We start from the raw sequence: 56402 nt of genomic DNA, 5'->3' as shown, positions 1-56402 counted from the left end.
GGGGGCCCGTTTCTTGGGGTGGTGGGGGGCGGGGGGTCCCCCCCGCGCTGTGGGGGGGGGGGGTGTGGGTTGTCGTGGGGCGGCACCGCCCGGGGGGGGGGGGGGGGGGGGGGGGGGTGTCCAACAAAAATTTGGGGGTGGGGGGGGGTGTCAACTGCCCCCCCCCCCCCCCAACGCCCCAGCGAGTTCTGCTACTCCTGCTCGAATCTCTTCTTGAAGCGATCTTCCATTCGCGACGAGAACCCGCCACTCTTTCGTCCGCCACGGGGCTTACCACGGTCGGACCTCTTGGTCTCGTCGGGCGTGGTCGAGCCGCCTCGCGACGACTGTCGGGAATTGTTCTTTCCCCCACCCCACAGGAGGAGGACTCCCGCACCGAACATAACGATGAAGCCGATCAAGCTGATCACCGGGAATCCACCCGGCTTGATCGGCAGGGCGACGCCGGCGATGAGCAGGACCAGCCCCAGGACGAACAGGGCTATGGCCTGAAAACGACGACGACTCGATGCCGCACGCATGCGACCGCCTCGCACAGTGGAGGCGAACTTGGGATCTTCGGCATAGAGAGCGCTCTCGATCTGGTCGAGCATGCGCTGCTCGTGCTCGGAGAGTGGCACGGTACCTCCCCCGGCACTGGAGTGTTGGCCACCGCCTCACGGTGCGAGGCGGTGGGTAACCGACTTTGGCGGCTACCTAGATTTAATAATACGAGCAGTTCGACCCCGGTACCACCTACTCGGTGCACGAGTTCGACACCAACCTTACGGACTCCCGCACCGAACCCTGCTCCGGGCTTTCACTACGTCGCCGACACTGCGGGCAGCCGACCCGGATTCCGGGCGAGACGAGCAGCTACGACGCCCGAAGATCGACGTCTGCACCGCGACCGATGTGGTCTTCCACCGCTTGCAAAAACCGCCCCACCTCGACAAAGAACTCGTCCGCCTCGAGATCGGTGAGCGTGCGCGACATCCCGGCCTCGATCGCGGCACGAGTGGCGGAGTGCCCAGCGAAATAGTCGGCCCATGCGCCGAAGTCGCTCGCGGCGTCTGCCATGAGAACCCAAGCGTTACGCGTTCGTGTCCGTCGACCTCCCGGCGACCCATCGGCAGCGGCGAGCACGGCACCGGCACCGCGCAGTGCGGCGAGATACGCGCTGTGAAAGCGATCCGCAGGCGAGTCGGCGCCGACCGATTGCGACAGAAGAGCGTCGGCCCGGTCGAGTAGGGAGGCGGCGCGCCGAGATGCCGGCGCACGCACCTCCCCCGGTCGCCGCGAGGGCCCAGAGGTCGGTCCTGAAACCGAGTTGTTCATCACTTCGAACACCTCCACAACCCCGGTGTGTCCACCCCGCCGGGCGTAGTCCTGTCGTGAGCCGGGGTCCCGGCGATGCTCGCTTCCCTCGAGCATCGCCGGATCCCCGCTATCGAACATCCGTTCGACCTATTCAATATAGCTGGACCCACCGACACGTCGTCAAGAGAAAGGTGAGACCGGTCGACACGAACGCTGACCAGATACCGCTCGTGGTCGAACTCTCGGCTGCCGAGTTCCGCGACCGCCTCCAGGAGGCCCTCGCAATCTATGTCGCCGCCATGGGCTATCCCCGCGGCACGGAATACCACCGCGCGCCGATGTGGACCGAACATGTGCAGCGATCGGGGTGGAGCGGTGTCGGCGCCGTGGTCCCAGCCGATCCGTCCGCCGAATCCGATGCGACTCACCGCCTCGTGGCCGTGGCCTACGGCTACCGCGGAGCCCCCGAACAGTGGTGGCACCAGCAGGTCCGCACCGGTTTGCGGCACACCGGCTGGACCCGGGACCGGATCGAGACAGTTCTCGACGACTATTTCGAACTGACCGAACTCCACGTCCATCCCGACGCCCAGGGACACGGTCTCGGCGAAACACTCCTTCTCCGATTGCTCGACCGCCGACCCGAACGCGGCGTGTTGTTGTCCACCCCCGAGGTCGCAGACGAGAACAATCGAGCGTGGCGGCTCTACCGTCGGCTCGGATTCCGGGATGTACTGCGCCACTTCCGGTTCGCAGGCGACAACCGTCCCTTCGCGGTCCTCGGCCGTAGCCTTCCACTGGAAAGCCTTTCCACCGAGAAGCCTTCCTCAGGAGAAGAACCGTTAACCTGACCCGATGATCGATGCGGTGGTGGTCGGGTCGGGACACAACGCCCTGGTGTCGGCGTGCTACCTGGCTCGGACGGGATGGTCGGTCGAGGTGATCGAACGCGACACCGTACCGGGCGGAGCGGTCTCGACAGTGGAACGGTTTCCAGGTCACCGCGTCGACCGCGGATCCTCCGCGCACATCATGGTCCGTCACACCGGCATCGTCGAGGAACTGGGTTTGCACGCGCACGGTCTGCGCTACCTCGATTGCGATCCGTGGGCGTTCGCCCCGGCACCTGCGGGTACCGGCCGGCCCGGCATCGTGTTCCGGCGCAGCCTCGATGCGACCTGCCTGTCCATCCAGGAGTCCTGCGGACCGGCCGAGGCCGGCGCGTATCGGCGGTTCGTCGACGTGTGGGGGCCGCGCAGCGCCCGCGTGATGCGGGCCTTCACCAGGCCGCCGACCGCCCCCGCGCTGTTGTCGTCGTTCTGGGGTCTCGATACGGGGGGCGGCGGCAGCGACCTGTCGCGGCAGTTCCTCGCGTCGGGGGACGCCCTGCTGGACGAATTCTTCGACGACGAACGACTCAAGGCCGCACTCGCATGGTTCGGCGCCCAGTCCGGGCCGCCGATGTCCGAGCCGGGCACCGCCCCGATGGTGGGATTCGCGGCACTGATGCACACCACTCCGCCCGGCCGTGCCGTCGGTGGGAGCGGCGCCTTGACGGCGGCCCTGGCGTCGCGGTTGCGGGCCGACTCCGGCGTGCTTTCCCTGGGTGAGAAGGTCGTCGCGCTGCGCCGGGACGGGACTTCCTGGATCACGCGGACGTCGGTGGGGCGGGAAATTCGTTCGCGGACCGTGATTGCCGGGTGCCACGTGCTCACTACGCTCGATCTCCTCGAAGCAGGCGGCTACGACAGGCAGATCCTCGATAGCTGGCGCCGGCGGATCCGCGTCGGACCGGGCATCGGGATGGTGGTACGGCTGGCGACCGACGCCCTGCCGTCCTATTCGAGCGCCCCTGACACCTCGGTGACCAGCGGATTGCAGCTCCTCGTGTCCGATCGCGCGCACCTGCGCCTCGCCCACGGTGCCGCGCTGGCAGGGGAACTCCCGCCGCGGCCCGCGGTGCTGGGGATGAGTTTCAGTGGCCTCGATCCCACGATCGCGCCCGCGGGTCGGCATCAGATCACCCTGTGGTCCCAGTGGCAGCCCTACCGGCTCAGCGGGGGCCGTCGGTGGAGCGACCTGGCAGGGGCCGAGGCCGAGCGCATCGTCGACGAGATCGAGGAACTCGCCCCCGGTGTCCGGACGTCGATCCTGGACCGTCATGTGCAGTCACCACAGGACCTCGAGGACGAGATGGGGCTGATCGGGGGCAACGTGATGCACGTCGAGATGTCGCTCGACCAGATGATGATGTGGCGGCCCCTTCCCGAACTCTCCGGGCACCGGGTCCCCGGAGCCGAACGCCTGTACCTCACCGGCGCCTCGACGCATCCGGGCGGTGGGGTGTCCGGTGCCAGCGGGCGAAGCGCCGCACACGTCGCGCTCCACGACGCACGCCGCGCCTCCAGAACCGCGCGACTGCGCCGCATGTGGCCGGGGACGTGACCGCGCGCATCCCCGCCCTGACGGCCGCAGCAGCGATCGCGGCGCAGATTGTCTACCCTCTGGTGCGCGGTGACCTCCGTGACGCGGTGACGGTCTGCGTCGTGCTCCTGCTCGCGGCGGCGAGCATCACGCATGCCACCCTTACGCGCGGTCCGCGCTGGGCCGCGGCTCTGGTTCTGGTCACAGCGGGTTTCGGCCTGCTCTCGGAGGTCGTCGGGACGTCAACCGGCGTGCCCTACGGCTGCTACGACTACAGCGTCGACCGACTCGGTCCTGCACTGGCCGGTGTCCCCCTCGTGGTGCCGTTCGCCTGGACAGCGGGCTTCTATCCGGTGTGGTGCGTCGCCTCCCTACTGGCGGGGGGCAGATATCGGCACCTGATTCGGATGGTCCTCACCACGGTCGGCGTCGTGGGATGGGATCTGTATCTCGACCCCCAGATGGTCGCGGATGGACAGTGGACATGGTGCGTCACCGATGCGGGTCTTCCCGGTGTCGAGCACATCCCGCTGACCAACTACGTGGGATGGTGTGCGGTGGCTGCCACCATGGCTGCGGCGATGGAATGGTTCGATCACCGCATTTCCGATACCGCCGCCAAACCGCACGGAACGCCGCCACACAGGGACGGTGTCCCGATCGCCTTGTTCCTGTGGACCTGGCTGGGTTCGGCGCTGGCCCACTCGGTGTTTCTCGACGGACCGGGACTCCGATTCTCCGCGATCTACGGGTGGATCACGATGGGAGTTCTCGGGATTCCCCTCCTGATCGTCCTCGTGCGGTCGCGGGTCCGGCGACCCGACTTCCCCGACACGCCCCCTCGCGCCTGACACCGGTTCACTCCCCTGGCACGATACGACTGTGCAGCCGCCCTCACTCCCTGCCCCGAACATCACCCGCGCGCGGAGCCGGGCCCTCTCCCTGACGGTCCTGGTACTCCTGATCGTCCCGTTGCTCGCGGGCTGCCTGCGCGTCCAGGTGTCGATGGGAGTGTCCGCCGACGACCGGGTCTCCGGTCAGATCGTGGCTGCGGCCGTACCCGCAGACGATCAGGACAAGGGTCCGCAGCTCACCCCGCCCGATGCGCTGTCGGGCAAGATTCGCGTACAGGAGTACAAGAAGGACGGGTACGTCGGCACCCAGGCGTTCTTCAGCGATCTCACGTTCGGTGACGTACAGCAACTCGGCTCGATGTCCGAACAGGCCACCGGCAGCTTCCAGATTTCGCTGCGCCGGACCGGCGACCTCGTGACCCTGGAAGGCAAGGCCGATCTCAGCTCGGTTCCCGCCCAGGGCACCGATGTGCAGTTCACTATCGCCTTCCCGGCCCGGGTGGCCACGACCAACGGCACGCGGGAGGGCGACTCCATCGTGTCGTGGAAGCTGCCTGCGGGTGACACGTCGACGATCCGCGCCGAGGTGCGCTACTCCGACCCGAGCACCCGGAGCTTCGCGGGCTGGGCGGGGATCATGGCCGGGGTGACGCTCGGCGTGGCCGTGATCGTGGGGGCTTTGGCATGGCTGGCCCGCAACAGGGAGCCTGCCGTAGGCAGTGGACGCCGGAAGGACTCGTCGACGGTGTGACGCCCACGCCGATCGTGCAGCTGGTCCGCACTGGTTCGCTGCTGTCGGTGGCCGGTATGGCCGTCGCCGCCGTCAATCTGCGGAGCGCCCCGCGTCTGCGGGTGCCGCGCCGCACCTTCACCGAACCGGTCACGGTCTGCATCCCTGCCCGCAACGAGGTCCAGCGACTACCCGCCCTCATCGAAGATCTCGTTGGTCAGCGCGGCATCCACGATCTCCGAGTGCTCGTGTTCGACGACGCCTCGACCGATGACACGGCCGCGGCAGCCGAAGCTGCGTGTGCCGGCGACCCGCGGTTCACCGTCGTCAGGAGCACCGAGGAGCCGCTTCCCGGGTGGGTGGGGAAGCCCGCCGCCTGCCACCGCGCCTACGATCGCGCCCAAGCCCTGCATCCCCGCCGCGACGGACTGCTGGTGTTCCTCGATGCCGACGTGCGGTTGCAGCCGGGCGCGCTGGCCGCGGCGTGTTCCGCGCTTCGCGAGAGCGGGGCCGGGTTGATCTGCCCGTGGCCGTTCCAGGAGTCCGGGTCGATCGCCGAAATCGCCGTCCAGCCGCTTCTGGCCTGGTCGTGGGCGGCCTCACTACCCGTGCGACTCGGCAATCGTTCGCTGCGCCCATCCATGGCCGTCGCCTGTGGACAGTTCATGGTCTTCGACTCCGCGGCGTACCGCCGGGCGGGTGGGCACGGCGGGGTGGTGAACAGTCTCACCGAGGATCTCGACATTGCCCGACTGCTGCGGCGCCGCGGAGTTTCCACCCACGTTGTCCTCGCAGGCGGCGCCGCGACCTGCCGGATGTACGAGAACGCCGCTGCGCTGCGCAGTGGATACGACCGCTGGCTGTGGACGGCCTTCGGCTCGAGGCCGGGGGCGGTGGCAGCCGTCAGCGCGGGCGGTATGGCCTACCTGGTACCGCCGGTGGCGCTCGCGCTGGGCCGTGGGCTGGTGCGCCGGTGGGGTGCAGTGGGGTATTTCGCTGCCGTGACGTCGAGACTGTGCGCACGAACACTCGAGCGTGGTGCGTCGCCGACCGCCACGGACGTGGCCGGGGCGGTGACGCACCCGCTCTCGGTCGCGGCGACAGCAGCACTGATCATGTCGTCACACCTTGCCCACCACCGTGGACGAACCAGCTGGAAGGGGAGGGCCCTCAGCTCACGCGGGCCGGAGTGACCGGCCGAGGGTCGGTTCGCGATCCGACCTTGTCCCCCAGCCTCGCCAGCACCTCACTGGTCGCCCGGGCGAAGTTCAACGTGATGAAGTGCAGGCCGGGCGCACCCTCCGCGATGAGCCGCTCGGCCATCTCGGTGGCCACATCGATGCCGATCTCACGGACAGCGGCCCGATTCTCCTCGGGGCCGTCACCAGCCGCCCGGCTCAACCGGCGTTCCAGGGCGACCGGAAGCCGGGACCCCGACAGCTCCATCACACGCTGCACCGACCGCAGGGACGTGATGGGCATGATCTCGGGAATGATCGGCTTCGCACCCTGCTCGGCGTCGAAAGCCGCGACCCGGTCCCGAAGGCGCAGGTAGTCGTCGATGTCGAAGAACATCTGCGTGATGGAGTACTCCGCGCCGGCCCGGAGTTTCGCGACCAGGTACCGGGTGTCGTGGTCGAGGTCCGGCGCCCGGTAGTGACCTTCCGGGAACGACGCGACGCCGACATGGAAGTCACCGAGCTCACGCACGAGCCGGACCAGTTCCTCGGCGTACTCGACACCCTCCGGATGCTTCTTCCACTCGCCCAGCGGATCGCCCGGTGGGTCACCACGAAGGACGAGAATGTTGCTGATTCCGCGGTCTGCGTAGGCGCCGACCATCGACCGGAGTTCGTCGACACTGTGCGACACCGCGGTGAGATGCGCCACGGGCAGGAGCGTCGTCTCCTCGGCAAGCTGACCGGTGACACGGACGGTGCGGTCACGGGTGGAGCCACCGGCGCCATAGGTCATGGACACGAAGGCCGGTCCCAGACGTTCGAACTCCCGGACCGCGCGCCACAGGCGGGCCTCGGCGGCCTCGTCCCGCGGGGGCGAGAATTCGACGGAGAAGGGCACCCGACCGTCACGGCACGACCGGATGCGGTCGACGATGGAGGGAGTGCGGGTTACCCAGCCTTCGCTGGCCCGCCCCCTGACGGAATCGAATGTCACCCGACAAGCATAGGTACAGCCGCGCCGGGTGTGCCCACCGCGTCGCCGATCCTCGTCGATCGCGGGAACGAGGCAATCGTGGGAAACAGGGCATCGGGTCCTACCGGGCGACGCCCACTATGGTGGTGACGAGGCCTGCTGCCGTTACCGGTGCGCACGCGGAACGTCGATCTGGGAGGCAACACTGTCCGTCGAAACGCGCCCCTCCGCTCTGACGGCCGAGGTCGAGAATGCGCTTCGAGAGTTCTTCGCCGGCCGGACGGAGTTGGTCGACACCGTGGGCGGCGGCTACCGCGACGCCGTGACCACGCTGGAGAACTTCGTCCTCCGCGGCGGAAAGCGAGTACGCCCGGCCTTTGCCTGGACCGGGTGGATCGGCGCGGGCGGCGACCCGCAGGGTCCCGACGCCGGGCCGGTGCTGCGCGCCTGCTCAGCCCTGGAGCTGGTCCAAGCCTGCGCCCTGGTTCACGACGACATCATCGATGCCTCCACCACGCGACGCGGGTTCCCCACCGTCCACGTCCAGTTCGAGGAACGCCACCGAGCCGGTTCCTGGAGCGGCGAGTCTCCGCACTTCGGGGAGGCTGTCGCCATCCTGCTCGGCGACCTGGCATTGGCCTGGGCGGACGACATGATCCGCGAATCCGGTATCGGCCCGGACGCCACCGCACGCATCTCCCCCGTCTGGTCCGCGATGCGCACCGAGGTTCTCGGTGGCCAGTTTCTGGACATCAGCAACGAGGCCCGGGCCGACGAGTCGATCGACGCAGCGATGCGGGTCAATCGGTACAAGACCGCGGCGTACACCATCGAGCGGCCACTGCATCTCGGTGCCGCACTCGCCGGTGCCGGCGAGGACCTCGTGTCGGCCTACCGAAGATTCGGTACGGACATCGGGATCGCATTCCAGCTGCGGGACGATCTCCTCGGTGTGTTCGGTGACCCGGCCGTGACCGGAAAGCCGTCGGGTGACGATCTCCGGGCGGGGAAACGCACCGTGCTGTTCGCGCTGGCCCTTCAGCGGGCCGACCGCGATGATCCCGGAGCGGCCGCAGCGCTACGCGGGAGCATCGGCACCGACCTGTCCGACGCGGACGTGGATACGCTCCGCGAGACGATCACCTCGCTCGGCGCGGTCGCCGACCTCGAGAAACGAATCGACGACCTCGTCGACTCCGCGCTGACGACCCTGACGGCAAGCACCGCGACGCCGGTGGCGAAACAACACCTCACCGACATGGCTGTCGCGGCGACGCGGCGCAACTCCTGAAGGCACCCCGATGGCACGCACGCTCCGCACCGTTCCGGGCCCCACCGATCACGTCGTCGTCGTCGGCGCCGGTCTCGCGGGCCTGTCGGCGGCTCTGCACCTCAGGGGGTCGGGCCGGCGGGTCACCGTCCTCGAACGGGATCCACTGCCGGGCGGCCGGGTGGGCACCTACCGCGGTCCCGGCTACGACATCGACAACGGCGCAACCGTGCTCACCATGCCCGAACTGGTCCGTGAAGCCCTCGCTGCGGTCGGAGCGGATTTCATCTCGACCCGGCCCGCCCTGATTCTCGAGAAACTGTGCCCGGCCTATCACGCGCGCTTCACCGACGGTTCCTCGCTCGACGTCCACTCGGACCCGGCGGCGATGGTCGCCGAGATCACCCGGGTGTGCGGACCCGCGGAATCCGATCGCTACCTGAAGCTACGACGCTGGCTCGGTCGCATCTTCGACGCCGAGTACTCCCGTTTCATGGACGCGAACTTCGACTCGCCTCTCGACCTCGTGTCAAGCAGGGCGGCCGCGGCGGATCTCGTCCGGCTCACTGCTCTGGGCGGGTTCGGCCGGCTCGGTTCCCGGGTCGATCGCACGATCACCGATCCGCGGCTACGCCGGATCTTCACCTTCCAGGCGCTGTACGCCGGGGTGGCGCCCGCCGATGCGCTCGCGGTGTACGGCGCCATCGCCCACATGGACACCTCATTGGGCGTCTACTTCCCGCAGGGTGGCATGCGCTCCATTGCTCTCGCACTCGCCGACGCATTCACCACGGCGGGCGGCGACCTCCGGCTCGACACGACGGTCACGCGGCTCGAAACGTCCGATGGCCGGGTGCGCGCCCTCCACACCGCGACCGGTGAACGCGTCGGGTGCGACGCCGTGGTCCTCACCCCGGACACCGCGATCGTCGACGAACTCCTTCGGCCGGTCGCCCGGAGGATCCCCCGCCGCGTACGGGTGTCACCGTCCGCGGTGGTGCTCCACGGCACGATCCCCTCCGCGGTGACCGCCCGGTGGCCGGCGCAGCGTCACCACACCATCGACTTCGGCGCAGCGTGGGAAAGAACCTTCGCGGAGATCACCGCGAAAGCCGGCCGCGGTCGCCTCATGACAGACCCCTCCCTACTGATCACCCGGCCCGCGCTGTCCGACCCGAGCCTCCTCGTGGACCGCTCGGGTGTTCCGTCCGAGCCGCTGTCGGTGCTGGCACCCTGCCCCAATCTGCACAGCGCCCCGCTCGAGTGGTCGTCGCTGACCGGCCCCTACACGCGCGAACTCCTGCGGGTGCTCGAGGACCGCGGATACACGGGCATCGCCGCGCAGTTCGAGATCGACCACGTGGATACGCCCCTGACCTGGCTGAACAAGGGCATGAGCGCGGGCAGCCCGTTCGCGGCAGCACACGTCTTCCGCCAGACAGGCCCCTTCCGGCGCCCGAATCTGGTGCCGGGCGTGGACAACGCCGTCCTCGCCGGTTCGGGCACGGTCCCCGGTGTCGGTGTTCCGACCGTTCTGCTGTCGGGGAAGCTCGCCGCTCGCCGTATCACCGGTGTGCAGGAGCCCCAAAGGCAGATATATGAGCGAGGCGTGGCAATAAGTGGTGTCGGGAGCAATTAAACTAGGCGCGACCATGTGGTGCGCGCGATGATCGGTGCACCGATCGCAACCGAACTCACCTCGGGGGAGGAATCTGCACCCATGACGTCCTCTGCCCCGCAGGCAACCGTCGCCCCTGCGACGACACCGCCGCACCGTTCGTGGCCTCAGACCACGGCCGATTTCCTCCGCAGCCAGGCGGGACATGCGGCGATCCTGGGTTTCGCCGGCGCGATCATGATCACGTTCGGTGGTTTCGGTGCGGGAAGCGTCCGCCGTGAGGATCCCCTGCTCGAGGCGATGCATCTGTCGTGGCTGCGGTTCGGGCACGGCCAGATACTGTCCACCGCCATCGTCTGGATCGGCGTCATCTCGATGATCGCCGCCTGGGTCCGGCTGGGGCGCGGCACGCTGGCCGGGGATGTTGCTCTGCGGCAGTTGCGCCTGATCGTTCCGATCTGGACGGCGCCCCTGCTGCTGGCGGTGCCGATGTTCAGCCGCGATGCCTACTCGTATCTCGCCCAGGGCGCCCTCCTGCGCGACGGCTTCGATCCCTACGCCGTGGGCCCGGTGGTCAATCCTGGGATTCTGCTCGACAACGTCAGCAACGTGTGGACCACGACGACGGCGCCCTACGGTCCGGTCTTCCTGCTTCTCGGGCAGGCAATCACCGCCCTGACCGGTGACAACGTCATCGCCGGCACCATGCTGCTGCGTCTGACGATGCTGCCGGGGCTCGCTCTCATGATCTGGGCGGTCCCCCACCTCGCACGTCACCTCGGCGGAAACCCGGCCATCGCCCTGTGGCTGGCAGTGCTCAACCCCCTTGTTCTGGTCCATCTCATCGGTGGAGTCCACAACGAGATGCTGATGGTCGGCCTGATGACGGCGGGCATTGCGCTCGTTCTCGAGCGACGCCATCTCGCGGGCATCGGGCTCGTCGCGATCGCGGTGGCGATCAAGGCGACCGCCGGTGCCGCACTCCCCTTCATGGTGTGGATCTGGATGCTGCACGAGAAGGAGAGAGCGGAGGCCGAAGGGCGTACTCCGGCATCGCCGCTGGCACTGTTCGCGAAAACTGCCGGCTCGGGGGTCGCCGTGTTCGTCGTCATCTTCGCCGCAGCGTCGGCGGTGGCCGGGGTCGGACTGGGCTGGATGACGGCCCTGTCGGGTTCGAACAAGATCATCAACTGGTTGTCACTGCCGACGATCCTTGCCCATGTCGTGACCGTCGGAACGTCGTGGTTCGCGGATCTGCGGCTCGGCGAAATCCTCGCGATCACCCGGCCGATCTGCGCAGCCGCACTCGTCGCGATCGTCCTGACCGTCTGGTGGAAATTCAAAAACACCGAACGGGACGCAATACTCGGAATCCTGATCGTCCTCGTCGCCATCGTCATTCTCTCGCCGGCCGCGCTGCCCTGGTACTACTCCTGGCCCGTCGCCATCGCAGCGGGCTTCGCCCTGTCCACACGCACGCTGATGGTGCTCGTCGGGCTGTCCACCTGGCTGATGCTCGTATTCCAGCCCGACGGCTCGATCGGCCTCTACACCTTCCCCCACGTTGCTCTCGCCACGTTCGCGGCTGTGGTCGCGGCGGTGTCTTTGCGCACGGTCGACCCTCTGCGCTTGCGCGCATCCCGGCCGTCGCCGGAGGTCCCCTCCTCCGGACTCCGACGCGTAGCCGCGTCACCCGGCGTGGAATAGCCGGGCCATGACGGAGCTGGTGGAGAGCTATCGCTACTGCGGTGCTCTGACAGCGGAGCATGGACGCACGTACCACCTCGCCACCCGGTTACTTCCCCGGCACCGCCGCAATGCGGTTCACGCGCTCTACGCATTCGCCCGCACCGTCGACGACATCGTCGATGTCGAGATGGGCGGCGTGCGGTCGACCGAAGACTGTGCAGCAGAGCTCAATCGAATCGAATCGATGCTTCGACGGGGATTCGACGACCCGACTGCAATCGACCCGCGAGCGGTTCCCGAGCTGGCGCCCGTCCTTCCCGCTTTCCTGGACTCGGTCGCGACCTTCCACATCGCGCCCGAATACTTCTTCGCGTTCCTCGAGTCGATGCGGATGGATATTCCGGGCACCCCGTCGCACCGTGCCCGGTACAACACGATGCCCGCACTGCGGGAGTACATGTACGGGTCCGCCGCCGTCATCGGGCTGCAGATGCTGCCCGTGCTCGGCACGATCTGTCCCGCGAACGAGGCGGAGTCCCACGCCGCTGCGCTCGGCGAAGCCTTCCAGCTGACCAACTTCCTCCGGGACGTCGGAGAAGACCTCGACCGGGGACGCGTATACCTTCCCGCTGACGAGCTGGCAGCTTTCGGTGTCGACACCGACCTATTGATGTCCAGCCGACGCACCGGGACAACGGATCAGCGCATCGTTCGTGCGCTCGCTCACCTCATCGCGGTCACCCGGGCGGTGTACCGGGATGCGGAGCCGGGAATCGGCATGCTGGACCGCCGGGTACAGCCCGGGATCAGAACGGCCTTCGTGCTGTACTCACGGATTCTCGACGAAATAGAACGCAGCGGCTATGCCGTCTTGCACCAGCGTGCGACGGTGCCGCGCAGGAACCGGTGGTCCACCGCTGTGCCACAATTCGCCCGGCTCGCGATGCCCACACGCAGCACGCAGTGAAACGGCGCTCAGAAACCCATCGCCTGTGCCCGGCGAATGACCTCTCGAGCCAGGTCCCCGTGCAGCGCCTGCACGGGCGTCCCCGGAAGGGTGTCGTCCTCCCGGAAAAGCCACAGCAGAATCTCCTCGTCGCGGAAGCCGCCGTCGTGTAGTACCGCGATGAGGCCGGGCAGCCACTTCAGCGTCTGCCCGTCTTTGCCGAAGAACAGTTCCGGAACGCCGAGCACACCGTTGCGGCGAACAGCGATCAGCTGCTCATCCCGTAGAAGCTGCTGCACGCGTGTGACGGGTACACCCAACGACTTCGCCACGTCCACCAGCTGTAGTAGCGAGACGGAAGGGTCCAGGACATCGTCACAGTAAGGGATGGCACTCACTCCCCTAACGTTATCTGGTCGGTTCCGCCGTGGCGCTACCGGTCGGTCCGGCTGGCTACGATTGGAGGGCGCGTGGCCGGACTGCGCGGACATACGGGGGACGGACACAGTGCACGATGGAGGTCAACGTTTGATCGGCGAACTGCTCGACCGGCGCTATCGGGTGGATGCCCTGATCGCGCGTGGGGGTATGTCCACCGTGTATCGGGGGCTCGACATGCGCCTCGACCGTCCGGTGGCCATCAAAGTGATGGACCCGCAGTTCGCTGCCGACCCTGCCTTCGTCTCCCGCTTCGAGTTCGAAGCCCGTTCGGTGGCCCGGCTCGGGCATCCCTCACTCGTCGCCGTCTACGACCAGGGACACGACCGCGAACACGCCTTTCTCGTGATGGAACTCGTCGATGGGGGAACGCTACGGGAACTGTTGCGCGAGCGCGGGCCGATGCCTCCACATGCCGTGGCCGCGGTGGCTGGACCGGTTCTCGACGCGCTGGCCGTCGCTCACCGTGCCGGACTCGTGCACCGGGACGTCAAACCGGAGAACATTCTGATTTCCGACGGCGGCGAAGTGAAGATCGCCGACTTCGGTCTGGTGCGTGCCGCAGCAGCGTCGAACACCACGTCCAACAGCGTCATCCTCGGTACCGCCGCGTACCTGTCTCCGGAGCAGGTCACGTCCGGGGTCGCGGATACCCGCAGCGACGTCTATTCCACCGGGATCCTGCTGTTCGAGCTTCTCACCGGGCGCACACCCTTTACCGGGGACACCTCCCTGTCCGTTGCATATCAGCGCATCAACCAGGACGTTCCCCGACCGGGGTCGTACATCGCCGGGGTTCCGCACGAGTTCGACGAACTCGTCGCCGAGGCCACCCACCGGGAACCCTCACACCGTTTCGCCAACGCCGAACAGATGGGAACGGCACTCCGTAGCATCGCGGCGGCGCTCGAGCTGCCCACCTACCGGGTGCCCGCACCCCGCCGCTCGGCCCAGCATCTTGCCGCCGCTGCGAGCGCACCTCCGCTCACCTCGCCGCCCAGCCCGCTCGCCCCACCCACCGCGCACCTTCCCGCTGCTCCTCTCCACGCACCGCTCCCGCAACACAGCGGACACCCCGGTATCCAGCACACCCGCATCGTGACGGCGGGTACCCCGCGTCCCCCGATGGACGGGCACGGATCGGAGAGCGACGACGAACCCGACGGGGGGTACCGGTATCCGGATTTCGCCGCCGAACGTCAGCGGTCGCGGCGGACGACGATCCTGTGGCTGCTGGTGGTACTGATGCTCGCCCTCGCCGTGGGGTTCGGCGGCTGGTGGATGGGTTCCGGCCGGTACACCGCGGTCCCGGCGATCGACGGGCTGAATCGAGGTGCCGCGGTGTCGGCGATCGAGGCGGCAGGGCTCTCTTCGGAGATTCGCGGCGAGTATTCGGATACAGCCGCACTCGACACCGTGCTGGGGACGGATCCCCCGGGCGGCTCGCGAATCTCCCGGGACGGCACTGTCGCGCTCGTCGTGTCACTCGGACGGCCGACCGTCCCGCCCCTGCCCGCCGGCGGCGATCGTTCCGAGATCGAGCGGGAGCTTCGGCACCGGACCTTCATGCCCGTCGACGGGGGTCAGGCATTCAGCGCGAAGGTTCCGATCGGTGCGGTGGCCGCGCTCGATCCGGCGCCCGGTACCTCACTCCCCACGGGCTCGCAGGTAAAACTCATCGTCAGCAAGGGCGCTCCCCCCGTCGACATCCCCGACGTGCGGGGAATGTCGGAGGCTGAGGCACGTGCGTCCCTCGAAGCGGTCGGCATCGTGGTGCAGGACACCGCCACCGACTTCGACCGGAAGGTCGAGGAAGGCGATGTCATCGCCACCGACCCGAAGGCCGGTACCCAGGTCAGCGCAGGCACCAGTGTCACCTTGACGGTGTCCAACGCTGTGCGGGTGCCGTCGATGCTGGGACGCACCGTCGGATCCGCACGCGACGAGCTGACACGACTGGGACTCGAGGTGAAGGTGCGTCAAGTCACCGACACCGACCGGTCGGTGGTGATCAGCCAGAACCCGGGCGGCGGCGACCTGGTGAAACCCGGGAGCACCGTCACCCTGGTGTCGCTGCCCTGACTCTGTCCGGATCAGCCGCGCAGCATCTCCGCGACGAGGAACGCCAGTTCGAGTGACTGCTGCGTGTTGAGCCTCGGGTCGCAGGCGGTCTCGTACCGGCCCGAGAGATCGAGGTCGGAAATGTCCTGGGCGCCGCCGAGGCACTCGGTGACGTTCTCGCCGGTCAACTCGACATGGATGCCGCCCGGGTAGGTGCCGAGGCCGTGGTGGACCTCGAAGAAACCCTGAACCTCGTCGACGATGCGGTCGAAGTGACGGGTCTTGTAGCCGGTGGACGCCTCATGTGTGTTGCCGTGCATCGGGTCGCACTGCCAGATGATCTGGTGACCGGTGGCCTGCACCTTCTCGATGATGGGCGGCAGCAGGTCGCGCACCTTGTTGTTGCCCATCCGGGAGATCAGCGTCAACCGGCCCGGTTTGTTGGTGGGGTCGAGACGCTCGACGTATTCGACGGCCATCTCGGGGGTGGTGCTGGGACCGATCTTCAGTCCGATCGGGTTGGACACCAGTTCCGCGAACGCGATGTGCGCTCCGTCGAGCTGACGGGTGCGGTCACCGATCCACAAGAAGTGGGCCGACAGGTCGTACAGCTTGGGGTGATCGTCGTCGTTGTCCAGACGGAGCATCGCTCGCTCGTAATCGAGGACCAGCGCCTCATGGCTGGCGAAGATCTGCGCCTGGTGCAGGCTCGGATCGGTGACGCCGCACGCGTTCATGAACTGCAGGCCACGGTCGATTTCCGCGGCAAGTGCCTCGTAGCGGGCACCTGCGGGTGAGGACGCCACGAACTCACGGTTCCAGTCGTGGACCTTGTGCAGATCGGCCATGCCCGCGCCGGTGAGCGCGCGGACGAGGTTCATCGCTGCACTCGCGTTCGCGTAGGCGCGCACCAGCCGCGACGGGTCGTGGGCGCGCACCGCCTCGTCCGCGACGAGGGAGTTGATCATGTCGCCGCGGTACGACTGCAGTCCCAGTGCGTCCACGTTCGACGACCTCGGCTTCGCGTACTGACCGGCGATGCGCGCAACCTTCACCACCGGCAGGCTCGCGCCGTAGGTGAGGACCACGGCCATCTGCAGCAGCGTGCGAATGTTGCCCTTGATGTGCGGCTCGGTGTTGTCGGCGAAGGTCTCCGCGCAGTCACCTCCCTGGAGGAGAAATGCCTCCCCACGGGCCACCTGCGCCAGCTTCTCCTGCAGCGCGACGACCTCGCTGGCGACCGTGATCGGCGGAACGCTCTCGAGGACGGTCCGCATCGCCGCGGCCTGCCCCTCCGGCCACTGCGGCTGCTGGGCAGCCGGCTTGGCCAGGGCAGCGTCGAGCTGCTCACGCATCACGGAAGGAAGCGGCGGAAGTTCGGGCAAGCGGTCGATCGGCACGTCGACAGTCCAGTTCACCCATACAGGATATTCGCTCGGCACGACGGATGGCGAGTCAGGTCACCGCAGCGACCGCGCCACCCGCACGGCTTCGAACTTTGCCATGTTGTGCCGGGCGTCGGCCAGTGCGTCGTGGGCGTCTCCCGGTGCAGGTGGAAGGGCTGGACTACCGTTGTCCTCCCAGTACTGACGGAGCTCTCGGGTGTAGCGGGGCAGCGACTGCGGCAACGCCGTCATGTCTCCCCACAGCTGACACAGGGCGACGTGGTCGTAGGCGGCCACCCACGCCCACAGTTCGGGCACCACGCCGGGCCGGGGAATCAGGAACGTGTACAGGTCGTCCCGGATCCGCGCGCGGCTCTTCCACAAGGGGGACGACGGTTGAGGCAATTTCGGCAGAACGTTCCGCCGCACCCACTTTCCGGCGCGCGCGGGATCGAACTCGGTGGACACGGCGTAGAATTCACGTCCGTCCTCTGCGACCACCCCGATCGACACCAGGTCGATCGTGCGACCATCCTCGATGAACTCGCAGTCGTAGAAGTAACGCACGCCCGCAGACTATGCCTCATTCGTCGGCGTCGACCGGATCCACCCCTCACTCCTGAAGGAGACCTTGGTGAGCGCTACCCCCGACGGTCGTCGGTCCGCGGGCACTGCCGCGGACCGCTCGGAAGCGCCGCGGACGCCGCCGCGACAACGCGTGGCAGGTGTGTTGATCCGGGTCCTGATCGTCGCCGGACTCGTCACCGGCTTCGCGTACAACCTCGTCGGTCTGCCGGGTCTACGCGACTTCGGTTTCTATTACCGGCTCGACCTGGACGTCTACCGTCTCGGCGGGTCGGTGTTCCTCCACGGGCCCACTCTCTACGGATCGATGCCGCCCACGCAGATGGGTAACTTCCTTCCGTTCACCTATCCGCCGCTCGCGGCGGTGGTCTTCAGTCCACTGTCGCTGGTGTCGCTGGAGGCGGCAGGCGTGGTGGTGACCGTGCTGTCCCTGGTCGCCCTGTTCGGCGCACTCCTCGTCACTCTCGACTCCCTCGGAATCGCCCCGCGGACCACCCTGGTGTGGACGGCGCTCGGCGGGCTGGCCGTGGCCACGGCACTCGAACCGGTGTCGTCCACTCTCGACTACGGGCAGATCAACATCCTGCTGATGGCGTTGGTGGCGTTCGACTGCCTCGCGAAGCGCACACCCCTGCCCCGCGGTGTGTTGATCGGACTGGCCGCCGCCGTGAAGCTGACCCCCGCCGTGTTCGTGCTGTACTTCCTGCTGCGCAAAGACTTTCGCGCGGCAGTGACGACAGCGGCCGCCTTCGTTGCATTCAGCGCGGTGGGCGCGATCGCAACGTGGAGCGACTCGGTCACCTACTGGACCCGCACTCTTTTCGACTCGGGCCGGATCGGCACTCCCGCGTATCCGGCAAATCAGAGCATCACCGGGGTGCTGGCACGTTTCGACGTGAGCGAGTCGTTGCGCACCCCGATCTGGCTGCTGCTCAGCCTCGGGGTTCTCGCCGTGGCGATCGTCGCGATGCTCCGAACGCTCCGCGCCGGGGAGGCCGCGCTCGCGCTCGGGGTGAACGCGGTGCTGGGACTTCTGGTGTCCCCGGTGTCGTGGTCACACCACTGGGTGTGGTCGGTGCCAATCATCCTCACGCTCGGGGTCCTCGCCTACCGGGGGCGCAGCATCGCGCTCGGGCTCGTCGCAGTCGCGGGTCTGGCCGTCATCAAGGTGGCCGCCCATTGGAAACTGGGAGTCGGCCGCTGGAGCGGCGTCCACTGGAGTGTGTGGGACCACTTCCTGGCGTCGTCCTACGTGTGGTGGGGCCTCGCTGTGGTAGCCGTGGCGTTCGTCACCTTCGGCACGGCCGCGTCCCGGCCGGACGGGGACGAACGCCGGACACCGTCCGGCGACGTGTCCGTCCCCGTGGCCTGAGGCGACGTGTCCGTGGCCTGAGACCGTGGCAAGTCAGCTCGCGCGCGTGTCCGGCATCCGCGTGACATCGGTGGCCGGGGCGAGTCCTGCCTCCGGCACCGCAGTCGGGCCGGTCGGCGTCGACTTCTTGAGGGTCGCCGCGTAGATGTCGACGTACTCCTGACCGGACAGCTTCATCAGCTTGTACATCACCTCGTCGGTGACGGCCCGCTCGACGAACCGATTGCCGCCCATTCCCTCGAACCGGGAGAAATCGATCGGCTCCCCGATCCGGACGGTCACCTTCGCGGGACGCCAGAGTCGCGAACCGATCGGGTTGACCTTCGCCGTTCCGATCATGGCCACCGGGATGACCTTCACCCCGGACTCGAGCGCCAACCGCGCCAGTCCGGTCTTCCCCTTGTAGAGCCGGCCGTCCGGAGAACGGGTGCCCTCCGGATAGATGCCCAACAACTTCCCCTGCGACAACACGCGCAGACCGGCATTCAGTGCGTCCTGCGCGGCGTCGGCCCCCGTGCGGTCGATCGGCACCTGCCCGGCGACGGAGAAGAACCAGCGCTGGAAGGCGCCCTTCAGTCCCGTCCCGGTGAAGTACTCGCTCTTCGCGAGGAAGGTGATCCTGCGCGAGACACGCAACGGAAGGAAGAATGAATCCAGCACTGCCTGATGGTTACTCGCCAAGATGGCACCACCCTCGGCCGGAATGTTCTCCGTTCCCTCCACCGTGGGCCTACCCAACACCCAGAGAACCGGCCCCAAAAACACGTACTTGAAGAGCCAGTACCACATGGCGTCCCTCCCGTTGCAACCCAAGCTTCGTTCGGGTCGACTCTACTTCGGGTAGGTGAGGGCCGCTACATACGCCCTGGTACCCCGCACAGCATCACACTGCAGGTTTACAGGTGTCGAGGAGGAGTCAACCTACCCGGTCGGGCAGGACGGCTCGGGCGAGTTCCGCGGCCCCGATCATGCCCGCTGCCTCGCCCAGTTGAGTCGACCGGATTCGTGCCAACGGCCGGTGGCCCGCGCCGGTGGTCAATGCAGCGTAGTGCTCGCGTGCCGCGTCGAGAAACAACGGGGACGAGCTTGCCACGCCGCCTGCGATCACGATGAGATCAGGGTCGTACACGTCGCCGATCAGTGCCAGCCCCACCCCGAGCCAGCGCGCGAATTCCCGCATCGTCTGTTGGGCCAGGGGGTCCCCGTCCTGGGCGGCGCCTGCGATCCGGCGTCCCGTCAGCGCACCCGGATCGACGGCGACTTCACGGGCGAGGATGGTCGAGGTCGTCGGGTCGGCGGCCAGCAGCTCGATCGCCGTGTCGACGAGGGCCGTGCCGCTGCAGTACCGCTCCCAGCACCCGCGCTTCCCACAAGCGCACGGACGGCCGCCCGGAACGACTTGAATGTGCCCGAGCTCCGGTGCGACACCATGGCTGCCGCGGTAGAGCTGCCCGTCCGCGAGGAGCGCGGCCCCGATGCCGGTCCCGACGGCGAGCATCACGACATTCCGACCTCCGGCCGCAGCGCCGAAACGGTGCTCGGCCCATGCGGCGGCATTGGCGTCGTGCTCGAGGATCACCGGGAGGCCCAGCCGCTCGCCCAGGTCCCGCCCTACCGGTGCACCTACCCAGGGCAGGTGGGGCGCGAACCGCACCGTGGTGCGGTCCGGGGTGATGAATCCGGCGACCGCCAGCCCGACAGCGGCGATATTGTGTCGCCCCGACAGCTCCCGCACGGCCCGGTCGAGGCCGTTCTCGAGAGCCTTTGCGGACGCCGGTGTCGGCGACTGGAGCGAGTCCAGAACCTCGCCACTCGCATCGACTACCGAAGCACGGATGCTGGTCCCGCCGACGTCGATGCCGATGGTCAGTGGCGAGCTGCCGCCCGTGTCGCTGCCCGCGCCGTTGTTCATGGACATGATTGTGCCCACGCCGGGCCGCCCGCGCGCACGAGATCTGCGGACAGGGCGTCGGCGGTCACTGCTTGATGGTGACCGAAATGGGGACGAACGCCGAGCCGGCGGGACCGTGTGGTGCGTCCTCGGCGTTACCCGGCGGAGGGTCCGGGGCCTGCGGGCCGTCCGGGGTGTCGTGCACACGATGCTCGTCGAGTATCTGCCGGAGAACCGCGATGAGCACGGTCCCCTGATTCGCCAGAAGTGTCACGAGGTCGTGCTGTTCTCCGCGAATCAACGCCGCGAGCGCACAGACCGGGCACCACGTGCACCCCGACCACTCGCCGGTGCCCGCGGCCGGATCGTTCGGTCCGTCCTGCGCGTGGGGTGCCGCGGCGCGCTGCAGGATCGGTTCGAGTCGCTCCAGGGCATTTTCGGCCAGCGCCCGCAGTTCCGCGACGAGTTGGGCGTGATCGTCGTTCATACCGGCCACACCTGAGGGTCCGGGGTGAAGCGCACCACGAGGTCGGTGCCGTCCAGTTCCGCGCCTGCAACGACGCATCTGCGCAGGACGGAGGCGAGCCGTATCCGCCGGCGCACCCCTTCGGCACCCACCACCAAATCGTCCTCCACTCGACCCAAGGTGAGAGTCGACGGATTCACGAGCGGCAGATACATCCGCATCGTGTACACAGAATCCACACCGGCCCCCGATTCCAGCCCCACCCGCACTGCAGGAGGGTTCTTCCCCAGCACCGCAACCGCGTCCACGCCGTCGGTATACAACTCCCTGGCGATATCGCCGAGATCGGCCAACCCTACCGGCTCCGTCACCGAACGGGTCACCGTGCGGATCACGGTCGCTCCGACCGACGCGGTGAGCTCGGCGAGCACCCTCTGCTGGAGCGCCCGTCGCCGCGTCAGCCAGGCGACTCCGGGACCATCTCCCTTATCAGTCGAATCGAACTGCGGCAGAAGGTTGTTCACGAGGATGGCATCGACCCGCAGGTCCGAGAGCGCCGCCGCGGCCAAGGTACGGCGAGTTTCCGTGAGCACCACCCGCTCGGGCGCGGTCACCAGGCGCACAGTCGTTTTCGAGCGGTTCGTCAGCAACGCTCGGACCTCGCCGACGGCGGAGACCACCTGCTCGAGCAACGAGACCAGCATGACCAGCCGCGGATCCGTGCCCACCAGGGCGATCATCCGACGATGCTGCGGCCACACCCGCTCGATGTAGTCGAGGGTCATCGCGGGCGCGTCGAGCATCCGCAGCGCATCCGCGGTGGGTGGGCAGTCCACGACGACGGTGTCGTACCGCCCGCTGGTGGCGAAGCCGACGACCTCCCGCAAACCCAGCACGTCCTGCACACCCGGCAGCCCCGTCAACTCCTCGGGTTCCAGTGCCGACAGTTGCGCGCCGTGGTCGTGGTTTCCTGCGGCGGCGATCAGTGCCGACACGCTCCTGAAGCGCCTTTCCAGCACGGCGAGAGTATCCAGTTCGATGACGTCGAGACAGTCGGCCGCCGACACGAGGTCTCGTGCCGACCCGACGCCGAGGACGTCGGCGAGTGAATGCGCTTGATCGAGGGAAACGAGAAGTGTCCGACTACCACTGTCCGCAGCCGCCCGCGCCGTCGCGGCAGCGAGTGTGGTCTTACCCACACCGCCCTTGCCAACGAAGAACTGGACCCGTGCGGGACCGCTACCGCCCTCGCTGATCAGCCTTCCACCCGCTTCTTCAGTTCCTTGAGCGCTGTATCGGTGATGGCCTTTTCGGCCTTGCGCTTGAACAGGCCGATCATCGGGATGGTGAGGTCCACGGTCAGTTCGTAGGTGACGGTGGTACTGCCGCCCGATTCTTCCTCGAGCACATACGAACCGAATTGCGCCTTCTGTATCTCGCCCGACTCGAGCTCCCAGCTCACGGCCTTGCCGTCCGGCGCCCATCGGTAGCGGAGCACATAGGTGTCCTTGACCATTCCCGCATCGAGGACGAAGCGCACCCGATCGGCCCGGCCGTTCGGCCCCGGGTCCAGTACCTCCACGGATTTCGCTGCCGTCACCCACGCCGGATACGCGTCGAAGTCGGCGATCACATCCATCACCCGGGCGGGCGGCGCCTCGATACTGATCGACCTCTTGGTCCTCTCGGGCATGGACTGAACGCTTCCTTTCGCGTGTGCGAACCCGCGCGCCGATGGCCGGGCCACACTGTTACCTGGTTCCGTGACTGTGTCGTGCCCGACTATCACACACGATTCCCGTGCTCGGACACAATGCTGACGGCGCCCCCCGGGAAAGGGCGCCAGGTCAGGATGGTGGTTCCCCGGGTGCGCGACCCGCTTCCAGTTCCTTCTTGACCTCGAAGGACATCACTTTCCCCTCGACACGGCGGCGACGGTTCAGTGCAGCCAGGTCGGGTGAACCGTCGCCCTCGCTCCGGGCCGGTTCGGCATGCAGGAAGTAGTGGACGATCACCCCGTCGAGCACCGGTTCGAGCCACACCTCCATCGTTCCGGTGAGGGACCCGGCCACGACCCACCGGATCCCCTTATCGGCACGGTCCTCGCGGACGGACAGAGTGAGGTCGGGCCACCACCGGCGCCAGCGGGTGGGCGGGGCAATCGCCGCCGCTACCTGCGCGGGTGGCGCCGCAACGAACGTCTGGTCTGCGACCTGAATACTGCTCACAGCGACTAGCTTCACACACTGCCGCGCCGCGATTGCCGCGTGGTTCCTCCGGCGGCCGCGAACAGGCTCTGAGCAGGGGTCGGTCGGGCTGGGCCAGCGAGGTGCAGGCGAAGGTCTAAAGTTGAGCCAGACAATCCTACTCGTCAGTATCTTTCAGCGTCGGAGGTTTTTCGTGCCCGAGTTCAGCGCGCCACAGTCGTTCACGATCGCGGAGGACGCGTCCGCGGTCGACTCGGTGTTCGCCCACGCAGCGGCCCGTCCGGCGCTGGTCGTGTACAAGCGAAAGGTCGCGGGAACCTGGACCGATGTCACGGCCGCCGATTTCGCGGCACAGGTCACCGCGGTCGCGAAGGGCCTTGTCGCCCTGGGCGTCCAGCAGGGTGATCGGGTCGCGTTGATGTCCGCCACCCGGTACGAGTGGCCGCTCCTCGACTTCGCCATCTGGTCCGCCGGCGGCGTTACCGTCCCGATCTACGAAACCTCCTCGGCGGAGCAGGTCCGCTGGATCCTCGGCGATTCCGAAGCCACCCAGTTGATTGTCGAGAACGCCACGTATGCGGCAACCGTGAAGGAGGTCGCCGCCGCGGCGTCGGGGCTGCGTGGGGTCTACCAGATCGAGGCGGCCGGCGGTGAGCGCGGCGTCGTCGACGAACTGACCACGCTCGGCATCGACGTCCCGGACGCGGAGATCGAGGCCCGGGTCGCGGCTCTGAAGTCGAGCGACCCCGCGACTCTCATCTACACCTCCGGTACCACCGGTCGCCCCAAAGGCTGCCAGCTGACGCACTCGAATCTGATCGCCGAGTCGAAGGGCATCCTCGACTCGAGCCTCGGCACCCTGCTGAAGTCCCCCGGTGTGAGCACGCTGATGTTCCTCCCGATGGCGCACGTACTCGCGCGGGCAGTGAGCATCGCATCGTTCGACGCGGGTGCTGCGCTCGGACACACGAGCGACATCCCGAACCTGGTCCCCACTTTCGGCGAGTTCCGCCCCGACTTCATCCTGTCGGTGCCCCGTGTCTTCGAGAAGGTGTACAACAGTGCCCGCGCCAAGGCCCACGGCGAGGGCAAGGGCAAGATTTTCGACGCGGCCGCCGAGACGGCCATCGCCTGGAGCGAAGCTCAGGACAAGGGCGGGCCGGGACTGGTCCTCAAGGCCAAGCACGCACTGTTCGACAAGCTGGTGTTCTCGAAGTTACGCGCGGCGCTGGGCGGAAAGTGCCAGCTGGCGATCTCGGGCGGCGCACCGCTCGGCGCCCGGCTCGGCCACTTCTTCCGCGGCATCGGCATCACGATCTACGAGGGCTACGGTCTCACCGAGACCTCAGCGGCATTCGCAGTCAACACGATCGGCGAACAGAAGGTCGGTTCGGTCGGCAAACCCCTCGCAGGAAACTCGGTTCGCATCGCGGACGACGGCGAGATCCTGCTGTCGGGACCGGTGGTGTTCCACGGATACTGGCGCAACGAGGCCGCCACGTCCGAGGCACTCGACAACGGCTGGTTCCACACCGGCGACCTCGGGTCGGTCGATTCGGACGGTTACATCACGATCACCGGCCGCAAGAAAGAGATCATCGTCACGGCCGGTGGAAAGAACGTGTCCCCCGCGCAGCTCGAGGATCACCTCCGCGCGCACCCGCTCATCAGCCAGGCCATCGTCGTCGGCGACCAGAAGCCGTTCATCGGCGCTCTGATCACGATCGACGCCGACGCCCTCCCCGCGTGGAACGAGCGCAACGGCAAGCCCGCCGAGACCAAGGTCGGCGATCTGCTCGCCGACGCCGATCTCACGGCCGAGATCGACGAGGCGGTCGCCGAAGCCAACAAACTCGTCTCGCACGCGGAAGCGATCAAGAAGTTCCGTGTCCTGCCCGTCGACTTCACCGAGGAGACAGGCGAACTCACGCCCACGATGAAGCTCAAGCGGAACGTCGTGCACGAGAGCTTCTCCGAGGAGATCGCCGCCATTTACGCCAAGTAGTCCCCTCCGGACTCGTGAGTACTTCTCAACCGCCCGCGGTTGAGAAGTACTCACGGGTGGTCACGCAAGCAGTGCCCGCAGCTGCGCGGCGAGTACGTCCCATCGCCACTCCGCCTTGACCCATTCGCGTCCTGCCGCACCCATGGCGGCAGCGCGATCGCGGTCGGCGAGAACCGCGATCACCGAACGGGCCACCTCGTTCACCGACGTGCCGTCGACGACGAGCCCGGTCTCGTTCTGGCGCACCGTTTCCGGTGCACCACCCGACTGTCCCGCGACCACGGGGACTCCACTGGCGGATGCTTCGAGGAACACGATCCCCAGGCCTTCCACGTCCAGTCCCGCGCCCCGCGTGCGGCACGGCATGGCGAACACGTCGGCGATCGTATGGTGTGCCGCCAGTTCCGCCGACGGGACCGTTCCGGTGAACACCACGTGGTCCTCCATACCCACCGCCCGGGCCATGGACCGGAGGCGGTCCTCGTAGGGCCCGCCGCCGACGATTACGAGTACCGCACCATCGATGTGCTCACGGATGGTCGGGAGGGCCCGGATGAGAACGTCCTGCCCCTTGCGCGGCACCAGACGCGACAGGCACAGGACAGTCGGCCGCTCCCCCAGCCCGTACCTGGCCCGCAATTCCGTGCGAGCGCCGCTGTCGGGCGCGAACCGCTCCGTGTCGACCCCCGGCGGCAGGTGCTCGAGCGCGGCGCCCGCACCGAATGCGGACGCGAAGCGGCCGCGGGTGTAGCGGCTGACGTAGGTGACGACGTCCGTCTGCTCACCGATCTGCCGCAACGCCTGCCGCGCGGCGGGCAGCATCGACCAGCCCACTTCGTGCCCGTGCGTGCTGGCGATGACGCGCTGCGCGCCCGCACGGCGAAGCGTCGGAGCGAGCAAGGCGAGTGGCGCGGCGGCCCCGAACCACACATTCGCGCAACCGTACTCCTCGATCAGCCGCGCGGCGCGCCGGGCCACGAACGGTGTCGGCACCATCAGCGTGGTGGGATGACGTACCACCGGAAAGGGCTGTCGCGCATCGAAGGTGACATGCGAGTCGCCCCGCCACCGCGGGGCATACACCACCAAGTCGTCCGCCGGAAAGTGCTTGGCGAAGGTGTGCAGGTACGACTGGATACCACCCGGGCGGGGCGGAAAATCGTTCGTCACCAACAGGGTTCGACGCATGTGACCACCGTAGGCGGTTGACCAGGCGCTGGGCGACGCAGGGTCACCCCAGTCGGGCGCCCACCCAGTCGGCCCACTCGTCCCGGAATTGATCGGCATCGACATCGAGGACCTCGGCCAGTGTGTCGTCGACCTGCACGAGGTCACTCTCCCCGACGGCCAACGCACGATACAGCTGCGTCACGTTCGATTCACCGAATTCCTCTGCCACGAACGCGTTGAGGGACCACGCCGTCTCGTAGGCGATGGACCCGCGCTCACCTGCCGCAGAGAAGTCCTCGTCACGGGGGAACTCCTGCGGTGCGCCTTCCTCGTCCACCAGCGCCGTGAGCGCGGGTGCGATCCGGCGTTTCTCCTCGTCGGAACCGCGGTATGCCGCGTACTCCGCGTACCCTTCGAGCACCCACATCGGCGAGCGATCCACCGTGTCGGCCCGCGCCGCCACATGGGTCAGTTCGTGCCGCAGGATAGCCCGGCGGGTCACCTCGGTGAGGCGCTCCGCCGACGCCGGGCTGAACACGATCCGCTGTCCGCTCACCGCTGCTGCCTCCGGGTCGACGGCATCCGAGATCGCGACGGCGGCAATGTCACGTCCGTCGTGATCCGGGCCGACCAGCGCCGTGAACTCGTCTTGCGACGCCGCCACCCACACGAGCGTCCTACCTGCCCAGTCCGGCCCCCACAATTGCGTGACGTTGACCACCGCAGACGGGAGTTCTTCGGCCAGCCGGTCCACCATTGCGGCGTTGTCGGGGTGCCCCAGCACCACCGACGTCAGTCCGTCGCCTGTGTCGACGCGGCGCGACACCACGGGGCCGAAATCCCACGGCCCCCGCCAGGTCCGATGATCCCCGTCCACTGTGGCGTTGTCGCTCACCAGGGTCCAACGATCACCGCGCCGGGCGACGACCAGTGACACAGGTTTACGGGTGGAAAGCACGTCCACGTCCGCGATCGCATAGCGGAGTCGAACCGCGGGTGACCACACCTCGTCGGCGCCGAGCGCGTCGACCAGACTCTCCGGCACCTCACTCTCCGGCACCTCGGTCCCGGTACCGTCGGCGAGCTCGTATCCCCAGTCGGAAAATTCGACAGCCGCGAGATTCGCGGCTCGCCGCGTCTCCGCTGCGAGAAATCCGGGTGATGCCGACGCATCCATCAGCTGCGACAAGGCTGCCGGATCGTTCGAGCGAACTGCCTTCGCCCAACGATCAAGGAGGGCCTGCACCTCGATGCGACGGCTCTGCTCCGCCGTGTCGGCGTTGCCGACGGCGCCGTCCGTGCGTTCGCCGGTTCGCGAGAATCCAGTCAAAGCCAGTACGACGAGGACGGCGAGAACGAGGCCCACCAGGGCGGCGAGTTCCCAGGGGCGCGCCCGGCGGCGTGATGTTGTCGGCTCCCCGGCGGTCGCCGGCTCTGATTCGGGCACGCCGGTGAGTGTATGAGCATGCCCTTCCGCGGGTGCGGGACGGTCACCGTCAGTAGCGGCGTGCTCCGTAGAACGGGAACTTGGCCATCGACTCGATTTTCACCGGGACACCGAATGTGGACGCGTGCAGGATGTTGCCGTTGCCCGCATACAGGCCGACGTGAGAGGCGTCGTCGTAGAAGAGGACCACGTCGCCGGGCTGGAGCTGATCGCGAGACACCGGGGTGCCCCCGCCTGCCTGCGCCTGACTCGACCGCGGCAACGTCTTCCCGACCTGCTTGTAAGCCCACACCACGAGACCAGAACAGTCGAACTCGTTCGGACCGGTGGCGCCCCAGACATACGGGTCGCCGATGCGGGTCATCCCGGCCTGGAGTGCGCTCGACCCGGAGCCCGGTGTGAGGTGGGCGAGGATTGTGTTCGGATCGAATCCCGGCGGGAACGGGGTACCGGCCAACTGGTCGCGCTCGGCGCCCGTGAGGTCACCGAACGCCTTCATCACCTCACCGATCTGTGCCTGCAGGTCACTCTGCTTGCGCTGCAAATCGTCGCTGCGCGCCTTGGCCTGCTCGGTTGCGGACCGGGCTGTGTCCGCGGACTGCTTCGATGCTTCCGCGGCCTTCGCCGCATCCGACGTCGCTGCCTGGAACTGCGCGACCTGGTTGCGGGTCTCGTTGGAGATGACGTCGAGAGCCGACATCTGGTCCAGAAGTTGCTGCGGCGAATCACTGACCATCACCGCGAAGAGCCGATTGGTGCGGGCTCCCTGGTAATTGGCCGTCGCCAATTTGTTGACCACCGGCTCGAACACCGCGATGCGCGCGTTGGCGGCGTCGAGAGCCCCCTGATCACCGGCGAGCTTCGCCTCGGCGTCACGTTGTGCCGCCAACTTGGCGTCGAGGTCGATCTGCGCGTTGTGGAGTGCCTCGGACGTCTGCTCGGACTGCCGGGAGAGATCACCGAGTTTGGCCAGTGCCTCCGTCGGGTTGGTTACCACCGGGTCCGCGCCCGCCGACACGGTGGGCAGAGAGGTGAGTGTCAAGGACAGGACGCCCACGGTCAGCATGCTGCGCAGCGAGCGCTTCATCTTGTTCGAGCCCACGGAATGCGGTTCTCCGTTCATCGATCTCCACCACCCGAGACGCGATGCGATGCGCGACACGAGGGTCCGCGGTCGCGCAGGGCCACGGAATGCTGAAGAGGTGGCGACCCGCGTTGTCGTCCGGTTCGGGTGACATGAGTTCGCAAGGTCTCGGATAGGTTACGGAATGGCATACGTTCGTGTCCACCTCCGACGCAGCCTCGTGGCACAGACGACATCGGCGCGCATTTCCGGCGGTGACAGGGCGCCGAGATGTCACAAAGGGTGGGTTCGAATGGCGATTCGAACCCACCCTGGGTGGTCGTGCGCGATCCTGCGAAGCTACCCCGTACATCCCCGGACGAGTCCCGGAGATGCGTGTGCCACGCGGCTGGATCAGTAGCGGCGTGCGCCGTCGAAAGGCATCGACGCGATGGGCGCCAACTTGACCGGCTGGCTCTCGGTCGAGGCGTGGATCACGTTGCCGTTGCCGGCGTAGATACCGGAGTGCGACCCACCGTAGAAGGACACGACGTCGCCGGGACGAAGATCGGACTGCGCGACGGGAGTCCCGGCCGCGGCCTGGTCGTAGCTGGTGCGCGGCAGGTTGAGTCCGGCCTGCTTGAACGCCCACTGCACGAGACCGGAGCAGTCGAACGAATTGGGACCGGCGGCGCCGTAGACGTACGGAGCACCGATTTTGCTCTGAGCTGCCTGAACAGCTTTGTCGCCGGTGGAGGACGCGGGCGGCGCGGGCAGCGCGGGCGCTCCGGGGACCTGCGGGATGACGACGCCCGGGATCTCGAAGGTTCCGATTCCGGGGATGGTGATGGGGTCCGCAGCGGCCGGGGCTGCGGTAGCGGTGAGCGCACCTACTGCAAGAGCGCTGGCGACGATTGCCCGCCGCACATTCCGCTTGGAAACTTGTGACGCCACGAAAGGGGTACTCCGTTTCTTCCATTCGTCCGCCGACCGAGTTAGCTGACGGGTTCGGGCTGGGAAGATCAGCCCTACCCACCGGTCCGACGAACGTCCCGGCAGGATTCACCCCAGTAGAAACTTGGGTTCCCGGTACGGCCCTCTCACGAGAAGCCGATTAGGCGGTGACTAGCGATGCTGTCCCGGTGTGGGGCGGCAAGACTCCGCTAGGTCTCAGGAAGGTTACGAAATGGAGTACCCGGATGTCGACCGGGACACGCGAAGATTGCCCATCGGGCGCAGGGATACCCGCTGCGGTCGCCTGTACCGGGTTCCGATAACAGCGAGATAACAGTCGGTTGGTTTCCGATCTCTTTTCGATAGCGGCTGTGGCGATTTCGCCCCGACCCTTTCGCGACGAGCCTTCGCCGCCCCCGCATCCTTGCAGTTCACATACCCTTCATCGATACGAGACCCGCAACGCGTCGCCGAGGCCGAACACCTGTCGTCGTCCGCCCGAGGCACACTCACTGCGCGACAATCGCTGCCCGCTACCGCACTCCGGGACGAGCCGGGAAAAGGCAGTGTGATCCTCGTCTCCCCACCCCCGAAGTGTTCGTCGGAAGTGGCTTGTCGGTACCCGCCCATACGCTCCGGGCCGTGAGAGTTTCCGGCGTACCCGAGTTACCGAAATTCGTGCAACCGAAGTTCGAGCAACTGAGGTTCGACGAGCTCGACACCCCGCTGCGAGATACCACCTTCGTGATCGTCGATCTCGAAACGACCGGTGGACGGCCCGGGGAGGACGCGATTACCGAGATCGGCGCCGTGAAGGTGCGCGGGGGCGAAGTACTCGGCGAGATGGCCACCCTCGTGGATCCGGGTCGCTCCATCCCGCCGCACATCGTGGAGATCACCGGAATCACCACGGCGATGGTCGTGGACGCCCCGCGTATCGAGAGGATACTGCCCGCCTTTCTGGAATTCGCACGAGGCTCGGTGCTGGTTGCGCACAACGCTCCCTTCGACACCGGTTTCCTCAAGGCCGCCGCCGCGGCCACCGACACCCCCTGGCCCAAGTTCACGGTGCTGTGCACGGTCAAGCTGGCGCGCCGCGTCCTCACCCGCGACGAAGCGCCCTCGGTGAAGCTGTCCTCCCTTGCCCGGCTCTTCGACGTCAGCACACAGCCCACTCACCGCGCACTCGACGACGCCCGCGCCACCGTCGACGTCCTGCACGCTCTGATCGATCGGGTCGGCAACCAGGGAGTGCACAGTCTCACCGAACTCGTCGATTACCTTCCCGACGTCTCCTCCCACCAGCGAGCCAAGCGCACCCTGGCCAGTCACTTACCGCATGCCCCGGGGGTGTACCTGTTCCGTGGCCCCTCGGACGAGGTGCTCTACGTCGGAACGGCGACAGACCTGCGGCGCCGGGTACGCAATTACTTCACCGGGTCCGAGACGCGCGGACGGATGAAGGAGATGGTGGCGCTCACCACGCGGATCGATCATGTGGAGTGCTCGCACGCGCTCGAGGCCGGTGTCCGCGAACTGCGCCTACTCGCCGCACACACGCCGCCGTACAACCGGCGATCGAAGTATCCGAAGCGCGGATGGTGGATCACACTCACAGTCGAGGCCTTTCCCCGACTGTCCGTCGTACGCACTCCCGCTCCGGATTCACTCGGCCCGTTCCGGTCCCGCTCCACAGCGGTCGAGGTCGCAGAGACGCTCGCCGAGTACTGCGTCTTGCGCACCTGCACCACCCGGATACCGAAAGGGCGCGAGCATGGACCGCAATGTCCGCCGCGCGAACTCGCCCGGTGCCCGGCGGCCGTGCAGGGTCTGAAAACCGAGGACGACTACAGCCCAGGCCCCCGACTCTTCCGTCATCTGCTGCGAGGCGTCGACGACACGCCGCTGCGGCGGATGCGCACACGGCTGGACGCGCTCGCGGCGGGCGAGCTGTTCGAGAACGCCGCCCGGCTGCGCGACCGCACTGCAGACGTGGCCCTCGCACTGCGCAGGATGCAACGGCTGGCTGCCCTCACCGCGCTCGAGGAAATCGTGGCGGCCCGCCCGGCCGCCACCGGAGGCTGGGAGTTCGCCGTGATCCGGCACGGCCGGCTCGCATCCTCCGGGCGTGCGCGGCGCGGAATACACCCGATGCCGGTGGTCGAGGCTCTGGTGCTCGCTGCCGAGACCGTCGTTCCGGATGATGCACCGCTCCGCGGGGCCTCGCCCGAGGAAGCCGGTCTGCTGGCCCGCTGGCTCGATAGCGAGGGCACCCGCATAGTCAGCGCCTCCGCGGGATACTGCGAACCCGCCCGGGGGGCCGGATCGTGGGCGGAGTGGTGCGAGCGGGCCCGCGCCGGCAGTGAACCGACACCCGAACCGGAGTCCCGAGCGCCTCTGCCCGACGCTGTTCACCACCACATAGGGTGGCACTCATGATCAACGCCATCGTCCTGATCCACGCCGAAGCCCGCCGCATCCCGGAAACAGCGCAAGCCGTCGCCGATATCGACGGCGTCGACAAGGTCTACTCCTGCGCCGGCGACATCGACCTGATCGCAATCGTGCGGGTCCGGGACCACGCGAAGATCGCCGAAGTGGTCACCGAGGGGATCAACAAGGTCGACGGAGTGTCCAGGACGGCAACACACATCGCGTTCCAGTCCTATTCGAGCGCCGATGTCGAGGCCGGATTTTCCATCGGCGAATGACCGGCGCCGGGCGGCGCGCTACTTGGTCGCCGTCATCGCCGAGGTGACTGCGGCCCACTTCACCAGAAGTGCCGCCGCCGCCCCACTGTCGATTGCCTGAGCTGCCGTCGTAATACCCTCGGCCAAGATTTCTTCGAGCGGGCGGTCGCCGAGACCACGGAAGGCCGCGATGGCGCCGGCAGCGTTGAGCAGCACCGCGTCACGCACCGGCCCGGCCTCGCCGTCGAGGAGGCGCCGTGCCACCAGCGCGTTCGCTTCGGCGTCCCCGCCCCGCAGCTCGTCCAGCGACACCCGGGCGATACCGAGATCGCGAGGATCGAGCTGACGCACCGTCACCGATCCCTCGGACACGAGATGCACGGTCGACGTGCTCGACGTCGTCAGCTCGTCGAGGCCGTCATCCCCCCGCACCACGAGTGCGGAGTTACCGCGCTGCGCCAGCACCCCGGCGACAACCGGGATCAGATCGCGGAACGCGCAGCCGATGAGTCCCGCGCGCGGCCGCGCCGGATTGGTGAGAGGCCCCAGCACATTGAACACCGTCGGAATGCCGATTTCCTTACGCGGGGCCGCCGCGAACCGGAGGGCGGGATGGAAGACCGGCGCGAAGCAGAAACCGATACCGGCCTCGCGCAAGGAGCGTGCTACCTCGTCGGGCCCCAAGTTGATCCGGACACCGAGTGCTTCGAGTACGTCGGCGCCGCCACTTTTCGAGGAGGCGGCCCGGTTTCCATGCTTCACCACCCGAATGCCGCTGGCGGCCACCACGATCGACGCCATCGTGGAGATGTTGACGGTGTTGGACCGGTCGCCACCGGTACCCACGATGTCCACGACATCGGCATCGACCGGCACCTTGCGCGCATGGCCCAGCATCGAGTCGGCCAGTCCGCGCAGTTCTTCCGGAACGACACCCTTCATCTTGAGGCCGACACCGAACGCGGCGATCTGGGCGGACGTGGCATTGTCGGACATGATTTCATCCATCGCCCACGTCGCGTCTTCCACCGACAGATCGCGTCCCTCGGTGAGCGCCCCGAGAACCGACGGCCACGTGCGGACCGGCGGGGTCGTGTCGTTCGTCCCCTGGGCGTCCGGGCCCTGCACGGTCGGGCTCTGCATCGTCGTGTCCCCTCGAAACTCGTAGCGATGTGTACTCGTGTGATCCGCTCTCCGCAGCCTAGTTGCCTTGTGTATCCGTCTCGCGCACCGGTTGCATTGCGTCCCACCCCGCGACGTCCCCACCGAGACGCTGCGCCAGCCCGGCCATTCTCGACCGCTCCTGGGAACAGTGCAGCGCGTCCAGCACCTGGACCCGTTGCAACACCAACTCCACGGTCCCCTCGGCGGCCCCGGAGGCGTCGGCAACCGCGACGCCGGTGCGCCGTGGCCGGTATCCGTCCTGCGCCGCAATGGACTCCGCGTCGCCGAGGGTGGTCGCCGGCAGTCGCAGATGGTGACGCAGCACGGCCTCCTCGTCGGCCCGCCACACCGGAGTCTCCGAGGCCGCGCGTTCGAGAGTGGTGGAGCACGCCTCCACGTCGTCGAAGCAGGAGGCGACCACGACGAGATCCTCCCGGTCCGGGTCCAGTGGGGGCGCTGACCTGCCACCGCCGAACAGTCTCCGCAACCACCCCGTACTGTTGTCACGAGTTCGCATTCCTCCACCCTTTCATGCCCGCCACCAGCGCGTCAGCAGGCAGAATCGGACAACCGGGACGCCTCGGCGCGCCGAGGGTGGACCCGGGTAGTCGTCTCTTACGACGAAGCGTCATACTTCTGTCTGTGACGAGCGCAGTAGGGACTTCAGGATCAGCAATCACCCAACGCGTGCACTCGCTGAACCGACCAAACATGGTCAGCGTTGGCACCATCGTGTGGTTGTCAAGTGAGCTCATGTTCTTCGCAGGGCTCTTCGCCATGTATTTCGTGGCCAGAGCACAGGCGAATGGAAACTGGCCGCCGGAGCCGACCGAGCTGAACCTCTTCCTCGCCGTGCCGGTGACGCTCGTGCTGATCGCCTCGTCGTTCACGTGCCAGATGGGCGTGTTCGCGGCCGAGCGCGGTGACGTCTTCGGTCTGCGTCGCTGGTACCTCCTCACCCTCGCCATGGGCACGTTCTTCGTGCTCGGCCAGGGATACGAGTACGTGCACCTCGTCGAGCACGGCACGTCCATCTCGAGCAGCGTGTACGGCTCGGTGTTCTACATGACCACGGGATTCCACGGTCTCCACGTCATCGGCGGTCTCATCGCGTTCGTCTTCCTGATCGCCCGCACCAAGGTCAGCAAGTTCACGCCCGCCCAGGCCACCGCCGCGATCGTCGTCTCGTACTACTGGCACTTCGTCGACATCGTGTGGATCGCCCTGTTTGCCACGATCTATTTCATCCGTTGATCAGCTGAACGCCCAGGCAGCCCCCTGACGTCCAGTCCGTCCCGACATACCAAAGGGATACAGATGAGTTCATCCCCCCCGCCCGCATCCGATACCACGGCGTCTGCCGCGAAGACGCGTCGCCAGCGCAAGCTACGCCGTCGCGTCACGGGCGCCCTGGTCCTGATGATGGGACTGGTCAGCGCCGGTTTCCTCGCGTCCGCGTTGACGCCTACCCCGCAGGTGGCCACCGCGACCGACGATCAGGCAGCACTGATCCGCGAAGGCAAGCAGTTGTACGACACGTCGTGCATCACCTGCCACGGTGCAAACCTGCAGGGTGTGCAGGACCGCGGGCCCAGCCTGATCGGTGTCGGTGAGGCCGCCGTCTACTTCCAGGTGTCGTCGGGACGCATGCCCGCGTCGCGTAACGAGGCGCAGGTCGAGCGCAAGCCGCTCAAGTTCGACGCCGAGCAGACGGACGCCATCGGCGCCTACATCCAGGCCAACGGCGGCGGCCCCACGGTCGTGCGCGACGAGAACGGCGAAATCGCCCAGTCCTCGCTGCGCGGCGGCGACATCGGACGAGGCAGCGAACTCTTCCGCCTCAATTGCGCGTCCTGCCACAACTTCACCGGTCGCGGCGGAGCACTGTCCTCCGGTAAGTACGCGCCCGTCCTCGACCCTGCCAACGAGCAGCAGATCTACACCGCGATGGTCACAGGACCGCAGAACATGCCCAAGTTCTCGGACCGTCAGCTGACCCTCGAGGAGAAGAAGGACATCATCGCCTACATCAAGTCGTCGGGCGAGACGAAGCAGCCCGGTGGATACGGACTCGGCGGCATCGGTCCGGCATCCGAGGGCTTGGCCATGTGGGTCGTCGGAATCATCGCTGTCGTCGGTGCAGCACTGTGGATCGGAGCAAGGTCATGAGCGACGCTGGCCAACCGGGCGGCGCTACGCCAAAGAAGTACACGGACGCGGAACTCGAGAACCTGAGCCGCGACGAGCTGGTCGAACTCGGTACCAACCTCGACGGGGTCGATGTCGCGTTCCGCCGCAACCGCTGGGCGGTCGAAGGAACCAAGGCCGAGAAGCGCGCCGAACGCTCCGTGGCGTTCTGGTTCGCCCTCGCCGGCGTCTCGGCCGTGGCGTTCATCGCGATCTACCTGTTCTGGCCGTGGGAGTACGCCGGCGCCGGTGAAGAGAACTACTCCGCGTACAGCCTGTACACCCCCCTGATCGGCCTCACCATGGGTCTGGCCATCCTCGGCCTCGGTGTCGGCGCCGTCCAGTTCACCAAGAAGTTCATCCCGGAAGAGCTGTCCGTCCAGGACCGCCACGACGGCGGATCGTCCGAGACTGACCGCCGGACCATCGTCGCGGAACTCGGAGACTCCTTCGACACCTCGACGCTCGGCCGCCGCAAGCTCATCAAGCGCAGCCTCCTCTTCGGTGGTGGCGCACTCGGAATCATGTCGGTGATGCCGCTCGGTGGCCTGGTCAAGAACCCATGGGCACAGCGTGACGATTCGCCGCTCTGGGTGTCCGGCTGGACGCCCCGCTACGCCGGCGAGACCATCTACCTGCGCCGAGACACCGGTCGTCCCGAGGACGTCGTCCTCGTCCGTCCGGAAGACCTCGACGCCGGTGCCATGGAAACCGTTTTCCCCTTCCGCGAATCCGACCGCGGAGACCACGACGCCCTTCTCGAGGGCCTGCGCGGCATCCGCAACGCGACGATGCTCATCCGTCTGCGCACGGAAGACACCGAAAGGGTCACCAAGCGCAAGGGCCAGGAGAGCTTCAACTACGGCGACTACTTCGCCTTTTCGAAGATCTGCACCCACCTCGGCTGCCCCACGTCGCTGTACGAACAGCAGACCAACCGAATTCTCTGCCCGTGCCACCAGTCGCAGTTCGACGCGCTGACCTACGGAAAGCCGATTTTCGGTCCCGCTGCTCGTGCACTTCCGCAGTTGCCTATTACAGTGAACGAAGAGGGCTTCCTGGTCGCCACCGGTGACTACATCGAAGCTCTCGGCCCGGCATTTTGGGAGCGTCGACCGTGACCAACAACAAACCGTCCAGACTGAACGCCATGGCCGCCGGCCAGGCGGAGGCAATGGACTCTCGTTACCACCTCGCAGCCGGCATGCGGCGGCAGATCAACAAGGTCTTCCCCACCCACTGGTCGTTCCTGCTCGGTGAGATCGCGCTGTACAGCTTCGTCATTCTGCTGATCTCGGGTGTCTACCTCACCTTGTTCTTCGACCCGTCGATGGCCCACGTGGTCTACAACGGCGCGTACGAGCCTCTGCGCGGCGTCACCATGTCGCGCGCATACGAGACCACGCTGAACATCTCCTTCGAGGTGCGCGGCGGATTGTTCGTCCGGCAGATCCACCACTGGGCGGCATTGATGTTCGCGGCGTCCATCGTGGTGCACCTGATGCGCATCTTCTTCACCGGCGCCTTCCGGCGTCCGCGTGAAGCGAACTGGGTCATCGGTTGCCTTCTCTTGATCCTGGCCATGTTCGAGGGCTTCTTCGGTTACACCATTCCCGACGACCTCCTGTCGGGTACGGGCCTGCGTGCCGCGTTCTCCGGTATCACCTTGAGCATCCCGATCGCCGGTACCTGGCTGCACTGGCTGATCTTCGGCGGCGACTTCCCCGGCGACTTGATCATCCCCCGGCTCTACGTGGCGCACGTCCTGCTGTTCCCCGGCATCATCCTCGCGCTGATCGCCGGTCACCTCGCGCTCGTCTGGTACCAGAAGCACACGCAGTTCCCCGGCCCCGGCCGCACGGAGCAGAACGTCGTCGGCGTCCGGATCCTCCCCGTCTTCGCCGTCAAGTCGGGTGCGTTCTTCGCCATCACCTTCGGTGTTCTCGCGGTCATGGGCGGCGTGCTGCAGATCAACCCGGTGTGGACCATCGGCCCGTACAACCCGGCACAGGTGTCCGCCGGGTCGCAGCCCGACATCTACATGATGTGGACGGACGGCCTGGCCCGTCTGTGGCCCGCGTGGGAGATCTACCTGTTCGACCGGTACACCATCCCGGCCGTGTTCGCGGTGGCGCTGATCATGGGACTGGTCTTCACCGTCCTCATCGCCTACCCGTGGATCGAGAAGCGTCTGACCAAGGACGATGCTCACCACAACCTGCTGCAGCGTCCGCGGGACGTTCCGGTCCGCACGGCGATCGGCGCGATGGCACTGACGTTCTATGCCGTTCTGACGATCTCCTGCATCAACGACATCATCGCGTACCACCTGAGCATTTCGTTGAACGCGATGACCTGGATCGGCCGTATCGGCATGGTGTTGTTGCCGCCCCTCGCGTTCTTCGTGGCGTACCGGTTCTGCCTGGGTCTGCAGCGCAGCGACCGTGAGGTTCTCGAGCACGGCATCGAGACCGGCATCATCAAGCGGATGCCCAATGGTCAGTACATCGAGATCCACCAGCCGCTCGGCCCGGTCGACGGCCATGGCCACCCGATTCCGCTCGAGTACCAGGGTGCGGCCATCCCGAAGAAGATGAACAAGCTCGGCTCCGCAGGCAAGCCCGGCTCCGGCAGCCTTGTCACCGCTGACCCGATCGAAGAGAGCGAAGCTCTCGAGGCCGCTCTGCATCATGGTGAGCGCGAACAGCTCACCATGCTGACCGAGCTGCAGAATCGGGTGCACGGAAACGGAAGCTCAGGCAACGGCAGCTCCGGCAACGGCGAGGCCCACTGAGGCTGACCCAGCACTGATCAGGGCCCCGAACCACTTGTGGTTCGGGGCCCTGCCTCTATGGGACGAGCTGCATCTCCTCCCTCCTCTCGCGGCTGCCCACGGAACACCACTGTCACCGCGCCGAGGCTCAACAGCAGGCCTGTGGCGGTGAGGATTCCGAAGGGTTCACCGAAGGTCACGGCCCCCCACACCGCGGTCACGGGTGCCATCAGGAACATCAGCGTATTGACCCGGGTGACACCATTGCGTCGCAGCACCAGCCAGTACAGGCCGTAGCCGCCGAAGGTGGACAGAACCACCAACCAGGTCACGGCAAGCCAGAATGTGGCGTCAGCCGGTGGAGTCACATCTCCGCCCGCTGCGGCCATCGCGGTGAACAACACCGCGCTGGTGACACAGTGGATCGTCAGCGACACCGTGGGATCGGTGTCCCGAGGTGAGCGGCGCTCCAAGAACGTCGCGGCTACCAGTGAGAGCATCCCTGCGAACGGCACCAGATACGCCCACCACACCACTCCCCCGGACGAGGCGGCATCGCCGACGGTGACCGTCACGACGCCGACCACACCGAGCGCCAGACCCCACCATTGACGCGGCCCGACATACTCCCTCAGCAGCGGTCCGGCAAGTACGGCGACGACGAGTGGCTGAGTACCGTCGATCAGCGCCGTGGTCCCACTGGAGACCCCCAGGCCGATTGCCTGGTAGACGGTGAGGAGGTAGCCCGCTTGCGACAGGGCGCCGATGACGATCTCGCGCCGCACCGTGTGCATTCGGATGCCACTCCAGAGGTGGAGTCCGGAAAGCACTGCCCAGAGGACAAGCACTGCGGCGAGGGGCAGGAACCGCCACATGAGCAGGGTGATGGGATCGGCGGTGCCGGCACCGAGTTTCGCTCCGATGAAGCCGGAACTCCAGCACACGACGAAGGCCGCAGCGAGAAGTACATTCACGAAGATTCTCCCCGGGTATACAGATCTGTCTAGCAACCCATGCTATACCGATCTGTATACTTTTGTCATGAGCACAGTGCCGGAACTGAGACGAGTCACGCTGACCCCGGGGGCCCGACGTGCCCTGGCCGCAGCCGACCGCTTGTTCTACGAACGCGGAATCACCGCTGTGGGGGTCGATCTCATCGCCGCGGAGGCGGGCGTCACGAAGAAGACACTGTACGACCGGTTCGGGTCCAAGGAACAGCTCGTGGTCGAGTACCTCGCCGACCGCGACGAGCGCTGGCGACTGTTCCTTGCCGGCTATCTCGACGCAGCGGGCAGCTCACCGGACGGACGCCTGAAGGCTATCTTCGACGCATCCCGCGACTGGGCCGGTCAGCACAGCACAAGGGGCTGCAGCATGGTGAACGCACACGCCGAGATCAGCGACCCAGCCCATCCGGCGTACCGCGTCATCGTGGAGCAGAAGCGGTGGATGCTCGCACTGTTCACGCAGGTATGCACCGACGCGGGAGTGGTAGACGCCGACGAACTTGCCTGCACCTTCATGCTGCTCCACGAGGGGGCTCTGGTGGCACATGGTCTTCACGTGTTCGAGGACGCGCTCACCCTCGCGTCGGCTCGGTCACAGGCACTGCTGCGCGCGGCCGCCGCGGCCTCGCGTTAGTGATGCGACAACAACGGCGGGGCGCCGAAATCCCCTAGGATTCCGACGCCCCGCCGTGGGGTGTTGGCTCAGTGCTTTTCGGGTCCGACGTGGTACTCGAAGACCAGGCCTGCCGCTGCCGCCAACACGGCAACAACTGCAACAACGATCATCCAGGGCTGGAAGAACGCCAGCGCGAGGCCGGCGAGGGCCGCTGCACCGGCCAGCAGAATGGGCCAGTAGCTTCCGGGGCTGAAGAACCCGAGGTCGCCGGCGCCGTCGGCGATTTCTGCGTCCTCGTAGTCCTCGGGCCGGGTATCGAGACGGCGGGCGACGAACCGGAAGTAGGTACCGATGATCAATGTCAGGCCCGCCGACAGGCAGATGCCGGTCAGACCCGCCCACTCGATGCCGGTCCGGGAGACGGCGGTGAACACGCCGTAGACGATCGCGACGAGAATGAAGAATACCGTCAGGATCTCGAAGAGCTTGGCTTCGATCTTCATATCAGCACTTGTCCTTGGTCAATGAGGTATCAGCAGCGGGATCAGTTACCTTCGACACCGCTCGCCTGCTGGTAGCCGCGATCGGTGGTGAACGGTGAGGTGGAGGTCGCCACAGGCGACTCGCCGATAGCCTCGAGAGCCTCCGCCGTGGTCAGCGCCCGGCCACCCTCGTCGGCAGGCTTACGCAGATCGATGTACTGCGCGAACTTGTCCGGGCTCACGGCGCGAACCTCGAAGTTCATCATCGCGTGGAACGTTCCGCACATCTCGGCGCAGCGTCCCACGAAGGCGCCTTCCTTCTCGATCTCACTGATCTGGAAGACGTTGTCGGACTGGTTCTCCTTGGGGTTCGGGTTCACGTCCCGCTTGAAGAGGAACTCCGGCACCCAGAAGGAGTGGATGACGTCAGAGGAAGCGAGCTCGAACTGGATCCGCTTACCGGTCGGCAAGACGAGGATCGGGATCTCCTGGCTGGATCCGATGGTCTCGATCTTGTCGTAGTGCAGGTAGGACAGGTCCTGCGGGGACTTGCCGTGGATTGCACCGGGCTGCGCATGACCGCCCTCACCCCCGTGCTCGGTTCCGGACGCCGCACCTGCCTCGACGGCCGCTTGGGCCTCCTGGTCGATGCCGTCGTACTTGGCTTGGCCGTCACCGAGATCGATGGAGCGGTAACCGAACTTCCAGTTCCACTGGTAGGCAGTGACGTCGACCACGACGTTGGGGTTGTCCTCCTTGTCGAGGACGTGGTTCTGCACGACAACCGTGAAGTAGAACAGAACTGCGATGATGACGAACGGGACGGCGGTGTACGCCAACTCGAGCGGCACGTTGTACGCAGTCTGGCGAGGGAACTCGGGAGAGTCCTTCTTCTTACGATGGAAGATCACCGCCCAGAATGTGAGGCCCCACACCAGGATGCCCATGACGAGGGCGGCGATGACCGACCAGGTCCAGAGCTCACGCATGCGTTCTGCCTGCGGGGTTACGCCCGAAGGCCACCCGAAACGAAGCACTTCGTTGTCGATTGAACAACCCGACAGCAGCAAGGCAGCAACGCCCAAAGATGCTGCCAACCCTGCCCGCCGAAGGATCCGACCTTGCGCCACGTTCACGCCTTCCTGATCGCCGCAAATTCCACTAGGGCACACCCGATGGGAAGGCCCAATTACTACGCAGCGTAGACCAAAGCGGATGGCTGTCCCTCCTCGGGTCGGGCGGTCGTGTCGCCACCGCTGCCGGGGCGGTGTCCTCGACGGCCGGAACCGGCCGCCGCGGAAATCTGCGGCATACTTTCCGGCAGAGTTCCCTGACCTCTCCACACCCGTGTGGAGCATCCCAGATTCTGAATTGAGGTACCGGACGCTGTGTGCGGACTGCTCGGGCTACTGACCTCTGGAGAAACCAGCGACTACGCCGTCTCACAGGTCGACGAGGCGATGCACTGCCTGCGGCATCGCGGGCCGGACGAGCACGGGACGTGGCACGACGATCACCTCGTGTTCGGCTTCAATCGACTGTCGATCATCGACATCGAACACTCCCACCAGCCGTTGCGGTGGGGTCCTGCCGAGAACCCGCAGCGGTACGCCCTCACCTTCAACGGTGAGATCTACAACTACCTCGAGGTTCGCGCGGAACTGGCCGAGCAGTTCGGGGCGCAGTTCGTGACCGAAGGCGACAGTGAGGCCATCGTCGCGGCGTTCCATTACTGGGGCGAGGACGCTGTGCGGCGCCTGCGCGGCATGTTCGCGTTCGCGATCTGGGACACCGAGACGCGGGAGCTGTTCATTGCCCGCGACCCCTTCGGCATCAAGCCTCTGTTTCTGGCGACGGGGACGGGCGGCACCGCGTTCGGCAGCGAGAAGAAGAGCCTACTCGAGCTGGCCGACCTCATCGGTATCGGTACGGACCTCGATCCGCGGGCCGTGGAGCACTACACCGTGTTGCAGTACGTGCCGGAACCGGAGACGTTGCACAAGGACATCCGCCGACTCGAATCAGGCTGCTTCGCCCGGGTGCGTCCGGCCGAGGCACCGGTGATCACCCGGTATTTCGCCCCTACCTTCCCGGTGCAGCCCTTCACCGCGGGAACTGAGAAGGCCCGGTATGCGGAGATCGCGGCGGCTCTGGAGGATTCTGTCGCCAAGCACATGCGGGCCGATGTCACGGTTGGTTCCTTCCTTTCGGGCGGCATCGATTCGACGGCCATTGCGGCGCTCGCGATGCGCCACAATCCGAACCTGATCACCTTCACCACCGGCTTCGAGCGGGAGGGCTATTCCGAGGTCGACGTCGCGGCCGAGTCGGCAGAGGCCATCGGGGCACGGCACGTCGTCAAGGTGGTCAGCCCCGCAGAATTCGCGGCGGCAATCCCGGAGATCGTGTGGTACCTGGATGATCCCGTCGCCGATCCGGCCCTCGTTCCGCTGTGGTTCGTGGCGAAGGAAGCCCGCAAGCACGTCAAGGTGGTGCTGTCGGGCGAGGGCGCCGACGAATTGTTCGGCGGCTACACCATCTACCGCGAGCCGCTGTCACTGAAGCCGTTCGAGTATCTACCGAAGGGTCTGCGGCGGGCCGCGGGACGCTTGTCGGAACGGATCCCCGACGGGACACGCGGAAAGAGCCTGCTCAATCGCGGCTCCCTCACCCTCGAGGAGCGGTACTACGGCAACGCCCGCAGCTTCAACGATGCCCAGCTGCGTACGGTGCTGCGCGATTTCCGTCCCGAATGGACGCATCGGGACGTCACGGACCCGATCTACGCCCAGTCGCAGGGATGGGACCCCGTGGCCCGCATGCAGCACCTCGACCTGTTCACCTGGCTGCGCGGTGACATCCTGGTCAAGGCAGACAAGATGACCATGGCCAACTCCCTCGAACTGCGGGTGCCGTTCCTCGACCCGGAAGTGTTCGAGGTGGCCTCCCGGGTGCCGTTGGAACAGAAAATCACCAAGAACACCACGAAGTACGCGCTACGGCAGGCTCTCGAAGGCATCGTGCCCGGCCACGTGCTGCACCGGGCCAAGCTCGGGTTTCCCGTGCCGCTTCGGCACTGGTTACGCGGCACGGAACTCTTCGACTGGGCGCACGAGCAGATCGCTGCGTCCGGCACCGACCATCTGCTCGACAAGGCCGCCGTCGCGAAGATGCTCGACGATCACCGGGACGGCGTCTCAGATCACAGCCGTCGCCTGTGGACCGTCCTGACCTTCATGGTCTGGCACGGCATCTTCGTGGAGAACCGGATCACGCCGAAGATTGCGGAGCCTGCGTACCCGGTGTCCCTCTAGGCGCTCCGCGCCCGTGAGTGGTTGAGGAGTCCCTGGACTCGTCAACCACTCACGAGCGGCGGAGCCGCCTCTTACGGGAGAAACGCCGCAATCTCGTCGGCCGCGGTGGAGCCGTACGCATCGGCCAGTCGTTTGACGGCCTCGTCGCGGTCGAAGGTCCACTCCTGGGTTCCCGTTGTCTCCAGGACGAGCACGGCGACGAGCGATCCCAGCTGGGCGGAGCGCTCGAAACTCAGGCCGGCGCTGTGCGCGAGGAGGAATCCTGCCCGGAATCCGTCGCCGACACCGGTGGGGTCGACTTTGCCCTTCTCCGGTACGACGGTGACCCGGGTATGGGTGCCGTCCGACTCGACGATGTCGACGCCCTTCGAACCCAGCGTGGTGACCCGGACGCCGACCTGCGCACGAATCTGCTCCTCGGACAGCCCGGTCTTCTGCTGGAGCAATCCCCATTCGTACTCGTTGGTGAACAGGTACTTGGCGCCTCGGATCAGCGCCGTTGCCTCGTCACCGTTGAGCCGGGCCAGCTGCTGCGAGGGGTCGGCCGCGAACGGAATGTTCTTCTGCCTGCATTCGTCCGTGTGGCGGATCATCGCCTCGGGGTCGTTGGCGCCGATCAGCACCAAGTCGACACTTCCACTAGTTCCGGTGACCTGTTCCAGCTCGATCTCGCGAGCCTCGCTCATTGCGCCGGGGTAGAACGACGCGATCTGCGCCATGTCCTCGTCCGTGGTGCAGACGAACCGCGCGGTGTGCGCCGTCGTGGAGATCCGAACGGCGGTGCAGTCGACGCCGTTGCTCTCGAGCCACTCACGGTAATCGGCGAAGTCGGCCCCCACGGCGCCGACGAGGAGCGGCGAGCCGCCCAGGACACCCATGGCGTACGCGATGTTGCCGCCCACTCCCCCACGCCGGACCACAAGGTCATCGACCAGGAAACTCAACGAGATATGGCTGAGCTGATCGGCGAGCAGTTGCTCGGCGAACCGGCCGGGGAACCGCATCAGGTGGTCGGTGGCGATGGAACCGGTTACCGCAATTGTCACGGGCGGATGCCTTTCGGTGAGTTCGGGCGGGATTTCTCACCGTACCCGCAGTACCACCCATGATCGGGTGGGAGCACGGCGAGGTGGACAGTGGTGTCCGGACACCAAAAAGTCTGACACGGAACCTGAGCTCCGCATCAGACTTTTCGATTCAGTTGTCGGCCGGCCCGGGACTCAGTTGAAGGAGTCGCCGCAGGCGCAGGACCCGGTGGCGTTGGGGTTGTCGATGGTGAACCCCTGCTTCTCGATGGTGTCGACGAAATCGATCGACGCACCTTCGACGTACGGCGCGCTCATCCGGTCGACAGCGAGGGCTACGCCGCCGAAGTCGACGATGAGGTCGCCGTCGAGGTTGCGATCGTCGAAGAAAAGCTGGTAACGCAGTCCTGCGCAGCCGCCGGGTTGCACGGCGATACGCAGTGCGAGGTCGTCACGACCCTCCTGATCGAGCAGCGCCTTTGCCTTGGAGGACGCAGCCTCGGTCATCTTGACGCCGTGGGTGGCGGTCTCGTTCTGCACAGTCATGGGCTCTCCCTGTAGTTCGTAACAAACCCGTGAACGCTTCAACGGTACTCCGCGCCCGACTTATTCCCGGGTTTCATTGCCTCTGCGGGGCGACCGCACAGCAATCACCGTCCATGGTATCCGACGTCGCGATATCCGGTTACTACCGAAGGGGTTCCCATTAACCAACGCCGTGCCCCCACGGCCGTCGTCAGAGAGAATTGATCCCCTGTAGGACGAGTGCTGCCGCGGCAGGAATCAGCATTCCGAGACCGATAGATGCGAATGTGGCACCGATGGCTCGGTGGGTGCGACTGCTGAACATGGTCATCCCGACGAAGCCAATCATGGCCGCGAGGAAGAAGAGGTGAATCGGGGGCAGAACCAGCAGGCCCAGAATGCCGGCGCCAAGGGCGATCGCAAACCAGGACCACCGCAGATCCTCGACCTCGAGCTTCGCTACCGTCCACATCGTCAGCACCTCGCTTGTACCCGAAGTTTACCGAGATCGGGCCGTCCAGCGGAGGCAGGAAACACGACCGGACGTGCGGTTATTTTCGGGTGTTCGGCTTTCTGGCGAGCATGAAGGTGACCGCGCCGCCGACGACCACCACACCGATCACCAGCAGGATCCAGACGGGGAATCCACCGGACTCCTCCGCTGGTTGCGCTTGGGAGGGGTTCGCAGCCGTGGTCGCCGAAAGCGCTGTACCGGCGGTGGGAGTAGCCGCGACCCCCGCCCGGGTGAGGTCGAAGGCGTTTGTGCCGGCGATCGGATGACCGTCGGAGGAGACGACCCGGAGGGCGACGGTGTACTGTCCGGGACCGCGAATCCGGCGCCGCGAATCGAACCGGCCAATTCGTGGATCGGGTTGTGCTGCATTGCATGCCCGCTCACAGCTCCGACGAGGTGGTAGGCGATGCGGTTACGCGGTGGCCGGAAGTCGGCGATCAACAGCCGCCCGCCGGGCCTGAGTACCCGGAACGCCTCTGCAAGCGCGTTCGCGCGCAGTTCGGGTGGAATGTGATGAATGGCCAGGCTGGAGATCACGAGGTCGAAGGACACGTCCGGCTGGGGAAGGTCTTCGGCACCGGCGATGACGAAGGTGCAGTTCGCCAGGGCTCGCCGGGTGGCGTACTCGATCATCGGCGGTGACGGATCAATGCCCACCACGCGCCCACCCGGACGCACCACGCGGGCAGCACGGCGGGAGAAAATGCCGGTTCCGCAACCGATGTCGAGCACCTCATCACCCGGCTCCGCACCGGATAGTGCGCAGGCCGTCGAAGACCCGGCGACGGACACCGCCGAATCCCACTACGGAGAACCACTCGTATAACCGGGCGCGCCGAATCAGTCCTCCGCTCGAGTGGTCGGCGTGTCCGTGAGATCCGCTGAGCAGTCGTCGACCGAGTCCCATGACGACTTTCCCTTCGGTGAGCTACCCCGGCCGACGCGCATCAGGGCGCGCCGGCGACAACGTGTTGGTGGGCGGGGTAGGCATGGACGAGTGCGGTGGACAATTTCGGCACCGCATGGGTCAAGGTGTGCTCGGCCTCGTGCGCTAACCGGTGCGCCTCGGCCAAGCTGATCTCGGGGTCGATGTCGAGCTCGACGTCGGCATGCAGACGGTGCCCGATCCACCGCATCCGCACGCTGCGCACCTCACGCACCCCGGGTTCTACGGACAACGATCCCTCGGCGGCGTCGACGAGTTCCGGATCGACCCCGTCCATCAAACGGCGGAACACGTCCCGCACCGCGGTGCGCAGGACCGCGAGGATCGCCACGGTGATGACCAGTCCGACGATCGGGTCCGCCAATGGGAAGCCCAGGGCCACACCCCCGGCGCCGAACAACACGGCCAGAGAGGTGAAACCGTCGGTGCGTGCGTGCAATCCGTCGGCGACCAGGGCGGCGGAGCCGATCTGGCGACCCACCCGAATGCGGTAGAGGGCGACGAGTTCGTTACCGACGAATCCGACGAGGCCTGCCATGGCAACCCACCCGACGTGCTCGATCGATACCGGGTTGATCAGTCGCCGCACGGCTTCGACTCCGGCGATCACCGCGGACAGCGTGATCATCGCGACCACGAACAGCCCCGCCAAGTCCTCGGCCCGCCCGAACCCGTAGGTGTAGCGGCGAGTGGCCGCCCGACGCCCGAGCGCGAACGCAATCCACAACGGAATCGCGGTCAGTGCGTCGGAGAAGTTGTGCACCGTGTCCGCCAGCAATGCGACCGAACCCGACACGGCGACGATCGCCAACTGAGCAATCGCGGTGACACCCAAGGCGACCAGGCTGATCTTCACCGCCCGAATGCCGATCTCGCTCGATTCGAGGGCGTCGTCGACACTGTCCGCTGCGTCGTGACTGTGCGGGGCGAACACCTCCCGCACCGCCGCCCGGAACCGGCCACCACCCTCATGCTCGTGACCGTGACCGTGGCCGTGGCCGTGGGTGTGAGTCGGTGGTTTCGGTGCGTGACTCATGCCTGGCCACCCTCCGCACGTGCGGGAGCCGGAATATCGGCACCTGCCGAAGACGGAGCCGGACCCGACTTTCGCTCGGGATGCAGAATCCGCAACTCGTCACCGGTGCGGTGATGCCCCGGAACACCCGGCCCGGCATGCTCCGCATTGAACACCGCGTCGGTCACCAACTGGCGTATGTGATCATTCTCCAGCCGGTAGATCACCTGGGTGCCTTCCTTCCGCGTACGCACCAAACGCGCCATCCGCAGCTTCGCCAAATGCTGCGACACCGACGGGGCGGGCTTTCCCACATGCTCGGCCAGGTCGTTGACCGACAGCTCGCGATCCACCAACGCCCACAGCACCTGGACGCGGGTGGAATCGGCCAGCATGCGGAATACCTCGACCACCAGATCAACCTGATCGTCCGGCAAGCGCCGACGGCATGAACCGTTATCTGCATTCATACGCAGATAATAACGCACAGTTCTGCCGAAACCGGGTAAGTCCTCGCACCCACGAAGCCTTCGCCCGCCGAGGCCACCCCGCATTTCGGTGCAAGGGCAGTTTTCCTCGTGGCCGCGTCTTCCCATAGGCTGGAAGAGTGAAATTGCTACGCCGCGGTGATTCGGACAATTCAGACAAGCGGGATGCCGAGACGGCCGCGCCGTCCACGGCACCGGAACCCGAGTCCGCCGAACAGGTCGGCAAGGGCCGTCCGACTCCTAAACGCCGCGACGCGGAAGCGAGGCGGCGAGGACCTGTGGCACCGGCACCTCTGACAGCGAAAGAGGCGCGGGCACGACGCAAAGCCACGCGGGGCAGCAAGGAAGAACGCAAGATCGCTGCCGCGGAACGGCGGGCCACGGCGTCCGAGCGACGCGCCCGCATGCTCGCCGGGGAGGACAAGTACCTCCTGCCGCGCGACAAGGGGCCGGTCCGCGCGTATGTCCGCGACATCGTCGACGCCCGGCGCAACCTCGTCGGACTTTTCATGCCACTGGCGCTGGTATTGATCATGGCGATGTTCGTCAGCCCCGCCCTGCAGGCGATCGTGACGCTGGCGATGCTCGTGATGATGCTGTTCATGGCCGCAGAAGGTGTGTGGCTGGGTCGCAAGATCAACTCCCGGGTGCGCGAGCGCTTCCCGGATACGATCGACGGCGGCTTCAAACTCGGCTGGTATGCGTTCGTTCGGGCGTCGCAGATTCGTAAGCTTCGCGCTCCGAAGCCCAGGGTTCGTCCGGGCGACGCGATCTAGGACTCACCCTCTTCGCGTCAGTGATGCGGCGCGCGGTGCGACTCGGCGAGGAGTCGGCCCAGTTCGGCGTCGTGGCCATCGGACTGATCCGCAGGCGGGTCGGCCGGCCGGAAAAAGTTGTCGCGGAAACTGCGGCGAAGCCACGGGCGTGGCGTGCCCAGGCGCTTCCCGGCGAACATCACGGCCGCGTTCAGCGCTACCAAGAGCGCTACAAGGGCGAGGAACTCAGTCATGGCTGAAAGTCTCCGCTCGACTACTTCCGGCCAACAGTGGCGCAAATGACGATGTACGTCAAAATACTGCCAAATTGTCGGGTTGGTAGCGTTTGGGTCTGTGTCCCCTGCCGAGCCCCCGAACCGACCGGATCTCCCCCACAGGTCCTCGCGAACCCTGGTTCTCGGCGGCGCACGATCCGGGAAGTCGGCATACGCCGAACGGCTGGCGCACACTCTCGCGGGTACCGAATCGGTCCGCTACCTCGCCACCAGTCGCCGCGATCCCAGCGATGTCGATTGGGAGGACCGCGTCGAGCAGCACCGAGTCCGCCGTCCCGCCACCTGGACCACGATCGAGACGGCCCCGGGCCGCGACCTCGCCGAGCAATTGCGGTCGTCCACCGATGCCCCTGTCACGCTGGTGGACGATCTGGGCACCTGGCTGACCGTGGAGTTCGACGCCGCCGGCGCCTGGGATCTGCCGCGAGGCGCCCTCGCAGGTGAGGTGGAGGAACTGGTGACGAGCGTCCGCGACTACCCCGGTGACCTCGTCCTCGTCACACCGGAGGTCGGCCTCGGGGTCATCCCGGAGACCCGCTCCGGACGCCTCTTCCGCGACGAAATCGGCGCCCTCAACGCCCGGCTGGCCGAGGTATGCGATCGGGCAGTCCTCGTGGTGGCGGGGCTGACCATGACCCTGAAAGACCTACCCGCCGCGAATGCATCCGGGACAACAGTTCCCAGTCGAACGAGAGGCCAAGCGTGACGAGCGAGTCCGTGAGCAACGACCCCGGTCGGTTCGATCCAGTTCCCCCGCCGGACGACACGATCCGCCGCACGGCCGAAGCCCGTCAACTGCGGCTCACCAAACCGGCCGGCTCACTGGGACGGCTCGAGGTACTCGCATGCTGGGCATCGGCGTGCCAGGGAATATGTCCGCCCGCACCTTTCGAACGGGCCCGCGTCGTCGTCTTTGCCGGGGACCACGGAGTCGCGCGCACCGGGGTGTCGGCGTATCCCCCCGAGGTGACGGCGCAAATGGTCGCCAATTTTCTCGGCGGCGGGGCCGCGGTCAACACTCTTGCCGACCGGGCGGGTGCCAGTGTGCGCGTCATCGACATGTCGGTCGACGGCGACACCGATCCGACGGTGTCGACGTACAAGGTGCGGCGCTCGTCGGGGGTGATCGACCGCGAGGACGCACTCACTTCCGAAGAGACCCTGCGGGCCATCGAAGCCGGTCGCTCCATCGCGGATTACGAAATAGATTCGGGCGCTGATCTTCTCATCGCCGGAGACATGGGAATCGGCAACACCACCCCTGCCACGGTGCTCATCGCGGCGCTGACGGACACCGAGCCCGTCGCAGCGGTGGGTCGGGGAACCGGTATCGACGACGCCGGGTGGATACGAAAGACGGCGGTGATCCGCGACGCCCTGCGCCGCGCTCGGCCCGTCGTCCGCGACACGGTGGCCTTGTTACGCACCGTGTCGGGCGCGGACATTGCAGCGATGGCGGGTTTTCTCGCGCAGGCGTCCACGCGCCGGACGCCGGTGATCCTCGACGGCGTCGTCGTCACGGCCGCTGCCATGGTTGCCGAGGAACTGGCCCACGGCGCCCGCGCGTGGTGGCTCGCGGGACACCGGTCGACCGAACCGGCACACACGATCGCCCTGAAACACCTGCAGCTGGACCCTCTCCTCGAACTCGACATGCGCTTGGGTGAGGGGTCGGGCGCGGTGGCCGCACTACCGATCCTGCAAGGCGCCGTGGCCACACTCGCATTCATGGCGACGTTCGACGAGGCGGGAGTCAGCACCGGCGACGTCACCGAGGCCGACGTCGCCGACGTGGACTGATCGTGTCTGGCTTGTTGCTGGCGTTTTCCTGGTTGACCGTGCTCCCGCTCCGCGGCCCCGACAGCGTGGACCGTGCGGCAGGCGGGCGCGCGATCCGATATGCACCGGTGACCGGTGCGGCTCTGGGCGTATTGGCAGCCGGCCTGCTGTGGCTCCTGGTGTCGGCAGGACTGAACCCGGCCCTGGGAGGGCTGTTGACGGTCGGGGCTCTCGCGCTCGCCACTCGTGGCATGCACATCGACGGATTGTCCGACACGGTCGACGGTCTCGGGTGTTACGGGCCGCCGGAACGCGCAAAGGCTGTGATGCACAGTGGTGGCGCAGGCCCGTTCGGCGTGTGCGCCCTACTGATCTGCCTCGGGACACAGGCTCTTGCTTTCGGTTCACTCGCCGTTGCAGGACAGTTCGGGGCCGTAGCAGTCGCAGTAGCGACCGGTCGCGTCGCCGTCGTATTTGCTTGCCGCCGTGGAGTTCCGGCTTCCGCCAACGAAGGTTTCGGCGCACTCGTTGCCGAAACACAGTCGTGGTGGACGGCGTTCGCCTGGACGGTCCCGCTGCTAGCAGCAGCGGCGTGGTGCGGCCCCGACTGGTGGCACGGGATCATCGTCGTCGCGGTGACTCTCGCCCTGTCGGCTCTGTTGGTGGCGCACTGTGTCCGCCGGTTCGCGGGCGTGAACGGTGACGTGCTGGGTGCCGCGATCGAGATCACGGTTGCGGCCTCAGCGGTCGGTTTCCTCCTCTGAGCGACCGCCGAGAAGCCTTGATTCAGCGCAGCTTGTGCATCCACCCGTGGGTGTCGGCGAACGTGCCACGCTGAATCCCGGTAAGGGTGTCCCGCAGGGCCATCGTGACCTCTCCCGGCTCCCCGTCGGCGACGACGAACTCGCCCTCTGCCGACTTGACCCGTCCCACCGGGGTGATGACTGCCGCGGTGCCGCAGGCGAACACCTCGGTGATCTCTCCCGACAGGGTCTTGGTTCGCCATTCCTCGGTGCTGATACGACGTTCCTCGACTGCGAAACCGGCGTCGGTTGCCAGGGTCAGTAGCGAATTCCGGGTGATGCCCGGAAGTAGCGAGCCGGACAGCGAGGGTGTGACGAGGCGGGCGTCGGAACCGGACCCGTAGACGAAGAAGAGATTCATCCCGCCCATTTCCTCGACGTACGCACGCTCGAGGGCGTCGAGCCACACCACCTGATCACAGCCTTCGTCGGCCGCCTGCGCCTGGGCGAGAAGCGAAGCCGCGTAGTTGCCGGCGAACTTGGCCGCACCGGTTCCTCCGGGAGCCGCGCGCACATACTCCGTCGAAAGCCACACGCTGACCGGCTTCACCCCGCGCGGGAAGTATGCCCCCGCAGGCGAGGCAATCAGGAGGTAGCGGTACTCGTCGGCCGGCCGCACCCCCAGGCCGGCCTCGGTGGCGAACATGAAAGGACGCAGATACAGCGCATCCTCACCGCCGGCGGCAGGCACCCACTCGTGATCGACGTCGAGGAGTTCGGTGATCGACTTGACGAACAACTCGGCGGGAAGTTCGGGCATCGCGAGCCGACGAGCCGAAGTGACGAGTCGTTCGGCGTTCGCCTCGATGCGGAACGTCGCGATGCCACCGTCCGGCTGCCGGTACGCCTTGAGGCCCTCGAAGATGGCCTGCCCGTAGTGCAGCACCATGGCGGCCGGATCGAGTTGGAGCGGACCGTAGGGTTCCACCCGGGCGTCGTGCCAGCCGTGGACGGCGGAGTAGGTGATCGACACCATGTGGTCCGTGAAGTACCGACCGAATCCGGGCGCCGCCAATATCTCTCGCCGCGCCTCATCCGAGGCGGGGGAAGGATGTGGGACGCGAAGGAACTCGGTGACACCTGTCATGCCGGTGATCCTATCGAACGCCTCCTGCTCGCCAGCGCCCGAGAGGGTCGACCCGCGGCGGCTACTTGGTGCTGGTCTTCACGAAGGGCGGAGACACGACCTCCGCCCGCAACGCGCGTCCGCGTACATCCACGTCGACAGCGTCACCGGCCGCGACACCGGCATCCGAATCGAGCAGAGCGAGGGCGATACCGACTTTGAGTGTGGGCGAGAAGGTGCCCGACGTCGTCTCACCGATCGGCTCACCGTCACGAAGGACGTTCTGCCCGGCGCGTAGCACCCCGCGGTCGAGCGCCTTGATGCCCCACAGCTTGCGGGCGGGTCCGGCGGCCTTCTCGTCGGCCAAGGTTTCCTTGCCCCAGAACTTCGGCTTGTTCCACCCGATCGCCCAGCCGCACCGCGCCTCGAGCGGAGAAATTTCCAAGGACAACTCGTGACCGTGCAGCGGGTATCCCATTTCGGTCCGCAAGGTGTCGCGGGCACCGAGACCCGCGACCTGACCACCGCGGGTCCGAACCTGCTCGACCGCGGCCCGGAACAATTTCTCGCTGTCCTCCCAGCGGGGCAGGACTTCGAATCCGATTTCGCCGGTGTACCCACTACGGCACACCCGCACGGGCACGCCTTCCCAGGTGGCGTCCGCGAAGCCCATGTACTCGATGTCGGTCGGCAGACCCAGCGCGGCGAGCACTTCCGGCGACTTCGGCCCCTGAACTGCGATGACACCGAAATCGCGGTGGCAGTTGTCGACGGTGACACCTTCGGGCGCCTTGGCCGCGAGCGCCGCAACCACGTCAGCGGTGTTGGCGGCGTTGGGAACGAGAAACACCTCTTCGGCGCTCACGTAGTAGGCGATCAAGTCGTCGATCACCCCGCCGGAGGGGGTACAGCAGAGCGTGTACTGCGCCTTACCGGGGCCGATCTTGTCCAGATCGTTGGTGAACGCGGAGTTCACGAAAGCTGCAGCTCCCTTGCCGCGCACGAGAGCCTTGCCCAGATGACTGACGTCGAACACGCCCACCGATTCCCGCACCGCGGTGTGTTCGGCGACCACCCCCGCATACGACACCGGCATCTCCCATCCACCGAAGGGCGCGAACGTGGCCCCGAGTTCGACGTGAACGGCGTGAATCGGCCCTTGTGAGAGTTGCTCCTCGGTCATGGCCTCAAACCTATCGGACCCCGCAGCACCCCGCGTCGGTGACGGCACACGCGCACTACCATCGGGACGAGCGCCGGACCGGCCCGGCACGACCCGAACCCCGAACTGCTTCAGGAGACACCGTGAGCACTCGCACAGCTCGACCCCTCGGACCACAACTCGCCCTTGCAGGCACTGTCGGCAAGCGGGTAGACGTGCTGGTGATCGGGCTGACGTCCACGTCGAACGGCCCCGAGATCGCGCTGGGCGACGGCATCGTCGACGAATCGGTCCTCGCCGGACTCCTTGACCGTTTCGTCGCGGTCGGAGCCAAGGGCAAGGCGGAGGAGACCACGCGTATCCCCGCTCCCGACACGCTTCCGGTCGACAGCGTCCTCGCGGTCGGGCTCGGTGCGGCCGACAAGCTCGACGCGGAGCAGATCCGCCGGTCCGCGGGGGCGGCGGCCCGCTCACTCGGCGGTGTCGATACCGTCGCCACCACCCTGTCGTCGCTGGATCTCGGCGCCGCGGCCGAGGGTTTCGCGCTCGGCGCGTACCGATTCACGGAGTTCAAGTCGGCGAAATCCGCGCCCGGACCGGAGGCACAGCCGGTCTCGCGGGTCGAGCTTCTCGTGTCGTCCCCCCGCGCGAAGGAAGCGAAGGAGACGCTGGCCAGGTCGGCCGCGATCGCCGAGGCCGTCGCCACCGCACGCGAATTCGTCAACACTCCCCCGAGCCACCTGTTTCCGGCCGAATTCGCCGAGCGCGCAAAGACACTCGGCACAGAGGCCGGATTGAAGGTCGAGATCCTCGACGAGAAGGCCTTGGAGAAGAACGGTTTCGGCGGGATCCTCGGCGTGGGCAAGGGGTCGTCGCGCCTGCCTCGACTGGTCCGGCTGAGCTACTCGGCGAAGAAGCGGAACGCCCCCAAGGTCGCGCTCGTCGGCAAGGGCATCACGTTCGACACGGGCGGCATCTCGATCAAGCCTGCCGCGGGCATGGAGAACATGACCTCCGACATGGGCGGCGCGGCAGCGGTCGTCGCCACGGTTGTCCTCGCGGCGAAACTCGGACTGCCCGTCGACGTCATCGCCACCGTGCCGATGGCTGAAAACATGCCCTCGTCCACCGCCCAGCGTCCCGGTGACGTGCTGACCCAGTACGGCGGGACCACGGTGGAGGTCATCAATACCGATGCCGAAGGGCGCCTGATTCTCGCCGACGCCATTGTCCGCGCCTGCGAGGACGACCCGGATTACCTCATCGACACCGCCACTCTCACCGGCGCGCAGGTGGTTGCGCTCGGCACTCGCACACCCGGCGTGATGGGCACCGACGAATTCCGGGACCGGGTCGCGTCGATCTCGCAGGCGATCGGCGAGAACGCCTGGGCGATGCCGCTCCCGGCGGAGCTGCGTGCGGACCTGGATTCGAAGGTCGCCGACCTCGCCAACGTCACCAATCACCGCTGGGGCGGCATGCTGGCCGCGGGGCTGTACCTCAAAGAGTTCGTCGCCGACGGCGTCCAGTGGGCACACATCGACGTGGCCGGACCGGCCTACAACTCGTCGGGCCCGTGGGGGTACACCGGGCGTGGTGGGACCGGAGTCCCGGTGCGCACCATGATTTCGGTGATCGAGGACATCGCAGCCAACGGCTAGGCGCTCCGCGCTCGTGAGTGGTTGTGGGCTGCTCGGGGTCCTGCACACAAAAACGGCCGCGCAGCCCCCCCGCGGGGCGGGTGCCCCCCGCGTCGGCGGTGGC

Annotated in this window: 55 protein-coding genes, 1 pseudogene and 1 riboswitch; of the genes and pseudogenes, 25 read left to right on the top strand and 31 right to left on the bottom strand. The window is 66.8% G+C overall.

The genetic code is table 11. The features are described 5' to 3' along the window. Positions 1 to 191: 191 nt before the first annotated feature. Positions 192 to 620 carry a DUF3040 domain-containing protein gene (locus R4P95_RS19980; RefSeq protein WP_213572420.1) on the bottom strand — a complete coding sequence of 143 codons (429 nt, stop codon included), beginning with the start codon at positions 618 to 620 and terminating at the stop codon, positions 192 to 194. A gap of 235 nt (positions 621 to 855) precedes the next feature. After that, on the bottom strand, positions 856 to 1437 hold the full coding sequence (locus R4P95_RS19975; protein WP_213572421.1) for an SAV_6107 family HEPN domain-containing protein: 582 nt from the start codon (positions 1435 to 1437) through the stop codon (positions 856 to 858). Positions 1438 to 1490: 53 nt separating this feature from the next. Between R4P95_RS19975 and R4P95_RS19970 the strand changes: the two genes are divergently transcribed. From R4P95_RS19970 to R4P95_RS19950, 5 genes are read left to right on the top strand one after another with little or no spacing between them, the layout of a single operon-like run. After that, the gene (locus R4P95_RS19970) at positions 1491 to 2150 is read left to right on the top strand and encodes a GNAT family N-acetyltransferase (protein WP_213572422.1); all 660 of its coding nucleotides are present in this window, start codon (positions 1491 to 1493) and stop codon (positions 2148 to 2150) included. Positions 2151 to 2154: 4 nt separating this feature from the next. After that, a complete protein-coding gene (locus R4P95_RS19965) occupies positions 2155 to 3744 on the top strand; it encodes an NAD(P)/FAD-dependent oxidoreductase (RefSeq protein WP_317746185.1) in 1590 nt (529 codons plus the stop codon). Further along, positions 3741 to 4574 (top strand): carotenoid biosynthesis protein, encoded by an 834-nt coding sequence (locus R4P95_RS19960; protein ID WP_317746186.1) that lies wholly within the window; start codon positions 3741 to 3743, stop codon positions 4572 to 4574. The genes R4P95_RS19965 and R4P95_RS19960 overlap by 4 nt, the downstream gene beginning before the upstream one ends. 31 nt (positions 4575 to 4605) lie before the next feature. Then, positions 4606 to 5328 carry an LppM family (lipo)protein gene (locus R4P95_RS19955; protein ID WP_317746187.1) on the top strand — a complete coding sequence of 241 codons (723 nt, stop codon included), beginning with the start codon at positions 4606 to 4608 and terminating at the stop codon, positions 5326 to 5328. Next, the gene (locus tag R4P95_RS19950) at positions 5325 to 6500 is read left to right on the top strand and encodes a glycosyltransferase (protein WP_213572425.1); all 1176 of its coding nucleotides are present in this window, start codon (positions 5325 to 5327) and stop codon (positions 6498 to 6500) included. The genes R4P95_RS19955 and R4P95_RS19950 overlap by 4 nt, the downstream gene beginning before the upstream one ends. On the opposite strand, the gene metF is transcribed toward R4P95_RS19950, so the two are convergent. Further along, on the bottom strand, positions 6478 to 7482 hold the full coding sequence (gene metF, locus R4P95_RS19945; RefSeq protein WP_109329246.1) for a methylenetetrahydrofolate reductase [NAD(P)H]: 1005 nt from the start codon (positions 7480 to 7482) through the stop codon (positions 6478 to 6480). The genes R4P95_RS19950 and metF overlap by 23 nt on opposite strands. Before the next feature lie 169 nt (positions 7483 to 7651). Here metF and R4P95_RS19940 point away from each other — a divergent pair, with 169 nt between their 5' ends. From R4P95_RS19940 to R4P95_RS19925, 4 genes are all read left to right on the top strand, one after another. Then, a complete protein-coding gene (locus R4P95_RS19940; RefSeq protein WP_213578074.1) occupies positions 7652 to 8752 on the top strand; it encodes a polyprenyl synthetase family protein in 1101 nt (366 codons plus the stop codon). Between the two features lie 10 nt (positions 8753 to 8762). Next, on the top strand, positions 8763 to 10370 hold the full coding sequence (gene crtI / locus R4P95_RS19935) for a phytoene desaturase family protein (RefSeq protein ID WP_317746189.1): 1608 nt from the start codon (positions 8763 to 8765) through the stop codon (positions 10368 to 10370). 81 nt (positions 10371 to 10451) lie between these two features. Beyond that, positions 10452 to 12056, top strand: a complete 1605-nt coding sequence (locus R4P95_RS19930) for an alpha-(1->6)-mannopyranosyltransferase A (RefSeq protein WP_317746407.1) — start codon at positions 10452 to 10454, stop codon at positions 12054 to 12056. A 7-nt stretch (positions 12057 to 12063) separates the two neighbouring features. Further along, positions 12064 to 13005, top strand: coding sequence for a phytoene/squalene synthase family protein (locus R4P95_RS19925; RefSeq protein ID WP_213572427.1), 942 nt, complete (start codon positions 12064 to 12066; stop codon positions 13003 to 13005). 8 nt (positions 13006 to 13013) lie between these two features. On the opposite strand, the gene R4P95_RS19920 is transcribed toward R4P95_RS19925, so the two are convergent. Then, entirely contained in the window at positions 13014 to 13382 is a 369-nt protein-coding gene (locus R4P95_RS19920; protein WP_317746190.1) for an Rv2175c family DNA-binding protein, read from the bottom strand. Positions 13383 to 13491: 109 nt separating this feature from the next. On the opposite strand from R4P95_RS19920, the gene pknB reads away from it, so the two are divergent. Further along, the gene (gene pknB, locus R4P95_RS19915) at positions 13492 to 15504 is read left to right on the top strand and encodes a Stk1 family PASTA domain-containing Ser/Thr kinase (protein WP_213572429.1); all 2013 of its coding nucleotides are present in this window, start codon (positions 13492 to 13494) and stop codon (positions 15502 to 15504) included. 11 nt (positions 15505 to 15515) lie between these two features. Here the strand turns inward: pknB and R4P95_RS19910 are convergent, their stop codons facing one another. Beyond that, positions 15516 to 16901, bottom strand: coding sequence for a class II 3-deoxy-7-phosphoheptulonate synthase (locus tag R4P95_RS19910; RefSeq protein WP_213572430.1), 1386 nt, complete (start codon positions 16899 to 16901; stop codon positions 15516 to 15518). Positions 16902 to 16943: 42 nt separating this feature from the next. Next, complete coding sequence (locus R4P95_RS19905) at positions 16944 to 17435, bottom strand: polyadenylate-specific 3'-exoribonuclease AS (protein ID WP_159921691.1); 492 nt, start codon at positions 17433 to 17435, stop codon at positions 16944 to 16946. A gap of 67 nt (positions 17436 to 17502) precedes the next feature. On the opposite strand from R4P95_RS19905, the gene R4P95_RS19900 reads away from it, so the two are divergent. Continuing rightward, complete coding sequence (locus R4P95_RS19900) at positions 17503 to 18825, top strand: glycosyltransferase 87 family protein (RefSeq protein WP_317756794.1); 1323 nt, start codon at positions 17503 to 17505, stop codon at positions 18823 to 18825. 33 nt (positions 18826 to 18858) lie between these two features. Here the strand turns inward: R4P95_RS19900 and R4P95_RS19895 are convergent, their stop codons facing one another. From R4P95_RS19895 to R4P95_RS19870, 6 genes are all read right to left on the bottom strand, one after another. After that, the gene (locus R4P95_RS19895) at positions 18859 to 19614 is read right to left on the bottom strand and encodes a lysophospholipid acyltransferase family protein (protein ID WP_213572432.1); all 756 of its coding nucleotides are present in this window, start codon (positions 19612 to 19614) and stop codon (positions 18859 to 18861) included. A gap of 127 nt (positions 19615 to 19741) precedes the next feature. Continuing rightward, a complete protein-coding gene (locus R4P95_RS19890; RefSeq protein ID WP_317746194.1) occupies positions 19742 to 20737 on the bottom strand; it encodes an ROK family protein in 996 nt (331 codons plus the stop codon). 64 nt (positions 20738 to 20801) lie between these two features. Continuing rightward, positions 20802 to 21203, bottom strand: a complete 402-nt coding sequence (locus R4P95_RS19885) for a hypothetical protein (protein WP_213572433.1) — start codon at positions 21201 to 21203, stop codon at positions 20802 to 20804. Further along, positions 21200 to 22438, bottom strand: coding sequence for an ArsA family ATPase (locus tag R4P95_RS19880; RefSeq protein ID WP_317753849.1), 1239 nt, complete (start codon positions 22436 to 22438; stop codon positions 21200 to 21202). The genes R4P95_RS19885 and R4P95_RS19880 overlap by 4 nt, the downstream gene beginning before the upstream one ends. Beyond that, positions 22438 to 22875 carry an SRPBCC family protein gene (locus tag R4P95_RS19875; protein ID WP_317746195.1) on the bottom strand — a complete coding sequence of 146 codons (438 nt, stop codon included), beginning with the start codon at positions 22873 to 22875 and terminating at the stop codon, positions 22438 to 22440. The genes R4P95_RS19880 and R4P95_RS19875 overlap by 1 nt, the downstream gene beginning before the upstream one ends. A 154-nt stretch (positions 22876 to 23029) precedes the next feature. Continuing rightward, complete coding sequence (locus R4P95_RS19870; protein ID WP_159921681.1) at positions 23030 to 23410, bottom strand: polyketide cyclase / dehydrase and lipid transport; 381 nt, start codon at positions 23408 to 23410, stop codon at positions 23030 to 23032. 172 nt (positions 23411 to 23582) lie between these two features. On the opposite strand from R4P95_RS19870, the gene R4P95_RS19865 reads away from it, so the two are divergent. Beyond that, the gene (locus R4P95_RS19865; RefSeq protein ID WP_317746197.1) at positions 23583 to 25394 is read left to right on the top strand and encodes a long-chain fatty acid--CoA ligase; all 1812 of its coding nucleotides are present in this window, start codon (positions 23583 to 23585) and stop codon (positions 25392 to 25394) included. A gap of 60 nt (positions 25395 to 25454) precedes the next feature. On the opposite strand, the gene R4P95_RS19860 is transcribed toward R4P95_RS19865, so the two are convergent. From R4P95_RS19860 to R4P95_RS19845, 4 genes are all read right to left on the bottom strand, one after another. Then, complete coding sequence (locus R4P95_RS19860) at positions 25455 to 26582, bottom strand: glycosyltransferase family 4 protein (RefSeq protein ID WP_317746198.1); 1128 nt, start codon at positions 26580 to 26582, stop codon at positions 25455 to 25457. Positions 26583 to 26625: 43 nt separating this feature from the next. Then, positions 26626 to 28011 (bottom strand): hypothetical protein, encoded by a 1386-nt coding sequence (locus tag R4P95_RS19855; protein WP_317746200.1) that lies wholly within the window; start codon positions 28009 to 28011, stop codon positions 26626 to 26628. A gap of 49 nt (positions 28012 to 28060) precedes the next feature. Continuing rightward, the gene (locus R4P95_RS19850) at positions 28061 to 29113 is read right to left on the bottom strand and encodes a C40 family peptidase (protein ID WP_317746409.1); all 1053 of its coding nucleotides are present in this window, start codon (positions 29111 to 29113) and stop codon (positions 28061 to 28063) included. Between the two features lie 375 nt (positions 29114 to 29488). Continuing rightward, entirely contained in the window at positions 29489 to 30028 is a 540-nt protein-coding gene (locus tag R4P95_RS19845) for an NlpC/P60 family protein (RefSeq protein ID WP_109329220.1), read from the bottom strand. A 14-nt stretch (positions 30029 to 30042) separates the two neighbouring features. Continuing rightward, a riboswitch (cyclic di-AMP (ydaO/yuaA leader) is annotated at positions 30043 to 30205 on the bottom strand. A gap of 465 nt (positions 30206 to 30670) precedes the next feature. Here R4P95_RS19845 and R4P95_RS19840 point away from each other — a divergent pair. Together R4P95_RS19840 and R4P95_RS19835 are read left to right on the top strand one after the other, a co-directional pair. Beyond that, positions 30671 to 32467, top strand: coding sequence for a DEDD exonuclease domain-containing protein (locus R4P95_RS19840; protein ID WP_397517739.1), 1797 nt, complete (start codon positions 30671 to 30673; stop codon positions 32465 to 32467). Then, the gene (locus tag R4P95_RS19835; protein WP_109335029.1) at positions 32464 to 32739 is read left to right on the top strand and encodes an Lrp/AsnC family transcriptional regulator; all 276 of its coding nucleotides are present in this window, start codon (positions 32464 to 32466) and stop codon (positions 32737 to 32739) included. The genes R4P95_RS19840 and R4P95_RS19835 overlap by 4 nt, the downstream gene beginning before the upstream one ends. Positions 32740 to 32757: 18 nt before the next feature. Here R4P95_RS19835 and trpD read toward each other — a convergent pair whose 3' ends face one another. Further along, on the bottom strand, positions 32758 to 33861 hold the full coding sequence (gene trpD / locus R4P95_RS19830) for an anthranilate phosphoribosyltransferase (RefSeq protein ID WP_397517738.1): 1104 nt from the start codon (positions 33859 to 33861) through the stop codon (positions 32758 to 32760). A 58-nt stretch (positions 33862 to 33919) separates the two neighbouring features. Then, positions 33920 to 34399 (bottom strand): hypothetical protein, encoded by a 480-nt coding sequence (locus tag R4P95_RS19825; protein WP_213572438.1) that lies wholly within the window; start codon positions 34397 to 34399, stop codon positions 33920 to 33922. Between the two features lie 125 nt (positions 34400 to 34524). On the opposite strand from R4P95_RS19825, the gene R4P95_RS19820 reads away from it, so the two are divergent. The 4 genes from R4P95_RS19820 (at position 34525) to R4P95_RS19805 (ending at position 38863) form a co-directional block, all read left to right on the top strand. Continuing rightward, positions 34525 to 35136, top strand: a complete 612-nt coding sequence (locus R4P95_RS19820; protein WP_159921669.1) for a heme-copper oxidase subunit III — start codon at positions 34525 to 34527, stop codon at positions 35134 to 35136. A 63-nt stretch (positions 35137 to 35199) separates the two neighbouring features. Continuing rightward, entirely contained in the window at positions 35200 to 36051 is an 852-nt protein-coding gene (locus R4P95_RS19815) for a cytochrome c (protein ID WP_201453561.1), read from the top strand. Further along, entirely contained in the window at positions 36048 to 37190 is a 1143-nt protein-coding gene (locus R4P95_RS19810) for a ubiquinol-cytochrome c reductase iron-sulfur subunit (protein ID WP_213572440.1), read from the top strand. The genes R4P95_RS19815 and R4P95_RS19810 overlap by 4 nt, the downstream gene beginning before the upstream one ends. Positions 37191 to 37219: 29 nt before the next feature. After that, positions 37220 to 38863, top strand: a complete 1644-nt coding sequence (locus R4P95_RS19805; RefSeq protein ID WP_213578084.1) for a cytochrome b — start codon at positions 37220 to 37222, stop codon at positions 38861 to 38863. Positions 38864 to 38880: 17 nt separating this feature from the next. Here R4P95_RS19805 and R4P95_RS19800 read toward each other — a convergent pair whose 3' ends face one another. After that, positions 38881 to 39816: a DMT family transporter gene (locus R4P95_RS19800; RefSeq protein WP_213572441.1), complete on the bottom strand. Its 936-nt coding sequence runs from the start codon at positions 39814 to 39816 to the stop codon at positions 38881 to 38883. A gap of 67 nt (positions 39817 to 39883) precedes the next feature. Here R4P95_RS19800 and R4P95_RS19795 point away from each other — a divergent pair, with 67 nt between their 5' ends. Further along, on the top strand, positions 39884 to 40486 hold the full coding sequence (locus tag R4P95_RS19795) for a helix-turn-helix domain-containing protein (protein WP_317746201.1): 603 nt from the start codon (positions 39884 to 39886) through the stop codon (positions 40484 to 40486). 68 nt (positions 40487 to 40554) lie between these two features. Here R4P95_RS19795 and R4P95_RS19790 read toward each other — a convergent pair whose 3' ends face one another. Together R4P95_RS19790 and R4P95_RS19785 are read right to left on the bottom strand one after the other, a co-directional pair. After that, complete coding sequence (locus tag R4P95_RS19790; RefSeq protein ID WP_109329202.1) at positions 40555 to 40971, bottom strand: cytochrome c oxidase subunit 4; 417 nt, start codon at positions 40969 to 40971, stop codon at positions 40555 to 40557. Positions 40972 to 41012: 41 nt separating this feature from the next. Beyond that, positions 41013 to 42086, bottom strand: coding sequence for a cytochrome c oxidase subunit II (locus R4P95_RS19785; RefSeq protein ID WP_208961829.1), 1074 nt, complete (start codon positions 42084 to 42086; stop codon positions 41013 to 41015). A 252-nt stretch (positions 42087 to 42338) separates the two neighbouring features. On the opposite strand from R4P95_RS19785, the gene asnB reads away from it, so the two are divergent. Beyond that, positions 42339 to 44264 carry an asparagine synthase (glutamine-hydrolyzing) gene (gene asnB / locus R4P95_RS19780; RefSeq protein ID WP_213572443.1) on the top strand — a complete coding sequence of 642 codons (1926 nt, stop codon included), beginning with the start codon at positions 42339 to 42341 and terminating at the stop codon, positions 44262 to 44264. 71 nt (positions 44265 to 44335) lie between these two features. Here the strand turns inward: asnB and R4P95_RS19775 are convergent, their stop codons facing one another. The 7 genes and pseudogenes from R4P95_RS19775 to R4P95_RS19750 form a co-directional block, all read right to left on the bottom strand. Then, complete coding sequence (locus R4P95_RS19775; protein ID WP_317746202.1) at positions 44336 to 45310, bottom strand: carbohydrate kinase family protein; 975 nt, start codon at positions 45308 to 45310, stop codon at positions 44336 to 44338. A gap of 174 nt (positions 45311 to 45484) precedes the next feature. Beyond that, positions 45485 to 45835: a HesB/IscA family protein gene (locus R4P95_RS19770; RefSeq protein WP_213572445.1), complete on the bottom strand. Its 351-nt coding sequence runs from the start codon at positions 45833 to 45835 to the stop codon at positions 45485 to 45487. Between the two features lie 190 nt (positions 45836 to 46025). Continuing rightward, on the bottom strand, positions 46026 to 46286 hold the full coding sequence (locus R4P95_RS19765; protein ID WP_317746203.1) for a hypothetical protein: 261 nt from the start codon (positions 46284 to 46286) through the stop codon (positions 46026 to 46028). A 79-nt stretch (positions 46287 to 46365) separates the two neighbouring features. Then, positions 46366 to 46647: a copper resistance protein CopC gene (locus R4P95_RS33630; RefSeq protein ID WP_397517741.1), complete on the bottom strand. Its 282-nt coding sequence runs from the start codon at positions 46645 to 46647 to the stop codon at positions 46366 to 46368. A gap of 50 nt (positions 46648 to 46697) precedes the next feature. Further along, a pseudogene (locus tag R4P95_RS33625) lies at positions 46698 to 47060 on the bottom strand (class I SAM-dependent methyltransferase); the annotation flags it as partial. A 215-nt stretch (positions 47061 to 47275) separates the two neighbouring features. After that, positions 47276 to 48310, bottom strand: a complete 1035-nt coding sequence (locus R4P95_RS19755; protein ID WP_317746206.1) for a cation diffusion facilitator family transporter — start codon at positions 48308 to 48310, stop codon at positions 47276 to 47278. Next, complete coding sequence (locus R4P95_RS19750) at positions 48307 to 48759, bottom strand: ArsR/SmtB family transcription factor (RefSeq protein WP_213572448.1); 453 nt, start codon at positions 48757 to 48759, stop codon at positions 48307 to 48309. Before R4P95_RS19750 ends, R4P95_RS19755 begins: the two co-directional genes overlap by 4 nt. Positions 48760 to 48896: 137 nt before the next feature. Between R4P95_RS19750 and R4P95_RS19745 the strand changes: the two genes are divergently transcribed. After that, positions 48897 to 49553: a DUF3043 domain-containing protein gene (locus tag R4P95_RS19745; protein WP_159921647.1), complete on the top strand. Its 657-nt coding sequence runs from the start codon at positions 48897 to 48899 to the stop codon at positions 49551 to 49553. Between the two features lie 17 nt (positions 49554 to 49570). Here R4P95_RS19745 and R4P95_RS19740 read toward each other — a convergent pair whose 3' ends face one another. Further along, positions 49571 to 49786, bottom strand: coding sequence for a hypothetical protein (locus tag R4P95_RS19740; protein ID WP_213572449.1), 216 nt, complete (start codon positions 49784 to 49786; stop codon positions 49571 to 49573). A 100-nt stretch (positions 49787 to 49886) separates the two neighbouring features. Here R4P95_RS19740 and cobU point away from each other — a divergent pair, with 100 nt between their 5' ends. Genes cobU through R4P95_RS19725 form a run of 3 tightly spaced genes read left to right on the top strand, consistent with a single transcriptional unit; the run spans position 49887 to position 52371 of the window. Further along, entirely contained in the window at positions 49887 to 50534 is a 648-nt protein-coding gene (gene cobU / locus R4P95_RS19735) for a bifunctional adenosylcobinamide kinase/adenosylcobinamide-phosphate guanylyltransferase (protein WP_213572450.1), read from the top strand. Further along, positions 50531 to 51628 (top strand): nicotinate-nucleotide--dimethylbenzimidazole phosphoribosyltransferase, encoded by a 1098-nt coding sequence (gene cobT, locus R4P95_RS19730; protein WP_317746207.1) that lies wholly within the window; start codon positions 50531 to 50533, stop codon positions 51626 to 51628. The genes cobU and cobT overlap by 4 nt, the downstream gene beginning before the upstream one ends. 2 nt (positions 51629 to 51630) lie before the next feature. Beyond that, positions 51631 to 52371 (top strand): adenosylcobinamide-GDP ribazoletransferase, encoded by a 741-nt coding sequence (locus tag R4P95_RS19725; RefSeq protein ID WP_317746208.1) that lies wholly within the window; start codon positions 51631 to 51633, stop codon positions 52369 to 52371. Between the two features lie 22 nt (positions 52372 to 52393). On the opposite strand, the gene R4P95_RS19720 is transcribed toward R4P95_RS19725, so the two are convergent. Both R4P95_RS19720 and gcvT read right to left on the bottom strand, forming a co-directional pair. Next, complete coding sequence (locus R4P95_RS19720; RefSeq protein ID WP_317746209.1) at positions 52394 to 53497, bottom strand: branched-chain amino acid aminotransferase; 1104 nt, start codon at positions 53495 to 53497, stop codon at positions 52394 to 52396. Between the two features lie 61 nt (positions 53498 to 53558). After that, complete coding sequence (gcvT, locus tag R4P95_RS19715; RefSeq protein WP_159921635.1) at positions 53559 to 54659, bottom strand: glycine cleavage system aminomethyltransferase GcvT; 1101 nt, start codon at positions 54657 to 54659, stop codon at positions 53559 to 53561. A gap of 122 nt (positions 54660 to 54781) precedes the next feature. Here gcvT and R4P95_RS19710 point away from each other — a divergent pair, with 122 nt between their 5' ends. Then, a complete protein-coding gene (locus R4P95_RS19710) occupies positions 54782 to 56299 on the top strand; it encodes a leucyl aminopeptidase (protein WP_317746210.1) in 1518 nt (505 codons plus the stop codon). Positions 56300 to 56402: the final 103 nt, after the last annotated feature.

The organism is Rhodococcus sp. IEGM 27 (assembly GCF_033142305.1).
In the GTDB taxonomy this organism is placed as follows: Bacteria; Actinomycetota; Actinomycetes; order Mycobacteriales; family Mycobacteriaceae; genus Rhodococcus_F; species Rhodococcus_F oxybenzonivorans.
Note: the sequence above shows the minus strand (reverse complement) of the source record. Positions and strands in the feature narration are given on the sequence as shown.

Bases quoted from the DNA above. Each gene is read 5' to 3' on its own strand.
- R4P95_RS19975 (WP_213572421.1), bottom strand. From the start codon at position 1,437: ATGTTCGATAGCGGGGATCCGGCGATGCTCGAGGGAAGCGAGCATCGC.
- R4P95_RS19965 (WP_317746185.1), top strand. From the start codon at position 2,155: ATGATCGATGCGGTGGTGGTCGGGTCGGGACACAACGCCCTGGTGTCG.
- crtI (WP_317746189.1), top strand. From the start codon at position 8,763: ATGGCACGCACGCTCCGCACCGTTCCGGGCCCCACCGATCACGTCGTC.
- R4P95_RS19930 (WP_317746407.1), top strand. From the start codon at position 10,452: ATGACGTCCTCTGCCCCGCAGGCAACCGTCGCCCCTGCGACGACACCG.
- R4P95_RS19925 (WP_213572427.1), top strand. From the start codon at position 12,064: ATGACGGAGCTGGTGGAGAGCTATCGCTACTGCGGTGCTCTGACAGCG.
- R4P95_RS19895 (WP_213572432.1), bottom strand. From the start codon at position 19,614: ATGTGGTACTGGCTCTTCAAGTACGTGTTTTTGGGGCCGGTTCTCTGG.
- R4P95_RS19890 (WP_317746194.1), bottom strand. From the start codon at position 20,737: ATGAACAACGGCGCGGGCAGCGACACGGGCGGCAGCTCGCCACTGACC.
- R4P95_RS19885 (WP_213572433.1), bottom strand. From the start codon at position 21,203: ATGAACGACGATCACGCCCAACTCGTCGCGGAACTGCGGGCGCTGGCC.
- R4P95_RS19875 (WP_317746195.1), bottom strand. From the start codon at position 22,875: ATGCCCGAGAGGACCAAGAGGTCGATCAGTATCGAGGCGCCGCCCGCC.
- R4P95_RS19860 (WP_317746198.1), bottom strand. From the start codon at position 26,582: ATGCGTCGAACCCTGTTGGTGACGAACGATTTTCCGCCCCGCCCGGGT.
- R4P95_RS19835 (WP_109335029.1), top strand. From the start codon at position 32,464: ATGATCAACGCCATCGTCCTGATCCACGCCGAAGCCCGCCGCATCCCG.
- trpD (WP_397517738.1), bottom strand. From the start codon at position 33,861: ATGCAGAGCCCGACCGTGCAGGGCCCGGACGCCCAGGGGACGAACGAC.
- R4P95_RS19825 (WP_213572438.1), bottom strand. From the start codon at position 34,399: ATGCGAACTCGTGACAACAGTACGGGGTGGTTGCGGAGACTGTTCGGC.
- R4P95_RS19815 (WP_201453561.1), top strand. From the start codon at position 35,200: ATGAGTTCATCCCCCCCGCCCGCATCCGATACCACGGCGTCTGCCGCG.
- R4P95_RS19810 (WP_213572440.1), top strand. From the start codon at position 36,048: ATGAGCGACGCTGGCCAACCGGGCGGCGCTACGCCAAAGAAGTACACG.
- R4P95_RS19805 (WP_213578084.1), top strand. From the start codon at position 37,220: ATGGCCGCCGGCCAGGCGGAGGCAATGGACTCTCGTTACCACCTCGCA.
- R4P95_RS19795 (WP_317746201.1), top strand. From the start codon at position 39,884: ATGAGCACAGTGCCGGAACTGAGACGAGTCACGCTGACCCCGGGGGCC.
- R4P95_RS19790 (WP_109329202.1), bottom strand. From the start codon at position 40,971: ATGAAGATCGAAGCCAAGCTCTTCGAGATCCTGACGGTATTCTTCATT.
- R4P95_RS19770 (WP_213572445.1), bottom strand. From the start codon at position 45,835: ATGACTGTGCAGAACGAGACCGCCACCCACGGCGTCAAGATGACCGAG.
- R4P95_RS19765 (WP_317746203.1), bottom strand. From the start codon at position 46,286: ATGTGGACGGTAGCGAAGCTCGAGGTCGAGGATCTGCGGTGGTCCTGG.
- R4P95_RS19755 (WP_317746206.1), bottom strand. From the start codon at position 48,310: ATGAGTCACGCACCGAAACCACCGACTCACACCCACGGCCACGGCCAC.
- R4P95_RS19750 (WP_213572448.1), bottom strand. From the start codon at position 48,759: ATGAATGCAGATAACGGTTCATGCCGTCGGCGCTTGCCGGACGATCAG.
- R4P95_RS19740 (WP_213572449.1), bottom strand. From the start codon at position 49,786: ATGACTGAGTTCCTCGCCCTTGTAGCGCTCTTGGTAGCGCTGAACGCG.
- R4P95_RS19720 (WP_317746209.1), bottom strand. From the start codon at position 53,497: ATGACAGGTGTCACCGAGTTCCTTCGCGTCCCACATCCTTCCCCCGCC.
- gcvT (WP_159921635.1), bottom strand. From the start codon at position 54,659: ATGACCGAGGAGCAACTCTCACAAGGGCCGATTCACGCCGTTCACGTC.